Origin of the sequence: Streptomyces sp. NPDC048411 (genome assembly GCF_040704695.1) — a bacterium.
Classification (GTDB): Bacteria; Actinomycetota; Actinomycetes; order Streptomycetales; family Streptomycetaceae; genus Streptomyces.
Window position 1 is genome coordinate 1 of record NZ_JBEZKL010000020.1, and the last position, 56882, is coordinate 56882.

Below are 56882 nucleotides of genomic sequence, written 5' to 3' on the forward strand. Positions count from 1 at the left end.
CGCCCGTAGGGCGGGCCTGGCGGCGTCTGGTGCGTGCGATCGCAAGGCGGAGGGTCGCCCCGATACTGGGTGTATCGGGGCGAGCCCGACAACGCAGCGAGCGTGCGTGCCAGGCGTCGTCTGGCAGGCGGGACTTTCGAAACACGCCCTAGATCTTGATCACGACGAAGGTGCACGACGGTGTCTTCCAGGCGCCCCGCGGTCCGTTCAACCTCGGTGAGGCCCTGCGGCTGTTCCGAGGCTGGGCCATCCGAGACGGCCGTGCAGTCGAGCTCGGCTGCCCCGGATGCGGCGAGCAGTATGGGCACAGCGAGGTTCTGCGACTGCCCATGGCAGAGCGGCGGATCGCGGCATGAACGAAATTCCGATGCGCGCAAGCCGGTCAACCGACAGGATCCCGGAATGCAGAAGATTCCCACCATGTTCGTCCGCGACTTCGACAACAACCCCGCGCACGTCCTGCCCAAGGTGACGCCCGGCTGCGCATGGGTGCTCTCCGGCGAAGGGCAGGCAACGCGCAAGTACGACGGCACCTGCGTGATGCTCGACGAAGCAGGCAACTGGTGGGCGCGTCGCGAGGTGAAGCCCCGCAAGTCGGTACCGCGGAACTACATAGTCCTCTCCGTCGACACCGAGACAGGCAAGACCATCGGTTGGGAACCGATCGACCAGTCATCGTTCGCGAAGTTCCACGCAGAGGCCCTTCAGGCGGCCGGTCCGGGCGGGCTGTCCGCCGGGACCTTCGAGCTGATCGGCCCGAAGGTGAACGGAAATCCTGAGGGTGTCGATGCTCACCGGCTTGTCGAGCACGCCGCGGCGCAGCACGTCTCAGTGCCGGAGCTGACGTTCGAGGGCATCCGTAGCACTGTAGTGGCCCTGGCCGGCGCCGACGGGTGCGAAGGCATCGTCTGGCACCATCCCGACGGGCGGATGGCGAAGATCAAAGCCAGGGACTTCCCGAAAGCGTGACAACGAAGCGCCCCCGCAACGGCCCCCGGAGCAGTGTGCGGGCGTCAGATGTGAAAGTCGGGGCCGGAGGCCGGCGTACAGCGGCGCTGTACCGCAACCACAGCGGCGGCAGGTGCCCGGCAGCGGTCGGTGCTGACCGATCAACTACCGGAACGACCGTGCATGACCGGTCTGGCTTGCGCTACGGATCGGAAGTTCCCCGTGCCACAACCGCGCCAGGTCGAGCGGGGCTCACGGGAGGTCACCGCCTGATCTTCTGTCTTCACACACCGATGATCACCGGTGGCCGCACCCGTTCCGCATGACACCGATGGTTGGGCAGAAGGTGCCGGTCATCGGCGCCGTGTTGGGCTGACGCAGCCAAGCAACTACAAGGCAACAACGAGCGCGCAACGGGTGGGTGGCGACGCTGCGCCCGACGCCGCTCGCCGCCTATCATCCGGGAGCCGGGGGCCCCATGCCCCCCGGGGCAGGGGGCTCATCATGTGGTCGACCACTTCACGGCCGGTGTTCCGGCGCTTCGTCGGTGCCGTCGCGGTCGGCGTGGCCCTGGCCGCAACCTCAGGGTGCACGGTTCCCGTCGATACCGTCGCCGGCATCTCCGTGACCGGCGACGGCCATCTGCTCGGCGTCATGATGGTCTGCGGGCATCGGATCGATGGCGCGACCCTCTACGTGGACAGCGCCGACGTCAACAAGACGGTGACGGTCGGTTCATGGACCGTCGACCGCCCCCTCACGGCCGGTCTCGCCACCTGGACCCTCGATTCTCCTGCAGCCGGCTGGACCGCGACCAGACCTCTCGCTCCGCTCACCTCCAGGACCACCTATGTCCTCTACGGCTGGACCAAGGACAACTCGTGGTCATCGAGCAGCGTCTCCTTCACCTTGACCGACCGGGACCGGCTCACCCCGGAAAAAGTCCGCTACGACAACATCTCGGACAACGGTGACGAATCCGTAATCGCCGTCCCCATAGCGGAGTTCAAAGCCAGGGCCTGCCAGAACAAGTAACGCCACGGCGCCTCCGGTCAGGCCGAGGCACTCCCGTTGCCGGGAGGCACGCGCTCAACCTTCGCCGCCACAAGACACAAGATCACGCTCTACAACTGGAGTATTAGCCTCCACGACCGACGAGAACTTGGTGCCGGCGAACTTCACGCTCGAGCCGTGCCGCACGTCGTGGTGGTAGTAGTTCGAGTGGCAGTACTTATTAAGCAGCGCAGAAGGTATTGCTCGGCTGCATGCCGCAGAAGCGTTCTCACCTGAACGTGTCGCCGGACTGGGCACTAAGCATTTCCACGCATCACGAGTTGTCCGATCTTGATCCGCAGCTTTCCTGAAGCCGAGTCGCTGCGTTGGACGGTCTAAACTGTCACCATTGCCCATGACGTTCAATAGTCCAGCGCCCTGGGAGGAAGCCTCGAAGCGTTCCCAGGTCCCCGGATCGCTCCGGCCGCCTGCAGATGGGACAATGCGATGGATCCTGATATCCGGACCAGGGCCGCACTCGCGGAACACTGGCGGGCATCGGAACGTGGGGATACCGAAGCCGAGCACGCCATCTACGCTGCGGACGCGATCCTCGACTACCCCCAGTCAGGTGAACGATTCCGGGGCCGCGCGACGATTTCGGAGCAACGTGGGGGGCACCCTGCCAGCCGGCACTTCACCGTCCACCGGATCGTTGGCAGCGGGGATCTGTGGGTGAGCGAGTGTGTCATCACGTACGACGGGGTGCCCACCTACTCGGTGAGCATTATGGAATTTGCCCACGGGCATGTGGTGCACGAGACGCAGTACTTCGCGGACGCCTTCGGTGCGCCTGAATGGCGGACAGCACTCGCGGAGCCGATGCCGGGCAGGAATATCGCCAGGGCCTGATCCAGGGCTGGTTGACGCCAGTGATGCATCACGTACGCGATGCTGCCGACGAGGCCGGCCACGCTGGCTTTGGCCGTGATGCGGGTCAGCTCTTCCGTCGCTGTCTCCAGCAGTCGCCGCGCATGACGGCGGGCTGAGGTCTACGGCGCCGATTGCTCGACTCCGCGTCGATAATTTCCGCTCGACGGTGATCAGGATGAACGTGGGCTATGTCGCCTGGGGCCCTCCCTGAGCGCCCATCGACAGCGTCGCCGCGAGGAATTTCGACACCGAGACGGCCGACATCAACAGCTGACACCAACAGACAGCAGGCCGGTGCAGTTGTCGGCGAGCTGGGAGCCGTACGGCCTCACCGTCGGCACACTCGTCGTCCAGGTCCCCGCTGACGCATAGTTCCAGCAACTCAGCCACGTCCGCCCGCACCGAGTACAGAGAGTCCCCCTTAAACGCGCTCCAGAGGACGGTGCGGGGTCGGCGGGAGCTCGACCTCGATGGGGTCGTACGGGCGGACGGGGCCGCCATGGCGCACCACGGCCATGATGCCGGACTTGAAAGTGAAGTCCCCCGAGACGGGATCGAGGACGAAGACCTCTCCGAGCAGGCCCTGCCGGAAGTCGTTGATCTTCGCGCATGGGTTGCGTAGCCCCGTCACCTCCACCACCGCCTGCTCGCCAAGGTGTAGCAGGGTGCCGGTAGGAAGGCCGAGCAGGTCAACACCACGGGTGGTGATGTTTTCGCCGAGCTGGCCCGCAGAGACGGCAAAGCCCTTGAGCGCGAGCTCGTCGAAGAGTTCCTCGTGCATCAGGTGTACCTGACGCAGGTTGGGCAGGTCCGGCTCGTAGGTCATGCGGAACTGATGGCGGATCGTCTCCCCCGCGTGGACGTCCCCTTCGACGCCAAGGCCCGCAAGCAGCGTGACGGACTCACGATTGGGCTTGCTGAACGAGTACGCCCCGTTGCTGCTCACCGCTGTGACCCGACCTGCCATCTCCCACCCCATCTGTTGGTCGGCATGCTTCGGGAAATCCTAAGGAAGCGTTGCATCAACGAGCTCAAGGAGACCATCTAACTCGCCGGACTCCACCTCGCCGCCGTCTTCAGGGCAATAGTCAAGAGTTGTTGATCACCTGGGAACCCGTACGGAACGGAGCCGCAGGATCCGGCTGCGCAGCTGACGGCTACCGACGCTGCTCCCAGTCGGCCCGGACCAGGTCGTATTCGACCTCGCCATGCTCGGATCCCGCGATTGCCTCCGGCCAGTCCCCGGTGAAGTCCCGGAGGAATGACAGGCCCGCCTTCTCCATCACACGCCGGGATCGCGTGTTCACCGCCATCGTGTTCGCGGTGACCCGCTCCACCCCCAGGTCTGTGAACCCTTTGCTGATCAGGGCTCGAGACCCCTCCGTGGCATAACCCTTGCCCCAGGCGGCCTTGTTCAGCCGGTAGCCGAGTTCGACCACGGCGGGGCTGTGGTCGTCGAGGGGGCGGAACTCGAACCAGCCCAGGAAGGTCCCGGTGGCCCTTTCCTCCGCAGCCCAGTAGCCACGGGTACCGAAGCACGGATAGTCGTGGAGGAGCCGTGGCAGGGTCTGCCCATGGATCGCCTCGCGGCTTGTCGGCCGGCCGCCGTTGATGAAGCGCATGACGTCGGGGTCGTTGTCCAGTGCGAACAGGTGGTCGGCGTCGGTGTCGGTGAACGGGCGCAGCACGAGCTGTTCGGTTTCCAGGAAGACATCCACGCCGCGATCTTCGCAACTGGGCGCTGTGCCCGCCACCGGGTATTCACAGTTGTTTTCACGACTGACGCCACGTCGACGCCGTCACCCGTACGGACGCGTCCGGGTGGTCGCGCGGGCGGGTGCCACGCAGGGTCGGATTCGGTCAGTTGTTCCGCTCCGGCCAAGGAGACCTCCATGGCACAGCCTGCTCCCGCCCCCGGCTACCGCCGCACCTCCGCCACCTTGGATGAGAATCCCTGGGCGGCCGGGGGAGTCATGTTCGCCGGTGTTCTGCTGATGGTGGACGGCGTCATGGGCGTCATCAAGGGGATATCCGGTATCGCGTCCGACGATGTCTACGCGCGCCTCAGCAATTACACCTTCAAGTTCGATGTGACGGGCTGGGGCTGGATCCACCTCGCGCTCGGCGTGATTCTCGCGCTCGTCGGCTGGAGCATTCTCAGGGGTGCCGGCTGGGCCCGGGCGACGGGTGTCGTGCTGGCTGCGCTCAACATGATCGCCAACTTCCTGTGGCTGCCCTACCAGCCGATCTGGGCGATCATCTCCATCGCGATCGACGGGTTCGTGATCTGGGCCCTGTGTACCGCCCCTTCGAAGGCGGTCATCTAGTGGCGGCCGGAACGGCGGGGGCGGCGCGTGCGACGGCGGCAGAGGAGGCCTGGATGCGGGGCTGTCCGCTGCTGCGGAGCTCACCGTGAGCGGCCGTGACAGGGAAGGCGTGCAGGTGATGGGCGAACCGAACGGGCAGGGGGAAGACCTGGTCGCTCTGGCCGCCGATGCGTACGTGTACGGGTATCCGCTGGTCGTCGACCTGTCGGCGGTCGAGAGATCGATGCAGGAGGGCTTCGGCCCGCTGGCGCCGACCCCGTTCAACCACTTCGCGCACGCGGGGCCATGGGCCGGCCCCGATGTGCATGCCGTCTTCGTCGACAACGACACCGCTCATTCGATCGCCCAGCTGGACCTGTCCGGAGGGCCGATCCGGCTGCATGCCCCGGACACCGGCGGGGCTTACTACGTGCTGCAGTTCGTGGACGCCTGGACCAACAACTTCGCCTACGTGGGGCGCCGGGCCACCGGCACGGGCGCGGGTGACTGGCTCATCGTGCCGCCGGGCTGGTCGGGCAGGGAGCCCGGCGGGCTGTGCGGGGTGATCGATGCGCCGACCTCCGTCGTCTCTGTCGTCGGGCGCAACGTTCTCGACGGTCCGGACGACATGACGCGGGTGCGGGCGCTCCAGGAGCAGTACACGCTCACGTATCTCGAACCCGGCACGCACCGGACGGGGCTACCGGCGCCCGAACCCGACGTACCGGCGGAGCTGAGGTTCTTCGAGCAGCTCAGGGTGTGGATGGCCGACTTTCCACCGGCCGCCGCCGACTGTGCGTACCAGGATCGGTTCCAGCCGCTGGGGCTGCTGGAGGAGGGGCCCTCGCCGTACGTGTCCGCCGATTCCGCCCTCGTCCGCGTACTCATCGCGGGGATGGCGCAGGGCAGGGAGCGGGTGGAGGCGGCCGCCCGGCCGAGCACGGTGACGGGCGGGGGATGGGAGATGGATCCGCATCTCTTCGACTACAATCTCGACCACTTCGGGGTGGGGACGATCGATTCCCCGGAGTGGAAGATCGCCGACCGGGAGGCGTCCTACCTGGTCAGAGCGGTGGCGGCGCGCGTGGCTCTGTGGGGGTGCCACGGGTACGAGGCGGTGTGCGCCCGCACCTCCCACGACGCCGACGGCAATCCGCTGAGCGGTGCGCACGCCTATGTGATGCGCTTCGAGCAGCCGCCGCCGGTGGAAGCGTTCTGGTCCGTGACCATGTACGACGCGCCGGACCACCACCCCGTCGCGCACCCGGCGGGCCGGCACTCGCTCGGGGACCGCACCCCCGGGCTGGTGCGCGGGGCCGACGGGTCGCTGACGGTCCACATCAGCAAGGAGCCGCCCACGGACCCTGCCGCAGCGGCGAACTGGCTGCCCGCGCCCGACGGAAAGTTCCGGCCCGTGCTCAGGTTCTGCATGCCGGGGCGCGCGATCATCGACGGCAGCTATGAGCTCCCCGCCATCGAACTGAGCTGACCCGGGTGTCCCGTGTCCCGGCCCGTTGTCAGTGGGGCGGTCCACACTGGAGTCATGTGCCGCAGCATCAAGACCCTTCGCCCGCCCGCCATCCCCGAGGAGGCCACTGAGGAGGACATCCGGGCGGCCGCCCTGCAGTTCGTGCGCAAGGTGTCCGGCTTCCGGGCTCCGGCCGCGCACAACCAGGAGGTGTTCGACCGGGCCGTGGACGAGATCGCCGCAGCGACCGCCAGACTGATGGACGGTCTTGAGGTGCGGGGGGCGGCCGTCAGGACGCCGTAGAAGCCGAAGCGGGTGCTGGAGCGGAAGCCGTCGCAGCCGCCGCTCCGGGGCGGCGCATGAGGTACGCGGCGAGGGCGCCTGCCACGAACAGGGCCAGGACCGAGACCGCCGTACCCAGCCATGTCGCGCCCAGCCACTGGCCGCCGAAGTAGCCGAGGCCCACGCTGTAGCCCGCCCAGGCCACCCCGGCCAGTGCCGACCAGGGCAGGAACTCCTTCACCTTGCGGTGCGCGGCGCCCGCGCCCAGGGAGACGACCGAGCGGCCGGCCGGCGCGAAGCGGGCGATGACGACGAGGGTGCCGCCGCCGCGGCTCAGAGCCGCGCCGAGGCGTTCCTGCGCGGTGGTGAGGCGGCGGGACCGGGCTATCGCCCGGTCCAGACGGTCGCCGCCGCGCCAGGCCAGCCGGTACGCGACGAGGTCGCCGAGCACCGAGGCGGCGGCCGCGCTCAGGATCAGGGCGAGGAGCGACGGCACCTGGGGGACCTCTCCGGGGCTGCCTGCCGTGCCCACGACCGTGGTCGAGCCTGCGGCGGCGGCTGTCGCAGCGGTGATCACCAGGACCCCGCTGGGGAGGACGGGCAGGAAGACGTCCAGGAGCACCGAGAGGGCGACGACCGCATAGATCCATGGGCTGCCGGTCAGCGCACCCACACTCTCAAGCACCTTCTACTCCCCGATTCGTTTCAACGCCGCGACGTCGCAGGGGAGCGGCAGGAGCGGCAGGGCCAGCTGTACAGCGTACGCCTGCCGTTTACCTGAACATCATCGGAGTCCGGAGGATGTTGTGTACCTCACGCGTCACATCTGCACCGTGGGGGAGTGGCGCCCTGTCCCCACTGTCGGCACGGGGCAGGGCATCCGGGACCAGGTCTCGGATCGGGCCGTGACCGACGGCGCCGGCACGCGGGCGCGGTCCTCACCGCGGTCCGCGTCGTTCCGCAGGGCGGGGAGAGCGCCTTCGGTCCGGTGGGGAAGTGAACCGATTGAGCGCCTCGGGCCAGGGAAACCGGCAAGTGCTTGCAAGTTCAACATTCTGTTGGGCGGTCGAAAACTGCCTACGCGCCGGTGGTCAGTTCCTGGTCCAGCACCGTCTCCAGCTGCGCGCCCGCACCGTTCCCTGTGGCCTGAACCAATACCAGTGCAGCCTTCCGGCCACGCAGGGTGAGGGTCATCAACTGATTGCCGAACCACGGTCCACCGGCCTTCTGCCACTGGATCGGTGGCGGACCCGTCCGTCCGTGCCGCGCCAGCGCTCGCCCCAGCCACCGTCCCGCCCGGCTCCAGCCGAAGCGGAATCCCGCCTTGAGTGCACCGGGTACCGAGTTGTGCACGGGGGAGCAGGTCAGCTGCAGGATGCGCGCTTCGGGCGCACCTCCCGGGCCGTCGGCCGGCCACGAGGGCTCCGCGATGTACGCGTGGTGCACATCGCCCGACAGGACGCACACCGTCGCCGGAGCGTCCGGGCCGCTTCCCGCCTCCCGGATCAGCTCGGTCAGCCGGCGGAACGAGGCGGGGAACGCCGCCCAATGTTCCAGGTCGGAGCGGCGGCGCAGATTCTCGCCGAACCGCGCCCAGCGCCCGCCGGGCCCACCCCGCTCGCCACGGCACAGCGCGGCGTCCCACGCCTCCGCGTCATGGACGAGCGGCGGAAGCAGCCACGGCAACGACGTACCGATCAGGAGGTGGTCGTACGAGCCGGGGTCGGCGAGCGCCTCCTCGCGCACCCAGCGTGCCTCCTCGGCGTCGAGCATCGATCGCCGCTCCTCGTCGAGCACGCGTGCCGCGCGGCTGTCCACCATCAGCAGCCGCACTCGGCCGAAAGCACGTCGGTAGCTCCACCGGGTACCGGCGGGTTCGGCGTCCGCCTCGGCGGCGAAACGGCGCAGTGGCTCCGTGCCGTCCGGGACGGCACGCACCTCGGCGTAGAGCGGGTCCGCGGCCAGGGCGGTGGGGGAGAGATTGCCGAGGTGCTGGTAGACCCAGTACGAGGCCAGCCCGCTGACGATCCGCTCGTGCCACCAGGGGGTCGCCCGGACGTCGGCGAGCCAGGCGGCGCTGGTGTTCCAGTCGTCGACGACGTCGTGATCGTCGAAGATCATGCAGCTGGGGACGGTCGAGAGCAGCCAGCGCACCTCGGGGTCACGCCAGGACTCGTCGTAGAGGTAGGTGTACTCCTCGTAGTCCGCGACCTCGGCGCCCGGCGGTTCGTTCAGGTCCCGGCGTGTGGCGAGGCGGCGGCGGGTCGCCTTCGACGTCTCGTCGGCGTACACCTGGTCGCCGAGCAGGAGCAGTACGTCGGGGCGTACGGCGCCGGGGTCCGCGGCGAGCCGGGCGGCGAGGGCGCCCAGGGCGTCGGGGCCGATGGTGTCGGGCTCGCCGGAGGGCGGAGCCGCCCAGCGGCAGGACCCGAAGGAGATCCGGACGGGCCGGTCCCCGGTGTCATCGGCCGATGCCGGCGGCGTGGTGATGGTGCTCGCGGGGAAGCCGGAGTCCTTGAGCGGCCAGACCCGGCGGCCGTCGAGCAGCACCTCGTACGCGGTGGTCGAGTCCGGGGTCAGACCGGTCACCACCACCAGCGCGTAGTGGTGACCGGCGATCGCGAACGTCCGGGACGAGCCGGAGGCGCCGTCCGCGCATCGGACTTCGGCCGTGGTGGGCCGGTCGGCCTCCACCCAGACGGTCGCGGTGGAGCCCGTCTCCCAGTCGACGTATCGCAGCAGTGGTCCCAGGCGCAGCCCGGCCATGACGTGCCCTCCTCGCGTCGTCCCGCACGGACGGAGCTCACGGGCCCGGACGGTACGGGCGGCTCCGTACCGTACGGAACGACGGAGAGGGGTCGGGCGGTTCCGGGGTCAGCAGCCGTTCAGGACCGACTGGAGCGCACTCTTCTCCGCGGAGTCGACGGTCAGGTTGTAGTAGTGCTTCACGTGCACCCAGGCGCGCACGTAGGTACACCGGTACGCGGTACGCGACGGCAGCCACTGGGCCGGGTCCTTGTCGCCCTTGGACTGGTTGACGTTGTCCGTGACCGCGATGAGCTGTGGGCGCGTCAGATCGTTGGCGTACGCCTGGCGTTGGGGGGTGGTCCAGCTGCTCGCGCCGGAACGCCAGGCCTCGGCGAGCGGGACCATATGGTCGATGTCCAGGTCGGAGGCGGCGGCCCAGGTGGCTCCGTCGTACTCCGAGTACCAACTGCCGCTGACGGCGGCGCAGCTGGAGTCCTGGACCACGTTCGTGCCGTCGCGCTTCAGGACGACCTCGCGGGTGTTGCAGGTGCCCGACTGGGTGATCCAGTGCGGGAACTTGTCCCGGCTGTAGCCGGTCGATGAGCCTTCCGCCGACACCGTCAGCTCGCTCAGATAGGTGCGGGCGGTGGAGGCGCTGACCGGGGTGGGCATGGCCGCCTGGGCGGTGGGTGCGGTGAGCAGCCCCGTGGTTGCGGCAAGTGCGGCGGATGCGACGACCATGCCTATGCGACGCGCGTAGACACCTGACATGCGAACTCCCTTGATGTGGGGGAACCTTGGACGGGCGACCTGTGCAGCCCGGCCATCGTGGCGGCGCCAGGTTTCTGTGGGGTGGGCGCCAGGTAACAGGGTGGCGACATGGGCACGTCACATCAAGGGCTGGGGTGGACCGGTCTGCGGTGCGAGGCCGTACGGAAGGAAATGTGCGGGCCTGCGCGGATGTTCGCGGCCCATGGGGGGTGTCCGGGCCCGTACGCGAGGGATATGAGGAAGCGGGGACTGACGTGTCGACAGGTCGCGGATGCCGAGGCCGGTCGGTCTTATGGTTGCCGCGTGCTGCTTCCGGTCAACATCACGCTCGGCATCGTCCTCGCCGTACTGCTCGCGGCGGCCGCCGCCGTCGCCGCCTGGGCCTCGCTCGGCCGGTCGCGCGAGATCGTCCTCGCAGGGCTGCGCGCCGCCGTCCAACTCGCCGCCGTCTCCGTGCTCATCGGCTGGGTGGTCCGCTCGCTGCCGCCGCTGCTCTGCTTCGTGGCGCTGATGTATGCCGTGGCGGTACGGACCGCCGGACGTCGGATCACCGGGAACCGCACCTGGTGGTGGGCGGCTGTGCCGATCGCCGCGGGGGTCGCGCCGGTGGTCGCCCTGCTGCTGCTCACCGGGCTCCTGCCGGTCCGGGGCATCGCGCTGATCCCGGTGGCGGGCATTCTCATCGGGGGCGCGCTCACCGCGACCGTACTCGGCGGACGGCGGGCGCTGGACGAACTGACCACGCGGCGCGGGGAGGTGGAGGCGGGGATGGCGCTCGGGCTGCTCGACCGCGATGCCCGGCTGGAGATCGCCCGGCCCGCGGCGTCGGACGCGCTGCTGCCGGGGCTGGACCAGACGCGGACGGTGGGGCTCGTCACGCTGCCCGGGGCGTTCGTGGGCATGCTGCTGGGCGGCGCCTCACCGGTTCAGGCGGGGGCCGTGCAACTGTTCGTACTGGTGGCGCTGATGGCCGTACAGGCGGTGGCTGTTGCCACGGTGCTGGAACTGGTGGCGCGGGGGCGGCTGAGCCGCGACTGAGAGGAGCTCACAAGATGGGAGTCCGGTCAGCTCGCGGCGTCTGGTGCGTGCGATCGCAAGGCGCCGCGAGCCGGGCGCCCATTTTGTGAGCTCCTCTGAACCCCGGGGAGGTCTTCCCAGGGTTCAGAGGGCACGGATGTGCAGACGGATCGAGCCGTCGGCCGACGCCTCCACCCGGATCTGCGTCAGATCCCCGACGTGCGCATCCGGCGCCAGTGCCGCGGCGCGCGGGCCCACGCCCACGACGCGCATCCCGGCCGCCCGGCCTGCGGCGATACCCGCCTCCGAGTCCTCGAAGACGACGCAGTCGGCCGGGGCGAAGCCCAGTTCGGCCGCACCCTTGAGGAAGCCCTCGGGGTCGGGCTTGCTGGCGCCGACGCATTCCGCCGTGACGCGGGTGCCCGGCATCCGCAGTCCGGCCGCCGTCATCCGGGCCTGGGCGAGCGCCTCGTCGGCGGAGGTCACCAGAGCGTGCGGGAGCGTGGCGATCGCGTCCATGAAGGCCGGGGCACCGCCGATCGGGACCACGCCGTCGGTGTCGGCGGTCTCCTCGGCGAGCATGACCCGGTTGTCGGCGTAGTTCTGCTCCATCGGCCGGTCGGGCAGGAGTGCCGCCATCGTGGCGTACCCCTGCCGCCCGTGGACCACCCTGAGTGCGGCCTCGGGGTCCAGCCCCTCCCGCAGCGCCCAGCGCCGCCAGCAGCGCTCCACCACCGCGTCGGAGTTCACGAGTGTGCCGTCCATGTCGAGCAGGAGGGCACGTGCGGTGAGGACGGTGGCCGGCATCGGCGGGCTCCAGGGCGCGGGGGGAGGCGGGCGGCGTGGGGTGAAGAGAACAAGTGGTCCCGCCCGCTGGTCAGGGGGTGCGGGCGAGGACCACTTTGTTCCATCACGATACAAAAACGTGCCCGCGAAAGCGAATCCCTTCCCGAATACGGGAGGAGTGGGCCGGCTCCCCGGGGCCGGCCCACTCCTCAGGACTGACCACGACCCGTCGTCTCCGCCTCCAGCGCGCTCCGGGTGCTCGGGCCGTAGACACCCGGCGGGTCGCCCTCGATGGACTTGTGTGACTGATAGACGCGTACGGCGCTCTCGACCCGGTCCGCGTAGTTGCCGTTGTCGGGTCCCTGATAGAGCCACACCTCCTGCAGCCGCCGTTGCAGCTCGGCCACCTCGGGGCCGTGGTCGCCGCGCTGCAGCGTGGGGCCGAGCGGTTTCCCGAGCGGCGGAGCCGTCGAGGTCCCGGTGGGCTGCGAGACCGTCGCCGATGCCGACGGGGCGGGCGGGCGCGAAGAGGCAGCGGATGCGGAGGGGGAGAGCGAGGTGCTCGCCGACGCGGAGACGGATGCGGACGGCGATGCCGAAGCCGACGCGGAGGAGGACGCGGAGGAGGACGCGGACGCCGACGGCGATGCGTCCGGTGAAAGGGGCGCATCGGGGACGCTCGACACCTGGGGACTCGGGAGCGCGCGGTCGCGCTCGGAGTCCCCGTTCCCGCCGCCGAACAGGCCGCCGGCGAACGCCGCGGTGCCCACCACGCCGACCACGGCCGCGCCGACCGCGAGCACCGCGAAGGGCCGTCGGCGGCGTGGCCGCACCGGGTCCACCGGGCCCGCCAGGTCCACGGTCATGGCGTCCGTACGCGGATCATCCTCGCCGGCACTCTCCGGCGACAGAGGCGACTGAGGCGGCGGATCCGCCAGCGCTGCCCGGTCGAGGAAGAGCGGCATCGTCATGGCGGCGTCCGCCGAGGAGGCGTCCGCGGGCACCTCGTCGCCCCCCAGTGTTACGTACGGCCGGATCCGCAGGGGATCGAAGTCCTCCGCCGCCTTGGTCTCCGCCCGCTCGGCCGCACGCCGTGCCGCGCGCTCCGCGCACCCGCACCGGGGCCCGGCGGCGGGTCTGCCGTGCGGTCCCCCGTCCCATGCATCCATAGCTCTGTCGTCCGTGCCGCATTCCGGGCAGACATGTCCGGTCATTGTGGGTCCCTCCCCTTGAACTGCCTGCGATTATGCAGTCCGCCACGGTGATGCCCCAACAGGCCATAACCGTCCACAACGGCCAGGATGGGATGTAGCGGAACCGAGGAGATGTTCATGGCCCACCAGCTGAACCCCCCGGCCCTGGCCCCTGGCGAAGGCCGTTCCCAGCGGACGGTCCTGATCGCCATCGGTGCCCTGCTCCTCGGCATGCTGCTTGCCGCACTCGACCAGACCATCGTCTCCACCGCCCTGCCGACCATCGTCAGCGAACTCGGCGGCCTGGAGCATCTGTCCTGGGTGGTCACCGCCTATCTGCTCGCGTCGACCGCCGCGACCCCGCTCTGGGGCAAGCTCGGCGACCAGTACGGCCGCAAGAAGCTCTTCCAGATCGCCATCGTCATCTTTCTCATCGGCTCCGCGCTCTGCGGTATGGCCCAGAACATGCCGCAACTGATCGCCTTCCGTGGTCTCCAGGGCCTCGGCGGCGGCGGCCTGATGGTGCTCTCGATGGCGATCGTCGGTGACCTCGTCGCCCCGCGCGAACGCGGCAAGTACCAGGGGCTGTTCGGTGCGGTCTTCGGTATGACGAGCATTCTCGGACCGCTGCTCGGCGGCCTCTTCACCGAACACCTCAGCTGGCGCTGGGTGTTCTACATCAACCTGCCGATCGGCGTCGTCGCCCTGCTCGTCATCGCCGCCGTGCTGCACATCCCGGTCCGTCAGGCCAAGCACACCATCGACTACCTGGGCACCTTCCTCATCGCCTCCGTCGCCACCTGCCTGGTTCTCGTCGCCTCGCTGGGCGGATCGACCTGGGCCTGGGGCTCGGCGCAGATCGTCGGACTCGCCGTTGTCAGTGTGATGCTGCTGATCGCCTTCGGTTACGTCGAGCGGCGTGCCGCCGAACCCGTACTGCCGCTGAAACTGTTCCGGATCCGGACCTTCAGCCTCGTCGCCGTGATCAGCTTCGTCATCGGATTCGCGATGTTCGGAGCGATGACGTATCTGCCGACGTTCCTGCAGGTCGTGCACAACATCTCACCGACCCTGTCCGGCGTGCACATGCTGCCGATGGTGCTCGGTCTTCTCCTCACCTCGACCGTGTCCGGTCAGATCGTCAGCCGTACGGGCCGGTGGAAGGTCTTCCCGATCCTCGGTACCGGCATCACCGCGATCGGCCTGCAGCTCCTGCACCGGCTCACGGAGTACAGCAGCACCTGGCAGATGAGCGCCTACTTCTTCGTCTTCGGTGCCGGGCTCGGTCTGGTGATGCAGGTCCTCGTGCTGGTCGCGCAGAACGCCGTCACGTACGAGGACCTCGGCGTCGCGACCTCCGGGGCCACGTTCTTCCGCTCCATCGGTGCCTCGTTCGGTGTCGCCGTCTTCGGCACGATCTTCACCAACCGGCTCACCGGCAAACTCGGCGCGGCCCTCTCGGGCGTCACGCTGCCACCGGGCATCGACGCCGGGCGACTGGCCGCCGACCCGCGCGCCATCTCCCAACTGCCGCCCGCGCTGCGGGCCCCGGTGCTCCACGCGTACTCGACCTCGATCACCGACGTCTTCGTGTACGCGGCGCCCGTCGTCCTGGTCGCCTTCGTCATCGCCTGGTTCCTCAAGGAGGACAGGCTGCGCGGCTCGGTGACGGCTCCCGACAGCACCGAGACCCTGGCCTCGAATCCGGTCGAGCGGTCCTCGTACGACGAATGCGCACGGGCCCTGTCGGTGCTCGCCACCCGCGAGGGGCGCCGCGACGTCTATGTGAGGATTACCGAGCGTGCGGGGTACGACCTGCTGCCCGCGGCCAGCTGGATGCTGCTGCGCATCAAGCGCCACGGCGCCGTCGAACCCGCGCTGCTCGCCGACGCCACCCCTGTACCGGTGCGCGTGATCAGCGATGCGGCGCGGCAGCTGGAGGAGCGCGGTCTGGCCCGGCGCGAAGGGGTGCAGCTGGTGCTCACCGGCCGCGGTTCGGAGGCCGTGGAGAAGCTCGCGGAAGCGCGAGAGGAGTTGCTGGCCGAGCTGTTGGGCGACTGGTGGGGGCCGGAGCGGCCGACCGACCTGGTCGGACTCGTCGAGGAGCTGACCGCCGAGACGACCGGATCGAGCAGGGAACAGCCGCGCTGTCCGGAGCCGAGGCGGGACCACGCTCTCTGACCCGGGCCCGGGGATTCCCCGGCCGGACGACAGCTCCCGGTCACTGCGCCCGGGTCACAGCTCCTTGGCGAACCAGTGCTCCGCGTACTGCCGCCGATGGAACGCGGGCACCTCCCGGTATCCGTGCTTGGCGTACAGCCCGCGCGCCTCCACCAGATCGTTGCGGGTGTCCAGCCGGATCTGCCGTACGCCGAAGGCACGCGCCGCACTCTCGACGGCCGCCAGCAGCAACCCGCCGCCGCCCGTGCCACGGAACTCGGGGCGCACGAACACGCGGGTGAGTTCCGCGGTGTCCGCATCCACCAGGAGCAGCCCGGCGCAGGACGCGGGCTTTCCGCCGAATCTGCCGACGACGAACGCGCCGGTCGGCCCCGTGAGCAGGTCGGCGCCGTCGCCGGAGAGTCCCTCGTCGATCTCCTCGGCGGTCGCGGGCCGCTGCCAGTAACGGCTGGCGACCTCGTCGTAGTAGTCGCGGCGCAGGGCGCTCGCGTCGGGAGAGTCGAAGCGTTCGGGGGTCATGGTCCACGTCATGGGCGCCATTGTGACCTGGGCATGACCGGGGAGCCGAACGGTTTCGAGGGAGATCGACGCCGCGACCGGCTTGACGTGCCGCGCCGGCAGCACACACAGCCGCGCGCTCACGCCAGCGGCGGTGGGACCGTGACCGGCGGCGGGGGCAGCACAGGGCGCCGTCGGTGCGCCCGGACGCCCAGCAGCGCCGCCACGGCCGCGACCAGCACGACACCCAGGAGTCAGCAGCCAGGCCGGGACGCCCGCCCCGCGGACTACCGCTGGGCGCGCTCCACCCTCGGCTTCGCCACTCTGGTCGCACTGCTCGGCTTCTGGCTCTACCCGCTGGCCCCGCCGCGGCTGATGCCGGGGCTCGGCTTCATCGACACGGTTCACGGCGTCCAGGACTTCGCGAAGCCCGACTACGGGACGCTGACCTCGATGACCAACCAGTACGCGGCGATGCCCTCGCTTCACTTCGGCTGGTCGCTCTGGTGCGGCATCGTGATCGTGATGCTGGCCCCGAAGGTGTGGATGAAGGCGCTCGGGCTGCTGCACCCGCTGTTCACGGTCTCCGCGATCATCGCCACGGCCAACCACTGGGTGCTCGACGCGGTGGGCGGGGCGCTGGTCATCGGGACCGGATTCCTGCTGACATACGTCCTGGCGGGGCCGCGGAGGCTGCAACCCGTGGTGGGGCCGCCGGACGGGGCGGACGGCACGACGTCCGCGGATCACGTGCCGGAGGAGACCGGCGAGGCGGTGGGCAGCAAGCGCTGAGGGCCGAAGGGGTGCCGGGACGAACCGCATCGTCCCGGCACCCCTTCGGCGTGGATCGCCGCGCTTTCCAGCATCCGCCTGTCCGGGGCGGCCCGCCACTCGAACGGCTCAGGGGCCGGGCGGTACCAGCGCCCAGGCGGCCAGCGACAGCGTGGCCATGGACACGACCGTGGACGCCACCACGGAGTTGCGGGCGAGGCTGGTGTCCAGGCCGTACTGGCGGGCGTAGATGAAGGCGTTCTGGGCGGTCGGGAGCGCGGAACAGAGGACCACGGCGAGCAACTGGTGGTCCGGCAGGTGCAGCAGCGGGCCGCCGACCAGGAAGGCGATCAGGGGCTGGACCAGCGTCTTCAGCACGACCGCCAGGCCCACTTCCGTACGCCCTGCGGGCACCGTCGTCGCGGTCGTTGCCGGATCCGGGCGGCCGTGCAGGGACAGGCCGAGGGTGATCAGAGCGGTGGGCACGGCGGCCGCGCCGAGCAGATCACAGGAGTGTTCGAGGGCGTACGGCAGCCGCACCCCGAGCGCGGAGACGACGACGCCGAGCATCGAGGCCATGATGATGGGATTGCGTACGGGCATGGTCACCATCCGCCGCAGCGCGACGCCCTTTCCGGAGCCCGCCCCCGTACCCGTGTCCAGCAGCGTCAGGATCACGGGGGAGACCAGCAGCACCTGGAAGAGGATGATCTGGGCGACGAACGACGCGTCACCGAGCACCTGGACCGCGACCGGGATACCGAGATTGGCGGAGTTGACGTAGCCGGACGCCATGCTGCTGATCGCCTGGTCGGCCGTCTTGCGGCCGAAGAAGCGCCGGGCGAGCACGAAGCCGAGGGCGGACGCGAGCGCCGTGCCCGTCCCGAACGCCACCATCGAGGAGTTGGCGAAGGCGTCCAGTCGGGCACCGGAAACCATCGTGAACAGCGCCGCGGGCATGGCCACATGGAAGACGAACCGGCCGAGCACGGCTTCCGCCTGCTCGCCGAGCAGGCCACTGCGGCCGACCGCATAGCCGGTCGCGGTGAGTATCCAGATCGGAGCGAAGGCGGAGAGCAGGGCATGCATGGACGCCATGATCCTCGGACAGCTGTCCACTGCCTGTACCGGGGCGCGGCGGGCAGGAGGGGACGGGGCGCGGACGGGCGGCAGGGGCCGGGGCGTGGAAGGGACGGCCCCCGCCGTCCGGGAATCCGCGAGCCGGTCAGCCGGCGGCGGTACGGACCTGGAGCTGCTTGATTCCGTTCAGCCAGGCGGAGCGCAGCCGCCGCGGGTCCTCGACCAGCCGCAGATCGGGCAGTACGTCCGCGATCGCGTTGAAGATCAGGTCGATCTCCATGACGGCGAGGGACTTGCCGAGACAGAAGTGCGGTCCGCCGCCACCGAATCCGAGATGGGGGTTGGGGTCCCGGGAGATGTCGAAGAGTTCCGGGCTCTCGAAGACCTCGGGGTCGTTGTTGGCGGAGGAGTAGAACAGCCCGACCCGTTCGCCCTTCTTGATCTGCTGCCCGCCCAGTTCGAGGTCCTGGGTGGCGGTCCGCTGGAAGGAGACCACGGGGGTGGCCCAGCGCACGATCTCCTCGGCGGCGGTCTCCGGGCGCTCGCGCTTGTAGCGCTCCCACTCCTCGGGGTGGGTGAGGAAGGCGTGCATGCCGTGGCTGATGGCGTTCCGGGTGGTCTCGTTGCCGGCGACGGCGAGGAGGATCACGAAGAAACCGAACTCGTCCGAGGAGAGGTTGCCTTCGCCCTCTGCGGCGACCAGCTGGGAGACGATGTCCTTGGCGGGGCACTCCTTGCGTGCCGCTGCCAGGTTCATCGCGTACGAGACGATCTCCATGGCCGCCTCGGCGCCGACCTCTTCGGTGATCGCGTACTCGGGATCGTCGTACGCCGCCATCTTGTTGGACCAGTCGAAGATCTTGGACCGGTCCTCCTGCGGTACGCCGATGAGCTCGGCGATGGCCTGGAGCGGGAGTTCGACGGCGATATGGGTGACGAAGTCGAACGAGCCGTCGTCGTCGGCCGAGGCGAGGGCCGTCTCGACGATCGACCGGGCGCGGCTGCGCAGCGCCTGTTCCAGGGAACGGATGGCGCGGGGGGTGAAGCCGCGCTGGACGATCTGGCGGACCCGGGTGTGCTCGGGCGGGTCCATGTTCAGCATGATCAGCTTCTGGACGTCGATCTGATCGCGGCTGATCGTCTCGTTGAAGCGGATGACCGCGGTGTTGGTGTGGGAAGAGAACAGTTCAGGGTGTGTGGAGACGTACTTGACGTCCGCATGCCGGGTGACCACCCAGTAGCCCTCGTCGTCGAAACCGGAGACACCGGCCGGCTGGGTGCACCACCAGACCGGGGCGGTCTCTCTCATCCGGGCGAACTCCGGGTGCGGGATGCGGGCTTGGAGCAGGTCGGGATCGGTGAAGTCGAACCCTTCGGGCAGATGGGGGCAGGGCATCGGCAACTCCAGGTCGGTCCGAGGGGCGCCCGAACATTACCTGACGACCCATCAGAAGGTGCCCGCAACGTAGTAACGAGTTCTGCAACTGGCAAGAGCTGTGGCCCGATCTGTTGCGCGAGGGGGGCGCGTGCGGGCTTCGAAATGCGCCCATTGTGCGTGCACGGCTCTTGCGTACCGGGGGTAAGCCTCATAAGACTGCTACAGAACTAGAACGCGTACTAGTTCCTTCCGTGGGCGCCGGGACGCCCCCTGCGGAAGCGCGAGGAGAGGACGAGCTCATGGCCGCGGAACCCGTCATCGTCGAAGCCGTACGCACCCCCATCGGCAAGCGCGGAGGCGCGCTCGCCAATCTGCATCCCGCCTATCTGCTGGGCGAGACCTACCGTGAACTTCTCGGACGCACCGGCATCCCTGCGGACTGCGTGGAACAGATCGTCGGCGGTACGGTCACCCACGCCGGCGAACAGTCCATGAACCCGGCGCGCAACGCCTGGCTCACCGTGGGACTTCCGTACGAGACCGCCGCCACCACTGTGGACTGCCAGTGCGGCTCCTCGCAGCAGGCCTCCCACATGGTCGCCAACATGGTCGCGGCAGGAGTCATCGACATCGGCATCAGCTGCGGTGTCGAGGCGATGTCGCGCGTGCCACTGGGCAGCGGATCCAAGCACGGCCCGGGGAAGCCCTGGCCGGACGAGTGGAACGTCGACCTGCCCAACCAGTTCGAGGCCGCCGAGCGCATCGCCCGCAAGCGGGGCCTCACGCGGGAGAACGTCGACTCGCTCGGGCTGATCTCGCAGGAGCGGGCGGCCGTGGCCTGGGCCGAGGAGCGGTTCAAACGGGAGACGTACGCGGTCCAGGTGCCGACCACCGAGGAGGAGCAGGCGGCCGGTCAGGGCATGTGGCGCCTCGTCGACCGGGACGAGGGGCTGCGGGACACCACGATGGAGGGGCTCGCCCGGCTCAAGCCGGTCATGCCCACCGCGATCCACACCGCGGGCAACGCCTCGCAGATATCCGACGGCGCCTGCGCGATCATGTGGGCGTCCAAGCGGATGGCGCGGGCACTCAAGCTCAAGCCGCGGGCCCGGATCGTCGCCCAGGCGCTCGTCGGTTCCGACCCGCACTTCCACCTCGACGGGCCGATCGACGCGACCCGCGCGGTGCTGGGCAAGGCCGGGATGTCGCTCAAGGACATCGACCTCGTCGAGATCAACGAGGCGTTCGCATCGGTGGTGCTGAGCTGGGCCCAGGTCTTCGAGCGGGACCTCGACGGGCTCGCGAAGGTCAACGTCAACGGCGGCGCCATCGCGCTCGGCCACCCGGTGGGCGCCACCGGGGCCCGGCTCATCACCACGGCACTGCACGAACTGGAGCGCCGTGACAAGGAGTTCGCGCTCATCACCATGTGTGCGGGCGGGGCGCTGGCCACCGGCACGATCATCCAACGGTTGTGAGGATTCCCCCCGGCCGGGGTGGTGGTGTTAGGTGCACCCCGGTCGGGGGGCCATGCCGCTGTCGGCGCCGCTCGCGGTTGCATAGCGTCACGGCCATGGAAAACAAGAACAGCAAGACATGCAGCAACACCCCTTCTCCCAGGAAGGGTCGGCGTGGTGCCCGGCGGGGACTGGCGGTCGCCACGGTCATGGCTCTCGCCGCCCTCGGCGCCGCGCCCGCCGTGGCCCAGCAGGCCGGACCGGCGGACGGGGGCTCCCACACCACCCGCACCGCCGGACGGGGAACGCTCCTCGCCGTCACGCCCGTCGCCACTCTCGACCGCACCGACGTCAGCGCCTTCCTCGCCTCGGGAGGCATGGACACGGGCACCGTCCGCTACGGCGTGCGCGCCTACCGCCTCACGTACCGCACCCTCACCCCGCAGGGCGAACCCACCACCGCCACCGGTCTGTTCGTTCTCCCCAGGGGTGGCGCCGACCGCCTCGATCTGGTGTCCGACACCCACGGCACGATGGTCCACCGCGACTACGCGCCCTCCGTCGGCGAGGACTTCGGCCGGTTCGCCCCGTACCTGCACGCCTCGGCCGGTCGCGCCGTCGCCGCGCCCGACTATCTCGGCCTCGGCAAGGGGCCGGGCCCGCACCCGTACATGGACACCGCGTCCTCCGTCACCGCCTCCCTCGACATGCTGCGTGCCTCCCGCACCGCGGCGCGGGAGCTGGGACGCCCCCTCACCGGCGAGGTGTACGCCAGCGGCTTCTCCCAGGGCGGCCAGGTCGCGACGGCTCTGGCCAAGGCCCTCGCAGGCGGCGCGGACCGGCACTTCAGGCTGCGGGCGCTGGCGCCGGTCTCGGGGCCGTACGACCTCCAGGGCGCGGAGACGCCCGCCATGTTCGACGGCCGGATCAACGACATCAGCGCGGTCTTCTACATGTCGTACTTCCTCACCGCGCAGAACCGGCTGCACCCGCTCTACAAGGACCCCTCGGAGCTCTTCCGTGAGCCGTACGCGGACGTCGTCGAGAACCTCTTCGACACCCACCACTTCGAGGAGGACATCATCCCGGCGTTGCCCGGCACGCTGAAGGAACTCCTCACCGACGAGGCCTATCAGGACCTGCAGCATCCGACGGGAGTGCTGCGCGACGTGCTGAAGGCCCAGGACGGTCAGTGCGACTGGAAGCCCGAGGTGCCCGTGCGGCTCTACTCGTCAGCCGCAGACCGGGACGTGGCCATCGCCAACTCCCGCAACTGTGCAGCCGACTTCGCCGCGCACGGTGCGCGGGTGCCGGTGATCGACCAAGGGTCGACCGATCACAACGGGACCTTCATGAAGTCCGGCCCGCAGATCGTCCGCTGGTTCGACACGATCGGGGCAGCGAGGCCGCGTCACCGCTGATCGGGCCGGGCCGGACCTGGAGCCGACGGAGGGCCGACGGCGGCCGGACACCGCGAACCGAGAGCTCGTAGCACGGGGAAGACCCCGACCGGAACCTGTGGGGTCTTCCCGCGCTGCGGCCGGTGGACGGCTCGGTACCAGCTGCTCAGGGGACCTCGAATGTGGCCTGGGCCTCGAAGGCCGCGCGCCGTGTGGCCCGGCGCAGCGCCTTCAGCAACGTCCCGCCGACGACGAGGGTCAGCGCCATGGTCAGCACGGCCCGTCCCAGGTCCCAGCCCAGCGAAGTGGCCAGGCAGTACGCGAGGAAGCGGACCAAGTTCTCGGGCAGCGGGTCACCGGGATGGAAGGAGATGCCCGAGCCGAGGCCCGGCACGATCGTCCAGCCGTACAGGTTCATCACCGTGCCGTACGCGAACGCCGCCACACCCCCGTAGGCCGCGAGCATCAGCAGCTCGGCCCGCCCGCGCAGCCGGTCCGGGCCCGGCAGCAGCCCGGCGCCCATGGTGAACCAGCCCATCGACAGCATCTGGAACGGCAGCCACGGGCCCACCCCGCCGGTGAGCAGTGCGGACGCGAACATCGTCACCGAGCCGAGCACGAACCCGAAGCCCGGGCCGAGCACCCGGCCGCTCAGCACCATCAGGAAGAACATCGGCTCCAGGCCCGCCGTCCCCGCGCCGAGCGGGCGCAGCGCGGCGCCGACCGCGGCGAGCACACCCAGCATCGCCACCGCCTTCGCGTCCAGGCCGGAGTCCGCGATCGTCGCGACGACCACCCCGACCAGCAGCGGAAGCAGCGCGGCGAACAGCCAGGGCGCGTCCTGGGAGTGCGCGAGGCCGGAGTCCGCGCCGGCCAGCAGCGGCCAGCCGATGGCGACGACACCGATCGCGCTGATCAGGAGGAGCGCGGCTATCGCACGCGGCCCGAGCCGCACCGCCCGCGCCTGCCGATCGCCCGTGCGCCGGACCCTCGGTGTTTCGGCCGCTCGTACGGCCCGCTCCCGGTGCGTCATGCGTCCGCCCCCAGTGCCGCGCGTACCTGCGGCACGGTCAGCCACTCCTGCGGGGCGAGGATCTTCGCGGTCTGCGGTGCGAACGCCGGGGACGAGACCACGACCTGCCGGGTCGGCCCGTCCGCGACGATCTCCCCGTCGGCGAGGATCACCACCCGGTGGGCCAGCTCGGCGGCGAGCTCCACATCGTGGGTGGCCAGGACGATCGCATGGCCGTCGGCCGCCAGACCGCGCAGCACGCGTATCAGGCGGGCCTTCGCCGCGTAGTCCAGGCCACGCGTCGGCTCGTCGAGCAGTAGCAGCGGGGGGCGCGCGGTCAGCACGATCGCCAGGGCCAGGGCGAGGCGCTGCCCTTCGGAGAGGTCGCGCGGGTGGGTGTCGTCCGGCACGTCCGGCAGCAGCTCGGAGACCAGGGCCCGGCAGCTGCCCGTCGCGGCGCCCGCGTCCGTGTCGGCCGTCGCGCACTCGGCGGCGACCGTGTCCGCGTAGAGCAGATCGCGCGGTTCCTGCGGTACGAGTCCGACCCGGCGCACCATGTCGCGCGGCGGCGTACGGTGCGGGGCCCGGCCGCCCACGTGGACGGTGCCGGCCGTGGGCTCGACCATGCCGACGAGGGCGGCGAGCAGCGTGGACTTGCCCGCGCCGTTGCGGCCCATCAGGGCGACGGTCTCGCCGGGCGTGACGGAGAGCGTCACCCGGCGCAGCGCCTCGACGCGACCGCGCCGCACCCCCAGACCCTCGGCCCGGACGGTCGCTTCCCCCGCGGGACCCGGAGCGGGCTCCGCCTCGGGTGCGCGACGGCGTCCGAACAGCCCACGCCGTACCGGGGCGGCGGGCAGCGGTGCCGGGGCAGCGGGCGTCGCCGACGGGACGGCCGACGGCGGCTCGGACGACGCCAGCCGTTCCAGCAGCCCGGTCGCCCGGCGTCGCGCATCACGCACGGAGAGCGGCAGCGGTTCCCAGTCCGCCAGCCGTCCCAGCGCGACCACCGGCGGGTGAACCGGGGACACGGCCATGACGTCGGCCGGCGCACCCGTCACGGGTGCGGCGCCCGGCGACGGCAGCAGGACCACCTGGTCCGCGTACTGGACGACGCGTTCCAGCCGGTGCTCCGCCATCAGGACCGTCGTGCCCAGGTCGTGCACCAGCCGCTGGAGCACCGCGAGGACCTCCTCGGCCGCCGCCGGGTCCAGGGCGGACGTCGGCTCGTCCAGGACCAGCACCTTGGGGTGCGGGGTCAGCACCGAGCCGATCGCGACCCGCTGCTGCTGGCCGCCGGAGAGCGTGGCGATCGGCCGGTCGCGCAGTCCCGCGAGGCCCAGCAGGTCGAGGGTCTCCTCGACCCGCCGCCGCATGACGTCGGGGGCGAGCCCCAGCGACTCCATGCCGTACGCCAGCTCGTCCTCGACGGTGTCGGTGACGAAATGGGAGAGCGGGTCCTGGCCCACCGTGCCGACCAGATCGGCGAGTTCGCGCGGTTTGTGGGTACGGGTGTCGCGGCCGTCGACCGTGACCCGGCCGCGCAGCGTGCCGCCCGTGAAGTGCGGCACGAGACCGGAGACGGCCCCCAGCAGCGTCGACTTGCCGACCCCCGACGGACCGACGAGCAGCACCAACTCGCCCTCCGGGACCGTCAGATCGACGCCGGACAGGGTGGGGTGCGCCGTGCCCTCGAACTGCACCGAGACCTGCTCGAACCGGATCATCACTGTCCCTTCTCGGAGTGCGCGACGGGAGCGTCGGCCGGACCACCCACCGGGGGCGGCGCGGGCGCCACCACCGCGGGCAGCAACCCGATCAGCACCGCCGTGGCGGGCCACAGCGGGAACACCGGCGCGACCAGGGGGACGACCCCGGGGTGCAGCGCCTCCGGGTCGACGCTGCCCGCCAGGATCATCGCCGCCGCGACCACCGCACCCGACCCCGCCACCAGCCAGGCCCGCACACCCCACCGGTCGGGCCGGTAGCGGGTACGGACCGAGCGGGCGCCGCCGAGCCGCAGCCCGGCCGCAGCGGCGACGAGCCCGGCGAGCAGCAGCGGCAGCCCGTAGACCGCACCCTGCGAGGCCAGCAGGCCGTACGTACCGGCGCAGACCCCCAGCAGACCGCCGAGGGTGAGGACGTTCGTGGTGCGCCGGACGGCGGGCGGGACCTGCGCCGTACGCCCGTACCCGCGCGCGTCCATGGACGCCGCCACCGCCACCGACCGCTCCAGCGCACCCTCCAGCACCGGCAGTCCGATCTGCAGAACGGCCCGGATGCCCCCGGTCGGGCGGCCCCGCAGCCGGCGTGCGGTGCGCAGGCGCACCACATCGGCGACCATGTTCGGCGCGAACGTCATCGCGACGACGACGGCGACGCCCGCCTCGTACAGCGCACCCGGCAGCGACTTCAGCAGCCGGGCCGGGTTGGCGAGCGAGTTCGCCGCGCCGATGCAGATCAGCAGCGTGGCCAGCTTCGCCCCGTCGTACAGCGCGAAGAGCAGCTGCTCGGCGGTGACCCGGCCGCCGATCCTGACGCCCTGCGCCCAGTCCGGCAGCGGGATTTCGGGGAGGGTGAACACCAGGTGCGTACCGGGGATCGGCGAGCCGAGGAAGACGGAGAACAGCAGCCGAACGGCGACGACGAACAGCCCGATCTTGATGAACGCCCCGTACGAACGCGCCCACGGCGCGTCCGTACGGCGCGCCGCCACGACATATCCGGCCACGCCCACCAGCAGTCCGAGCAGCAGCGGATTGCTGGTCCGGGACGCGGCGGTGGCCAGCCCGAGCGCCCACAGCCACCAGGCCCCGGCGGGCAGGGCATTGCTGCGGGTCGCCGCGGGCGCCCGCAGCGCATGACTGAGCCGGGCCGCGCCGGGGGAGGCGGTCATCCGCGCCGGCGGCGGGCCTGCAGGACGGCGGCGATGCCGAGCAGCAGGACGGCGGCGAGCCCGACGAGCACCCCGGTGGACGGACCGCTGCGCCCGTTCCCGGGGTGGGTGGACGAGGGAGAGGCGGACGCCGTGTGCCCGCTGCCGGAGACCTGCTCGCCGCAGCCCGAGGCGGGGTAGCCGGAGATCGCGCAGAGCAGGGCGTCGCTGCTGTAGCGCAGCGGTTTGGCCACCGAGGCGAGCGCCTCGGCGGTGCTCGCCCCGGGGGCGACCTGCGCGCAGGCGGTGCGCAGCGCGGGCGGCGTCTCCCCGGCCGGGGCGTCCGCCGGCGTGCCGGGGTCGATGACGAGCGCGACGCGCTTGGTGCCGTCCTTGGCGGGGGTGTCCGCGCAGACCGTCGCGAAGTCGGGGGTGCGGCGCGGCTTCGCCGAGTCCTGGGAGTCCTCGCTCACGGAGAACCGGAAGCCCTGCACCGCCCCGTCGTCGGGCCGGACGAGCGAGGGGCCCTGGGTGGCGTAGGCCCAGCCGGACCCCTTGCCCTCCCAGAACGACCAGTAGCGGTAGCCGGCCGCATGGGCGGTGCCCGCGCCGAGCACGGTCAGAGCGGCGCCGAGTACCAGCAGCAGCGCGACGGCCACCCGTCCGCCGAACGCATTCCCCGCACGATTCCCCGCTCGGTTCACGGCTGCTGGGGCTTCCGACGGCTGCTGATCAGGAAGCCGATGCCCGCACCGGCGGCGAGGCCGATACCGACCAGCCACCACACCCCGAGACCGGCGTCGTCGCTGGTGCCGTCCTCGGCGACGTCCGGGGTCGCACTGGGCGTGATGACGGCAGCGGGCGCGGGACCGCTCGCGTTCAGCTCCCGGACCAGGTCGACGCCGCCGAAGTTGTGGGCGTCGGCGCCGGTCGCGTGCGCGGCCAGGACCAGCTGGGCGTAGGCGGCGGGGCCGCTCTCCTCGGCCCAGCTCCTGGAGTTCTTCTGCAGCCAGCCGACCGCGCCGGCCGCCTTGTTCTTGTGGCCCGCGGAGGCCAGGGCGACGACAGCGTCCGCGGTGTTGCCGAAGTCGGGCTGCGGGGTGGTGTCGTCGGCGCCCGGCATCGGCGGCAGGTCCAGATGGTTGCCGTTCTTCGCGAGGGCGCCCGCGAGGTAGAAGGCGCCGTTCTGGGCGGCCTGCTCCGGCTTGACGACGTCGCCCTTCCGGCAGGCCGGCGGCTTGCCCTCGACCGCGGCGTTGTCCCCGGTGTCCAGCCCCTTGCCCATCGAGCCGAGCACGGCGGCCGCGGTGGCGTCCCCGTTCGCGGTGAGCTTCCCGGCCTTGTCGGGCTGGTACGCGAACGCGCCGCCGTCCGGGCCGCCGCACGGGATCGCGAGCGCGAGCAGCGCGTCGTACGGGGTTTTGCCGCCCGGATTCGTCATGTCGCCGATCCGCTGGCCCTGCCGGGCCAGCGCGCCGGTCACGATCGAGGTGGAGTTGGCGTCGCTGGGGGAGCCCGGGTTGTAGCCCCAGCCGCCGTCCTCGTTCTGGACGGACTTCAGCCAGCGGACGCCGTTGCTGACGATGTCGCCGTGCCCGCCGACCGCCGCCAGCGCCTGCACCGCGGCGGCGGTCGCATTGGTGTCCAGCATGGTCTTGGTGTCGCACGGCTTGGAGACATCGGCGCGGTACGAGGCGTAGGCGCCGTTCGCGCACTGCTGGGCGATCAGCCAGTCCACCGACTTCGTCGCGGGCACGACCCCCTCGACGCGCTGGGCGAGGAAGGCCAGCGACTGCCGCCAGACCCCGTCGTACGTCGGGTCCTTGGTGCCGTACAGCCCGGAGGGCAGCGCGACGGACGGGGTGGGGGAGGGGGACGGCGCCGCGACCGCGGCCGGGGCAGCGGCCGCACAGAGCACGGTGGCGGTGGCGGCGAGCGCTGCTGCGCTGCGGCGTACGGTCATGGCGGGCTGAGCCTCTCCTGTGGGGAACCGGGCACAGGCACACTCAGGCACCAGGCTCCGGCCCCGTATTCCTCGACGGTGCCGGTCACCGGGGTTCCGGTGACGCGAGCCGGTCACGACCGCGGACAGGGCAGCCCGACTCGCCGCTGTGTCGGCGGCTCACGGTTGCGTGGTCAGTGCCGGATTTGCACCGGCTTCCCCCTGAACGGGCGTGATGACGACTCGCACACTCTACCGGGAGGCAGCCCGCTCGCCCCGGGCGGAGGGCTGCCTCACGCAGCGACGTACGTCACCGGCCCGCTGCCCGGCACCGCCTCCGCGCGCCCCAGCTTCACCAGTCGGCGCACATGAGCCTCGGCCTCGGAGACGGCAATGTTCCGCGAGCCGTACGGGATCTGTTCCCAGGGCCGGTTCCACTCCATCCGCTCGGCCAGCTGCCACGGCGTCAACGGGGTGGCGAGCAGGGCGAGCAGTCCGGTCAGCCGCTCCTCGTGATGGTCGAGGAGTTCCCGTACGCGCCCCGCCGCGTCCGTGAACGCGTACTGGTGGGCGGGCAGCACCTCGGCGACCCCGAGCCGGCCGATGCGCTCCAGCGAGTCCAGGTAGTCGCCCAGGGGGTCGGTGACCGTTGCGTCGTCCGGGTCCTCGTACAGCCCGATGTGGGGGCTGATCCCGGGCAGCAGGTGGTCGCCGGAGAAGAGGCGGCCGCGGCCGGGCAGATCGGCCGGATGGTCCTCCTCCAGGTGCAGGCAGACATGGCCGGGGGTGTGGCCCGGCGTCCAGATCGCCCGGAGCCGCCGGCCCGCGAGGTCGAGCAGTTCGCCGGGGACGATCTCGCGGTCCGGGAGGGCGGCGCGCAGTCCGGGGAGCGTGCGCGTCCGGCCGCCCGTGCGGGCGGCGCGCAGTGGGGCGAGGTGCTCCTCCGGTGCGCCGGCCGCGGCGAGCTTCGCCGCGAGGTAGGTCAGCCAGGTGCCCGGTTCGGACTCACGGGTGCGGCGCACGATCGCGGTGTCCGCGGCGTGCATCGCGATCCACGCCCCCGAGGCCTCGCGGACCTGTCCGGAGAGTCCGTGGTGGTCGGGATGGTGGTGGGTGATGACCACGCCGTGGATGCCGGTGATGTCCACGCCGACGGCGGCGACTCCGGCGACCAGGGTGTCCCAGGCGTCGGGGTCGTCCCAGCCGGTGTCGACGAGGACCGGCCCGCGGTCGGTGTCGAGGACATGCACCAGGGTGTGGCCGAGCGGGTTGTCCGGGATCGGGACCTTGATGGACCACACGCCGCCGCCGTGCTCGGTCACCTGTGTCATGGGGCTTCCCCTTTCCCGTCCCGGCCCGCGGCTGCGTTGCGCCACGCCCACTGTAACGAGAACTCGTTCCAGTAGTAGCCCAGGACGACTATCGGCTTCGGATCAACGGGTCCGCGAAGGACGGTAGTTCCCAGCGGCGAGGCGGATCTTCCTCAGTCGTTGAGTAGCCGCCATGCGGTGAGGGCGAGCCTGGCCCGTGTCAGTCCGGTGGGTTCAGTGAGGTCGATGCCCAGGGTCTTTGTGATCTGTTCGAGTCGGCGGGCGATGCTGCTGTGGTGCAGGTGGAGGAGGTCGGCGGCCCGGCGTAGGGAGCCGGTGGCGCAGTACGTGTCCAGGGTCTCCAGATCTTCTGGGTTGTCGGCGATTCTGGCGATGGCGGCCACGTCGGCGTTGCCGCGTGAGGTGTCCTGAGGTATCTCGGCCAGGAGCGCCAGCGCGCCAAGGTCGGTGTAGCGGATGACGGGTTCGCGCGGGGTGGTGAAGCGGAGGGCGGTGCGGGCTTGCCGCCAGGATCGGTCGGGGCTTTCGGCGGCGCCGACGCCCGCACGTACGCCTGCCGGAAACCGGGCCGGGTCCATGGTGGTGGCCAGGATGACGCCCACGTCGGCGAGCGGTGCCGCCTTCACCGGGCGGGTCGGGCAGACCAGGCCGCCGATCTGGTCGAGCGGGAGCTGCGAGCGTACGGCGACGGCGTGGACCGGCAGGTCGGCGGCGAACCCCAGGAGCCGTAACGCCCGTGCTCTGGCTGCCTCGTCGCTGTCGGAGCTGATCGCCAGTTCGACGAGGGCGGGGTCGGCCATGGTGGTGCGGGCCGGACCGTACCGCTCGACGGCCGCCGCGGTGGCGATGGCGAGCCGGTCAAGGAGGACTTCGTCGAGCGGGTTGGGCAGATCGGGGCGCTCCAGCCACACCGTGCCGATCTCCTCCCCGTCGAGGGTGATCGGCGCCGTGGTGGACGCGGGTGCCTGCGGGGTGGACGCTTCTGTGCCGTGGGGTGAGACGCGGATCGTCCGCCCCGCGCCGTGGATTCGTATCCCGGCGACGCACTCGGCCAAGCCGGCCGAGGCCCGGGCGAGTGCCGGGAGATCCACCCGTCGGCGCATCAGTGTGTCGTAGAACGCGACGATGCGGATCGCGCCGTCGACGTACGGATCCAGTCCCGACAGCCGTACGGCCAGTGCCTCCATGGCAGAAGGATAGAAGGACAGGGGCGCGCCGATCGGTGCGTGATCGGGGTGGGATCCGCGACGGATGGCGGGTGACCCCTCGGGGGACGGCCGTGAGGATGGTCGTCATGGATCCCGAACTCGAAGCATTCATCCCGTTGTTCCCCAAGGCCGACCTGACTGACCCGGTCACCGCGCGCAAGGACTTCGCCGAGTTGGCTGCCGCGGTGCCGGCACCGGACACCGCGGATATGGAGGTCGAGGATCGCACGGTGCCCGCCGACCCGGACGTGGCGGTGCGGATCTACCGCCCGCACCAGGCGCAGGGTGCCATTGTCTGGTTGCACGGCGGCGGATTCGTCATGGGGAACCTGGACACCGAGCACCCCTGGGCCACCCGGATCGCAGAGGGCTCCGGCGCGGTGGTGATCTCGGTGGGCTACCGTCTGGCCCCTGAACATCGGTTCCCGGCCGCCCTGGACGACGCCTACGCCGTGCTGACCTGGACGGCCGAGCACGCGGCCGAAATCGGCATCGACCCAGCGCGGATCGCGGTCGGAGGCCACAGTGCCGGCGGCGGGCTGGCGGCCGCGGTGGCGTTGCGGGCGCGTGACGAGCAGGGGCCGGTGATCCGCTTCCAACTGCTCAACCAGCCAGGACTCGACGACCGGCAGGAGACGTGGTCGGCACGGAACTTCACCGACACGCCCTGGTTCAATCGCGACAAGGCCACCACAGCGTGGCGGCACTACCTGGGCTCCCAGCCCGCCACACCGTACGCCGCCCCCGCGCGGGCCGCCGATTTGTCCGGCCTGCCACCGGCCTACATCGCCACCGCAGAGTTCTGTCCGAACCGCGACGAGGACCTCGCCTACACGCTGCGCCTGCTGCAGGCGGGCGTGCCGGTCGAGCTGCACCAGTGGCCCGGCACCTTCCACGGGTCGCAGGCGATCCTGTCCGCCGAGGTCTCGCAGCGGCAGAACGCCGAACTCGGCGCCGCTCTGCGCCGCGCTCTGGCCGAGTGAGCCGTGGATGTCGAAAAGCACGGCGGAGAGACCCCGTTGCACTCATTGATCATGAAAGGGCGGACGCATTGAAGATCCGACTGGTGATATGCGCAAGCGTGGCAGCGCTGAGTATTTCTGCGGGCACGGTGGCGGCAGCTTCCGCGCCGAACGAGACAAGGGCCGTGCCGGCCGGCAGCACGAGCCCGTCGACCGACTTCGATCCTGCGGAGCTGCAGTTCGCCATGGACGGTGTCCACCGCGCGGGGATGCCGGGGGTGTACGCCGAGGTGCGCGATGCCGGCCAGACATGGCGCGGCGCTTCCGGGGTCGCCGATGTCAGGACCGGCCGTCCCGTCAGGCCCGACATGCGGCAGCGCGTCGGCAGCATCACCAAGACCTTCACTGCCGCCGCAATCATGCAGCAGGTCGAGCAGGGCCGGATCCAGCTCGATGCGCCGATCGGCGGCTATCTGCCGCGGCTGGTGCCGGGGGAGCGCGGCAGGAAGATCACGGTTCGGATGCTGCTCAACCACACCAGCGGCATCAGTGATTACCTCCCCTATGCGTTCCCGTCCCTCCAGGGGTTGCCTTCTGCGCCGGACGTCTCGCCCGAGAGCCTGGACGACAACCGGTTCCGGCAGTTCCGCTCGGCCGAGCTGATCGAGATGGGGCTCACGGCGCCTCCCGTCGGCGAGCCCGGAGGCCCTACAGGGGTGTACTCCAACACCAACTACCTGCTCCTCGGCCAACTCCTGGAGCAGGTGACCGGTACCACGGCCGAGGAGTACATCACCCGGAATGTCATCGAGCGTGCTGGGCTCCGGCACACCGAGTTTCCGGCCGGGCCGCGTATCAAGGGACCGCACTCGCGGATGTACGAGGCCCTGTACGGCCTGATCGACCCGCCGCGCGACTACAGCGTCTACAACATGTCCTGGGTGGGGCCGAGCGCCGGTCTGGTATCGACCATGGAGGATCTCAACCGTTTCTACGGCAAGCTGCTCGACGGCAAGATCGTCAACCAGTCGTCGCTGGCGCAGATGCAGCGCACGCTCCCGGTCCGCGCCCTGGACGGATCGACGATCGAGTACGGCCTCGGTCTGCACAAGGTCGGCATCCCGGGTTGCGGCACCTTCTGGGGCCACGACGGCACGGTCTGGGGGGCCGGAACTATGTCCCTGACCCGGGCCGACGGCGAGCGCCAGATGTCCGTCGCGATCAACCTCGTGAGGTGGAACAAGCTGGACTCCTCGGGGAAGCCGCAGCACCACCCCATCGACGACGCGCTGTCGGCGCTGTACCAGCAAGCGATGTGTGGTAACGGAAACGCCCAGGTCGAGAATGCCTCGCAGGTCCCGGCGTTCGTCCCGTAACCGGAGTGCCGCACGCTCGCTGACCAAGGGCGCCGGATGAACGGCGGCAAGGTTGCCGCGGTGTGGCGGCAATCGGATCATGCCGGTCTCGTGCGCGATGTCCGATGCGTGGACTCCTGGAACTGGAACTGATATCAGTTCTGACACAGAGTCAGGTGTGAAGTCAGGTGCGGAGTCGGTACGTGCCGGGTCGCGGGAGGCAGCAGCCATGACCGAGCTTGTGGAACACGGAAAACTGTTCATCGGCGGGGAGTTGGTCGATCCGCTCGGCCAGGACGTCATCGAGGTGATATCGCCCCACACCGAGCAGGTCATCGGCCGGGTGCCGCACGCCTGCGAAGCGGATGTGGACCGGGCCGTCACCGCCGCCCGCCGGGCCTTCGACGAAGGGCCCTGGCCGCGCGCGTCCCTGGACGAGCGGATCGAGGTGATCACGCGGATCAAGGACGCGTTCGCCGCGCGGTACGAGGAGATCGCCCGCGTCATCAGCTCCGAGAACGGAACTCCCTACAGCTCCAGCGTGATGGTGCAGGCGCTCGCCGCGATGATGGTGTGGGACGCGGCGATCACCGTCGCCCGCACCTTCCCTTACGAGGAGCGCCGCGATGGCGTCCTCGGGCCGCTGCTGGTGCGCCGGGAGCCGGTCGGGGTGGTCGCGGCCGTCGTGCCGTGGAACGTCCCGCAGTTCACCGCCGCCGCCAAGCTCGCGCCCGCCCTGCTGGCCGGCTGCTCCGCCGTGCTCAAGGTTTCGCCCGAATCCCCGCTGGACGCCTACATCCTGGCCGAGATCGCCGCCGAGGCGGGGCTGCCGGAGGGGGTGCTGTCGATCCTTCCCGCCGACCGTGAGGTCAGCGAGTACCTGGTCGGGCATCCCGGCGTCGACAAGGTGTCGTTCACCGGCTCGGTCGCGGCGGGCCGCCGGGTCATGGAGGTCGCCTCCCGGAACCTCACCCGTGTCACCCTGGAGCTCGGCGGCAAGTCCGCCGCCGTCATCCTTCCCGACGCCGATCTGGCCACGGCCGTCGCGGGCATCGTCCCGTTCGCCTGGATGATCAACGGCCAGGCCTGCGTCGCCCAGACCCGCATCCTCGTCCCGCGCTCCCGCTATGACGAGACCGCCGAGGCGTTCGCCGCCGCAGCGGGTGCGCTGAAGGTCGGTGACCCGCTCGACCCCGCCACCGAACTCGGCCCCCTGGTCGCGCAGCGCCAGCAGCAGCGCTCCCTCGACTACATCCGGATCGGTCAGGAGGAGGGCGCCAAGGTCCTTACGGGCGGCGGCCGTCCGGCCTCCCAGGAACGCGGCTGGTACGTCGAGCCGACCCTCTTCGGATCCGTCGACAATTCCATGCGCATCGCCCGCGAGGAGATCTTCGGACCGGTCATCTGCCTGCTGCCGTACGGCGACGAGGCGGAGGCGGTGAAGATCGCGAACGACTCCGAGTACGGGCTCAGCGGCAGCGTCTGGACCGCCGACACCGAGCGCGGCATCGACATCGCCCGCCGGGTGAGGACGGGCACGTACAGCGTGAACACCTTCAGTCTCGACATGCTCGGGCCGTTCGGCGGCTACAAGAACTCCGGCCTGGGGCGGGAGTTCGGACCCGAGGGGTACGGCGAGTACTTCGAGCACAAGATGATCCATCTGCCCGCCGGGTACCAACCCGGGCAGCCCGGCCCGCAGGAGGCGTGATGGGGGACCGCTGGCACGTGGAGGTCGACCGGAGCGTCTGCATCGGCTCCGGGATGTGCGTGAACCACGCTCCGGACGGATTCCGGCTGGACTCCGCCCGTCAGTCCCACCCGGGCGATCCGGAGACCGACGTCAATGAGCGGGTGCTCGCGGCGGCGGAAGGATGTCCCGTCGAGGCGATCACGCTGACGCTGGCCGATTCGGGCGAGGTGGTCTTCCCGCCGGAGGACTAGGACCTCTCAGGACCTGGGTCCCGTGATTATCTGACGCGCAGTCAAGCAGGTGCAGAGGGCGTGAAGATGGCCGGTCCCGGCAGTTTTCTCGCCGCCGTCGTCGGCCCGTCGGAATTCCGATGTGGCCGACGATGGGCGGCTTGTGCCGGGTGCGGGGTGGAGGCGGTGCGCCGACGGTCAGGTGATCTCTGTGTCCGGGCCGATGGTCAGGGTGAGAGCGGTTGCGGTGCTGCTCTCGGTCGGCTTCAGGCCGGGCAGGTGGGCGGCCAGTGCCTGGGCCTGGTGCTTGAGCCGTGGCGGGTAGGCGAGGGTGGTCCTGTCTGCCGGGGAGGGGGCGTTGCCGGTGCCGGTGATCTGGAACCCGGCGGCGCGGAGCCGGTCGGCTGTTTCGCGGGCTTTTCCGGGGGTGCCGGTGCCGTTGAGGACGGTGACCTGGATGGTGCCGGCGAGCGGGGGGAGCTGGTCGGCGAGTTTCTTGAGCCGGGCTTTGGTCATTTCGCGGTCGTGGGTGAGGTCGGTGAACAGCTGCTGGGCGGCGGGGAGGTTCCAGGTGACGTTGGCTTTGTCGGTGGGGACCTCTCGTTCGCGGGGGTAGTTGGGGACGGTGAGGAAGGAGATCCGGTCGGTGGGGATGTCTTTGACGCTGGAGGCGAGGCTGTAGAGGGGTTTGAGGCCGGCGATGTCGGGGTCGGTGGTCAGGGACTGGGTGGCGGAGTCGAGGAAGCCGTAGAGGGCCTTGGGGTTGTAGAGCTTGGTCTTGGCCTTTGCGGCGAGGGCTTCCATGAATTCCTGCTGGCGGCCTATGCGTCCGATGTCGGAGCCGTCACCGATGCTGTAGCGGGCTCGGACGTAGCCGAGTGCCTGTTTGTTCTTCACGGTCTGGCAGCCGGCCGGGAGGTCGAGGTGGGCCTTCTTGTCGTGTATCGGCTCCTTCGGGCAGACCTCGACCCCGCCGAGGGCGTTGACCATGCCGGTGAAGCCACGGAAGTCGACGATCATGAAGTGATCGATCCGCACGCGGGTGTTCGCCTCCACGGTCTTGATCGCACAGGCAGCGGCTTTGGCGGTATTTCCGGTGGAGCCGCCGATCGCGAACGCCTCGTTGATCTTGAAGTGGTGCGGTGTCGAGAGGGTGCCGTTGCCGCGGTCGCACGCCGGGATCTGCACCCAGGAGTCGCGGGGGAAAGAAACGGCGGTCGCCCACTTCCCGCTCTTACTGGTGTGAACGAGCATCAGGGTGTCCGACTGCATCGTCGTCAGCCCCTTGCCGTAGGCATCCCCCAGTCCCTTGCGGCTGTCGGAGCCGATGACCAGGATGTTCTGGCCGCCCTTCGCCGCCGGGGGGCGGTTGTCGCCGAGGTCCTTCTTGACGTCGGCGCCGTGGATGTTGCCGTTGAGCCGGGAGTAGAACCAGCCTCCCGCGGCGGCCGTTCCGAGGATCAGCACGGCCACCGCCCCCGCTATCCAAGGGCCCCGCCGCCTTTGGGGCCTGCGCCTGCGTCGCCCACGAGTTCGGGGCGAGGGCTCGGTGGGTGGGGTGTTGCTGTGTTTTGCCGTCACGGGGTGACGCTCCTCGATGCGTGTGCCAGGCACAGGGAAGATGCGGAAAGGACGGCCGCGCGGGCCGGTCGAGCACAGAGCCGCGGGTGTTGCTGTACGCGATGCCCACACCCGGAGATCGGTGTGGATGGGGCATCGTACGCAGCAGTCGCAGGGGTCAGGCCAGGATCGGGACGAGGCCGATCGCGAAGACCAGGTAGAAACCTGCCGCGATGGCGAGGCGGGCCGGGGTGAGCTTGTGGGCGCGCATCGTCAGCAGCAGGTAGACGATCGCGGCCATCGTAATGAGCCCGGACCACAGCAGAGCGCTGTCGAAGTGCCACCGGGAGAACAGCAGGCCGAGCCCGCTGGGGACGGTGGCCTGGATCATCATGGAGCCGGAGATGTTCGCGAGCGCGAGCTTGGTCTTGCCTTGCCGCACCCAGATCACCGCGTTCATGATCTCGGGGAGTTCGGTGGCGATCGGGGAGAGCAGCAGCGCGGTCACCGCGGCCGACAGCCCGAGCATCGGACCGATGACGTCGAGCTGAGCCACGAAGTAGTGGGCGGCGAAGAAGATCACCGTCAGGGTGGCAAGGGTTTGAGCGACCACGGCCCAGGTGTCCGGGGCGGACTTCTTGGGCTGGAACTTCAGCGGTTCCAGTTCCTCTTCCTCGTCATTGTCCTCGTCCGCGCGGCTGCTGCGGATCTCGCGCCAGAAGTAGACGGCGTACGCGGCGAAGAACAGCAGCCCGAGCGCCGGCTTGAACGCGAACGCGACCAGACCGAGCGAGACCTTCACGATGAAGATGGGCAGGAACCACTTCTGGTCCTTCGCCAGCCGTTTCATGTCCCTCTCGTCGCCCAGTGCCTCCCCCTGTGGGGCGGACGGGCCGAAGGCGCAGCCGGGGTTCAGGTCCGCCACCGCGGCAGCGGCCACAGGCACGGCGGGTGCGGCGGCGCGGTCCTTGCGGAGCTTGAGGAGCAGCATCGCACCGGTCACGCCGTAGGCGACGGTCGCCAGCGCCAGGGGACCGCCCATCGCGGCGCCGACGCCGATGTTCTTGGCCTCCTCGCTCGCACCGCTCGTGACCGCGACCAGCGTCACCACAGACTCCGGCAGGGCGGTACCGAAGGCGGCCAGGATCGTGCCGACCGCCATCTTCCCGACGTTCAGGCGCTCGCCCAGCCATTCCACCGCGTTGACGAACCACTCGCACGAGAGGTAGATCGCCACCGCACACACGATGAGCAAAACGAAATGGATCACAGGACTCGTTCAGCCTTCCCGCACCGGCGGGGGCTTCGAAGGACGAGCTGCGCGAGGGCGGCGGCACGGCTTCGACCCCGCCGACGCGCATATCAATGTCGTCGACAAAGGGTCGAAGGTCTCGCCCGCCCTCATCATCAGAAGATGCGGGCCCGGCCACCGGGAACCCTGTGACGGGTTCCAGTGTGTCGACGACCGGTTTGCGGGGCTACTCCCCTTCGCAGCCGCCCACCTTACAGGGCTTCGGCGGCCGGACGGAAGGGCAGGAGGTCGGCGGGCAAGCCGCAGGTGTGCTGCTCGATCTCGTTCCGCATGGACGGGTCGCGTCGGCGCCTCCTCGGTGGCACAGCTGGACGAGGGCCTGGCCGCGGTGGACCTGGAGCTGACGGCGGAGCAGCGGTCGACGCTGCACGCGGCCCACTGAGTGATCGTCGTCGGGCCCGGGCCCGACGGCAGGTGCTGACGGCCTCCGCCCCTCGTCCCGCACCATGTACGCCGGCACCATGCCGATACGCGACGGTGTGTGCACCGACTCCGTGTGACGTGGGCTTCCGTCTCCTTACGGTGACGACCATGGAGACTCCCCAGCGCCCGGAACCCGGGCCCGCCCCGCTCACCGTCCCCCCGCCCGCAGACCGGCCCCTCGTCGGCCGTACCGCGCTGGTGACCGGTGCGGCGAGCGGCATCGGACAGGCCTGCGCGCGGGTTCTCGCCGCCGCGGGTGCCCATGTGTACGTCGTGGACAAGGCAGCCGACGCGGCGGAAGAACTGGCGGAGCGGATCGGCGGAACGGCCTGGGTCGTCGATCTGTCCGTCCCCGAGGCGGTGGACTCCCTGCCGGACGACGCGGACCTGGTGGTCAACAACGCGGGGCTGCAGCATGTGGCCCCCGTGCACGAATTCCCGCCGGACCGCTTCGCCCTGATCCACCGCGTCATGGTGGAAGCGCCGTTCCGTATCTTGCGCCGCACCCTGCCCGGCATGTACGAACGCGGCTGGGGGCGCGTCGTCAACATCTCGTCCGTTCACGGGCTGCGCGCCAGCCCGTACAAATCGGCATACGTATCGGCCAAGCACGCACTGGAGGGACTCAGCAAGGTGGTCGCCCTGGAAGCAGCACCGCACGGAGTGACCAGCAACTGCGTCAACCCCGGCTACGTACGCACGCCCCTGGTCGAGAACCAGATCGCGGCGCAGGCCCGTACCCACGGCATCACGGAGGAGGAGGTGGTGGGCAAGGTGATGCTGGAACGCAGTGCCGTCAAACGCCTCATCGAACCCGAGGACGTCGCCGGGGCGGTGCTCTGGCTGTGCGGACCGGGTACCTCCCACATCACCGGCACCTCCCTTTCCATGGACGGCGGCTGGACCGCCAACTGACCCTTCCGGCTCCCGCCCCTCCCGACGAACGATGGCCGCCCATGTCTGCACCCACCCCCTCCGCCGCGCCCCACCTGCGCCTCCTCCTCGATCTGCTGGCCGAGGACGCCCCCGCCGAGGCGCTGGGAGCCGTCTCCTCCCAGGCACGGGCGGCCGGTGTCCCCGCGGGCGAACTCGCCGAGGTGGAGGCGGCCACCGCCACTGCCCTGCGGATCAGGGGCGCCCTGCGCCAGCACCGGCGCCGCGAGCTCCAGCTCACCGCGCTCTTCGACACCGCGGGCGATCTGGCCGCCTCCCGGGATCTGGACGACGTACTGAAGGCGATCGTCCGGCGGGCCAGGATGCTGCTCGGCACGGACACGGCGTATCTCACGCTCCCCGACGAGGAGGCGGGGGACACCTACATGAGGGTGACCGACGGGTCGGTGTCGCTCCTCTTCCAGCGGCTACGGCTGGAACTCGGCGAAGGGCTCGGCGGCCTGGTCGCGCAAACCGCGAGCCCGTACGCCACCCCCGACTACCGCACCGACGAACGCTTCCGCCACACCCGCAACATCAACGCCGGGGTCCTCGACGAGGGGCTCGTCGCCATCCTGGGCGTGCCCCTGCTCCTCGGCTCCAGCCGCGGTGGTACGGGGAAGGTCATCGGCGTCCTCTTCGCCGCCGACCGCGCACCCCGCGTCTTCAGCCCCGACGAGGTCGCCCTGCTCTGCTCGCTCGCCGCGCACGCCGCGATCGCGATCGACACCGCCCGTGCCCTCGCCGACACCCGGTCCGCGCTCGCCGAACTCGCCGGGGCGAACGCCGAGCTGGCGGAGGCGAATGCGGCGGTACGCGAGCACTCGGCCGCCATGCAGCGGGCCGAGGAGGCGCACGACCGGCTGACCGACCTGGTGCTGCGCGGAGGTGACGTCAAGGACGTCGCGGCGGCCGTCGCCGGGCTGCTGGACTCCCCGCTGACCATCCACGACCCGGGCGGGCGCCCGCTGGCGGCCGTCCGGCCCGACGGCGCGGGGCCCGCCGCCGACTCCATGGACGCCGGATGGCTGGTCGAGACCGCCGAGAAGTCCCGCACCGGAGCGCGCGCCGTGCACCGCGACGGCCGGTGGATCTGCGCCGTACTCGCCGGGCAGGAACTCCTGGCCGGTCTGGTCCTGCACCGGCGCGGCCGGCTCGACGACTCGGACCGGCGGCTCTTCGAGCGCGCCGCCGTGGTCACCGGCCTCCTGCTGCTGCTGCGGCGCACGGTCGCCGAGACCGAGAACCGGATACGCGGCGAGCTGATCAGCGATCTGCTGACCGACGCGGACCGCGACCCCGCCGGACTGGCCGAACGCGGCCGACGCCTCGGCATCGACCTGGACCGCCCGCATCTGCTGCTCGTGGCCGAGGCGAGCGCCCGGGAGAAGCTCTGCGCCGCTGCCCTGCGCTATCTGTTCGGCGGGGACATCCGTGGCGTGAGCGCCGAACACGCGGGAACCGTGGTGCTGTTGATCGGCTGCGGGGGAGACGCGGACCCCGGACCCGATGCGGGGGAAGCGGCGCGGGCCGCGGCCGCCCAGCTCGGCCAGCTGGTCCAGGCCCCCGTCACCGTGGCCGCCACCGGTCCGGCCCGGGGTCCGCGGCAGCTCGCCGCCGCGTACGCCGAAGCGGCCCGCTGCCTGCGGGCCATGCGTGTCCTCGGCCGTACCGGAGAGGGCGCCTGTGTCGACGAACTCGGCTTCCTCGGCGTGGTGCTGGGCAACGCGCAGGATGTCGACGGCTTCGTCACCGCGACGCTCGGACCCCTGCTGCGGTACGACGCCCAGCGCGGCACCCACCTCGTACGCACGCTGAGCGCCTACTTCGGCGCCGGCGGCAGCCTCATCCGCGCCAAGGACGAACTCCACGTCCACGTCAACACGGTGGTGCAGCGGCTGGACCGGATCCAGGTGCTGCTCGGCCACGACTGGAACAAGCCCGACCGTGCGCTGGAACTTCAGCTGGCGCTGCGGCTGAACCTTTTGTCGGGCGACCAGGAGCGGTAGCCGTCCGGCCGGCCGGCTACCGCTCCGTCCTCAACCACCGTACGGGCTCGGCATGTTCGAGAGTGCCACCAGCCGTGTGGCGATCTCCCGTCCGCCGGCGTCCCCGGTGAGCACGGTGTAGTGGTTGACGTCCGGCACGGCCACCGGCTCCAGCAGGGTGCCGGAGAGGTCGGCGGCGGCCAGCCGCTGCTCGTCGTACAGTCCCTGCGGCTCGTCCATCAGACCGCGCGCCGCCCACAGCAGCGTCGCCGGTACCGGCAACTTCCGTACCGCCGACAGCACGTCGTCGTCGAAGAGACCGATCCCGTCGGTGCGCACTGCCTCGATCCGGCACGTCGAGTGCATCGCCGGTTCGTCGCCCGTCAGATCGCGCTGGATGTACGCGTCCACCTCGGGCGACCAGGCGTCCCCGGCGAACGCGGGATGCGCCTGCCAGAACTCCCGGTAGGCGGACCGGTCGGGGAACGTCATCGACAGCCGGTCCATGGCCGGGCCGATCACCGCCGTCATCAGTTCGTCCGGGGAGAGATGTGTGGGGGCGGGGAAGCCGATCCCACCATCGACGAGCAGCAGCGGACCGAACCGGTCCGGATGCCGTACGGCGGCCAGCGCCGCCACGAACGCGCCCATCGAGTGACCGGCCAGCACCACCCGGTCCAGGCCGAGCGCCCCGGTCAGGGCCGCGATGTCATCGGCGTGCGCCGCGATGCCGTACGGTCCGGGCAGCCCGGAGCTTCCGGCCCGGCCGCGCAGGTCCGGGGCGACCAGCGTGACCTGCCCGGTCAGCAGCCGCGCCACCGTGCCCCAGGAGAGCGCGTTGGCCGTGATGCCGTGCAGCGCGACGACCACCGGCGCACCGGGCTCCCGGGCCGGCCAGCGCAGCGCGGCCAGCTCGCCCCCGGCCACCGGGACACGTATCTCCTCGTACGCGGTCATGAGTGCCGGTCCTCCTTCCGGGCGGGTGTGCCCTCATTGGTCGCACGGAGTACAGAACGCATCCGGGACGGCAGCCGTGCCAGCCCGCCCGGCAGGAGATGGACCACAGCCACGAACACCGCGCCGAGCAGGAACAGCGGCTGGGAGAGCGGTACCCGCAGCACTGCGGGAAGCTCGGCGACCGCACCCGATCCGGCGAGATCGCCGAGCCGGTGGTCGGCCCACGTATAGAGGATGCCGCCGACCATCGGTCCCCAGCGGGTGCCCGAGCCCCCCAGCACCACCATCACCAGCAGCGACAGCGTGAAGTCCGACGTCGTCGTCTGGGGGGTGGAGCCGCCGGTGAGCAGCAGGTGGACGAGCCCGCCGAGCGCGGCCAGCGCACCGGCCAGGACGAACGCCGTCAGCTTGAACCCGTACGGCCTCAGCCCCAGCACCTCCACCCGGCGCTCGTTCTCCTTGATGCCCTCCCAGACCCGCCCCGTCGGGGAGCGGACCGCCCAGTGGACGACGGCCACGGTGAGGACGAGATAGCCGAGCGCGAGCCAGTACAGGTTCGCCGTGTGCTCGATGCCCACGAGCCCGGACGGCAGCAGCTCGGCGGGCGCGGCCCGGCCCTCCTCGCCACCGGTGACGCCGCCGGGGTTGCGGGAGACGAGGATCGAGCCCGCCTGGGCGAAGGCCAGCGTCACCATGGAGAAGCCGATGCCGGTGACGCGCAGGCTCACCGATCCCAGCACCAGTGCGAGCGCGATCCCGAAGCAGACGCCGACCAGTGCGGAGACGGCGAACGGCAGTCCGGCCTCCAGCATGATGGTGTTCGTGGCGTAGCTGCCCGCCGCGAAGTACAGGGCATGCCCGAAGGAGAGCAGCCCGGTCCGGCCGAGCAGCAGGTCGTAGCCGGTGGCCAAGGCGCCGAACAACAGGCAGGTGGCGAGGAGTTGAAGGCTGCCCGGACTGCCCAGCGGGCCGTCGAGCAGCCCCGGCAACGGCAGGGCGCTGTACGGCGCGACGATCAGCAGCGCCAGCACCACGGCCGGCCACCAGCGCAGCAGCCGCGCCGCGTTCACACGCACCGGTGTGTCGGACGGTGCCGTCGGCGTTCCGCTCGTGCGGTCGGGTGTCCCGGTCATGGTGCTCACGCGAGCCTCCCGGTCAGTCCGCGCGGCCGTACGAGCAGCAGCGCGGCGAGCAGGACGACGACGGCCAGGTCGCCGAGGCCCGCTGCGGTGTAGTAGTTGGCGAACTGCTGGACCAGGCCGATCACGACGGACGCCACCGCGGCGCCGGTCACCGAGCCCATGCCCCCGGTGACGACCACGACGAACGCGAAGATCAGCAGCGAGGTGCCTTGCCGGGGGTCGACCGAGCCGAAGTACAGCCCGCCGAGCGCCCCGCCGAGCGCGGCGGCACAGCCGCCGATCGCGAAGACGAGGGTGAACGCCTTGCGGACGTCGATGCCGAGCGCGGTCACCATCGCCCGGTCCTCGACCCCCGCCCGTACGACCAGTCCGTGCCGGGTCCATCCGAGGAAGAGCCGCAGCGCGATCAGCACCACGACCGCCGCCGCGATCAGCACCAGCCGGTTGACCGGGACTTCCGCGCCCAGCAGGGAGAACGTGCCGGACAGCGCCTCGGGCCCCGGGAAGGTCCGGGCGTCCGAGCCCCAGATGCCCGACAGCAGCGCCGGGACGGCGAGCCCCACCCCGACCGTGGCGAGCACCTGCTCGCGCGGCCGGGTGTAGAGCGGGCGGACGACGGTGAGTTCCAGCAGCACCGCGGCGGCGGTGCCCACCGCCGTACCGAACAGGACCGCGAGGACGAAGCCCGCACCGCCGGGGCCCGCGCCCGGCAGATTGCCGGACGCCGCCCACCAGGTGCCGTACGCGCCGATGGAGAGCAGCGCCCCGTGCGCGAAGTTGAGCACGTCCATCAGACCGAAGATCAGCGAAAGCCCCGACGCGATCAGGAAGTAGAGCGCTCCCAGACCGAGTCCGGTCATGGTGAGCAGCACAAGGGTGGACATCAGGAATCTTCCTCCGCGTTCCGGGAAGGGACGGGGGCGGACGGGCCGTGCCCCACGCCCAGCAGCCGGCGCGTCGCCTCCGCGTCGCCCAGCAGCTCACCGGCCGGTCCCTGATGAGCGGTCCGGCCGTCGGCGAGCACCGTGCAGTGCGCGGCGAGGCGCCGTACGACGGCGAGGTTCTGCTCCACGAGGAGCACCGGCACCGCCTCGGCGGCCCGCTCCAGCACCTCGGCGACCTCGGTGACCACCTTGGGCGCCAGCCCCTTGGTGGGTTCGTCCGCGATGATCAGCCTGTTTCCGTTGAGGAGCGTGCGCCCGATGGCGACCATCTGCTGCTGCCCGCCGGACAGCGTGCCGGCCAACTGGCGTTCCCGGCGTTTGAGTTCGGGGAAGAGTTCATGGACGAGGGGGTACGCGGGTGCGCCCGCCCCGCGCCGCTCGGCCAGCCGAAGGTTCTCCGCAACGGTCAGTCCGGCGAAGATGCCGCGGTCCTCGGGGGCGTAACCGATGCCCCGCCGCACCAGCGTGTGGGTGGGCAGCGGCACGGTTTCCTCACCGTCGAGCCGGACGCTTCCGGTGCGCGGGACGAGGCCGAGGATGCCGCGCACGGTCGTGGTCTTCCCGGCGCCGTTCCGGCCGAGGAGCGCGGTCACCCCGTGGCGGGCGACATCGAGGTCCACGCCGTGCAGGATGTGCCGTCCACCGATGAGAACCCGCAGATCCCGTACGACGAGCAGGGGTTCCGTCGTCACAGCCCCTCCCCGAGGTAGGCCTGCTGCACGGTCGGGTCGGCGGTCACGGCCTCGGGGGTGTCCAGCGCCAGCAGCCGGCCGTGGTGCATCACGGCCAGCCGGTCGGCCAGCCCCAGCAGTACGTCCATGTGGTGCTCGACCATGAGGACGGTGCGGCCCTCGTCCCGGTGCAGGGTGCGGATCAGTTCGGTGAGCGCGGGGACCTCCTCCGCGCTCACCCCGGCCATCGGTTCGTCGAGCAGCATCAGCCGCGGCTCGCCCACGAGCAGCACCGCCAGCTCCAGCTTCCGCTTCTCGCCGTGCGACAGCTCGGACGCCAGCGCCCGTGCCCGGTGGCCGAGTCCGGTGCGCTCCAGCACGCCGCGCACCTCGTCGGTGTACGGGGAAGCGCGCCGCCACACGCGGTACGAGCCGCCCCCGGCGGCCTGGGCGGCCAGCCGGACGTGGTCGGCCACGCTCATCCCCGGCCAGAGGCTGGACGTCTGGAACGTCCGGCCGATCCCGCGCCGGGCCCGGACGTGCGCGGGACGGCCGGTCAGGTCCGCACCGTCCAGCGCGAGGGTGCCCGAGGTGGCTGTCGTCAGCCCGCTGATCAGATTGAACAGTGAGGTCTTGCCGGCTCCGTTGGGGCCGATGAAAGCAAGGAACTCGCCCTCGCGGACATCCAGAGTGATGTCCTCGACGATGGTCGCCCCGCCGACGCCCCAGCCGAGGCCGGCCAGTTGAAGCACGGGGGCGGCGGAGTGCGCCGCGCTCCCGTGATCCGTCGTGGTGTCAGGTGCTGCCACCGGTCAGCCCGCCGAGGGCTTCGCGGGCGGCGACACCTTGTCCATCGGCTCGGTGTTCACCAGCTCCGGCTTCGCGGTGGCGCCCTTTCCGGTCAGTTTCGCCACGAACATCGGCTGCAGCAGCGCGTGGTCCTCGGCCCGGATCTGCTCCTTGCCCTTCACCCCGTCGAAGCTCCAGCCCTCCAGCGCCTTCGCCATGGCGGCGGGATCGGTGGCGCTGCCCTCCTCCACGGCGTGCACGATCATCTGTGCCGCGGTGAAGCCGTCGGGGGTGAACAGGTCGGGGGTGCCGCCCGCCTTGGCCACCGATTCCAGCATGGCCTTCTCCACGGCGTTGCCGCCGCCCGCGCCGGGGAAGTAGTGCGCCAGGAACGAGACCTTGGAACCCGCCGCACCGAAGACCGGGTACGAGGCGGTCCCGGCCAGCCCGGTGACCACCTTGGAGGCGCTCGGCACCCCCTGCTGGTCCAGTGCGGTCCACAGTGCGGGGGCGGTGGAACCGGCCCAGGCGACGAAGACCAGATCGGGGCCGGCGGCCTTCACCTGCCGGGCGAACGGGGTCAGGTCCGTGGCGCTCGGCGGGGCCAGCACGGAACCCACCTTCGCGCCCTGGCCGCCGAGCACGGCCTTCACCGCGGCGACGTTGGCCTGGCCGAACGTGGAGTCCTGGGCCAGCACGGTGACCTTCTTGCCCTTGGCCCCGCCGAGCATCGCTCCGGCGGTGAGGATGTCCTGGTAGGACTGCCGGCCGGAGCGGAACGTGTAGTCGTTGATCCCGGTCACGGCGTCGGTGGCGGCGGGCCCGCTGACGTACAGCACTTTGTTCTGCGCGGCGAGCGGCGCCATCTGCAGGGCGACCCCGGAGTCCGTGGTCCCCGCCAGTACCTTGTAGCCCTTGCCGATGAGGTTCTTCGCCGCGGCGACCGCCTTGCCGGGGTCGCCCACGTCGTCCTGCTCGGTGACCTCGATGCGGTGTCCGGCCACCTTGCCGGTGCCCTTCGTCGCGTAGTCCAGACCCGCCATGAAGCCGTCGCGGTACTGCTTTCCGTAGGCCGCGAGCAGCCCGGTCCGGGAGTAGACCAGCCCCACGTCGACGGTCTGGTCCTTCGCGCCCTTGCCGGACGCGGTGTCCGACTCGCCTGCCTTGCCGGCGGCGGTGCAGCCGGTCAGCAGGACGCCGGCGGCGGCCAGTGTGGCGAGCGCGGAGAGGGGTCTGCGGTGGTGGACGGTGCCTGTGGCTCTGCGACGCATGGTGACCGGCTCCTCGGCGGGGTTCCTGTGATGTCGCCGAACCGTATGAACCCCGCGCCGTTGTCGACATGGTGCAGGGGCCCCCACCTGACGCGGTGCACATGTGGGGGTCGCACATGGGCCCGAGCCGGGGGCAGGGTGGCGCGGCCCGGGAGGACCGCGCCCCGTCACCGTCGCGCCATCCGCCCGGGCGGATGGCCGTCGGCGATGTCAGACGCCGCTGACCGCCTGGATCGTGGCCACGAGGAACCCGAGGCAGGCGAAGGCGCAGCCGATGATCCCCATCACCATTCCGGCGGTCGCCTGGCCGCGGGCGCCGCCCTCGCCACGGTCCGCCATGCGGCGGGCCGAGATGCCCAGGCACAGGGCGATGATCGGCGCCACGATCGGGACGAGCAGCAGTCCGACGATGCCGAGCACCATCGAGGCAGTCGCCTTGCCGGTGGGCAGCGCGGCGCCCGTGGGGTACCCGTAGCCGTAAGGGGCCTGGGCGCCGACGCCGTACCCCGGCGCCGTTCCGGGGTGGACGCCCAGGTTCTGCCCGTCCGCCGTGCCGCCTGCCATGCCTGACTCGTCAGCCATGTCTTCCTCTCCATCGGTGCTGGTCAGGTTCATGCTAGGAGAGATTCGAGGGCGCCCGGCACAGAGATGTGAGGGGTGTGTGGTCGACAGGTGAGGCCTCGGGGCAGGTCCGCCAGGAGCTGTCCGCGGCTGATGACGGACCGGCCCTCAGGGGGCGTCCGGAGTCGTCACGTCGATCAGCCGGCACACCGTCTCGATGTCTATCTTCACCTGCGCGATCGACGCCCGCCCCGACAGCCAGGTGATCAGCGCCGAGTGCCAGGTGTGCTCGATGACCCGGACCGCGGACAGTTGCTCCGGCGTCGGGTGCTGGAGCCCCATCGAGTCCAGGATGATGGCCGTCGTGATCCGCGAGACGGTGTCCACTTCGGGACTGACGCTGCGGTCCGCGAAGGTCAGCGCACGCACCATCGCATCCGCCAGATGCGGTTCGCGCTGCATCGCGCGGAACGCCCGCATCAGGGTGTCGGCGACGCGCGCCGCCGCGTCGTCCCCGGCCGGGGGGCGCTTGCGCAGCGTCCCGTGCATGTGCTGGAGCTGATCCTGCATGGTGGCGACCAAGAGGTGGATCTTGGAGGGGAAGTACCGGTACAGCGTGCCCAGGGCCACCCCGGCGGCCTCCGCCACCTCACGCATCTGCACCGCCTCGAAACCGCCCTTGCTGGCGAGCTGGGCGCTGGCGTGCAGAATGCGACGACGGCGGGCCTCCTGCCGTTCCGTCAGGGGCGGCGATGCCGGCTTGGCTTCCGCTGTCATGTGTCCCCATCCATGGCTTCTGTCCACGACCGGGGAGGCGTCTGGGCCCCGGCGGCGCACAGCATGCCAGGGTGTCCGGTGGTGGCGCGAATCACCTGATCCGGCCGTTGCGTCGACGCTACCTGCCGGTAGATTCGTAGCTCATTGAACGATCCAGTCTGAAACTTGTTCTAGATTAGCGTGAGCGGTTACGCTCCGGCGAACACGCAGTGAGAAGGGGGCCGAGTGTGACCGCTGAGGCCATAGAAGCGGGCCCCCGCGCGGGCGGCCACGCGTCGGGCAGCACCGACGGGCGACCCCTGCGCATCGCACTTCTCACCTACAAGGGCAACCCGTTCTGCGGCGGTCAGGGTGTGTACGTACGCCACCTCGGACGCGAGCTCGCCCGCCTCGGCCACAGCGTCGAGGTGATCGGCGCCCAGCCCTATCCCGTACTCGACGAGGGCGTCCCGCTCACCGAGTTGCCGAGCCTGGACCTCTACCGCCAGCCCGACCCGTTCCGCACCCCCGCCCGCGGCGAGTACCGGGACTGGATCGACGTCGCCGAGGTCGCCACCATGTGGACCGGCGGTTTCCCGGAACCGCTCACTTTCAGCCTCCGTGCCCGCCGTCATCTCGCCGCCCGTCGTGGCGAGTTCGACGTCATCCACGACAACCAGACTCTCGGATACGGGCTGTTGGCGGATCTCGGCGCCCCGCTCGTCACCACCATCCACCACCCCATCACCGTCGACCGGCAGTTGGAGCTGGACGCCGCCGGCAGCCGTCGCCGCCGCGCCTCCGTGCGCCGCTGGTACGCCTTCACCCGCATGCAGAAGCGGGTCGCGCGCCGGCTGCCGTCGGTCCTCACCGTCTCCGGCTCCTCCAAGCAGGAGATCGTCGACCACCTCGGGGTGCGGCAGGACCGGATCCACGTCGTGCACATCGGTGCGGACACCGACCTGTGGTCGCCCGACCCGAAGATCGCCGAGGTGCCGGGCCGGATCGTCACCACCTCCAGTGCCGACGTCCCGCTGAAGGGCCTTGTCCACCTCGTCGAGGCGCTCGCCGAGCTCCGTACCGAGAACCCGCGGGCGCACCTCGTGGTCGTCGGCAAGCGGGCCGAGGACGGACCGGTCGCGCAGGCCATCGAGCGGTACGGACTCCAGGACGCCGTCGAGTTCGTCAAGGGCATCAGTGACGCCGAACTCGTCGACCTGGTGCGGAGCGCCGAGATCGCCTGTGTCCCCTCGTTGTACGAGGGGTTCTCGCTGCCCGCGGCCGAGGCCATGGCCACCGGCACCCCGCTCGTCGCCACCACCGGCGGTGCGATCCCCGAGGTGGCCGGCCCGGACGGCGAGACCTGCCTGGCCGTGCCGCCCGCCGACGCCGGGGCGCTGGCCGCCGCACTCGCCCGGCTGCTGGGCGACCCGGAACTGCGGGCCCGGCTCGGCGCCGCGGGCCGCGAACGGGTGCTGTCCCGGTTCACCTGGAAGCAGGCGGCCATCGGCACCGCGGAGCTCTACCGGCAGGCGATCGCCGCCCGCGCCGCCACCACGCACTCCGGCAGCCGTCGGTGACCCCGACGCCCGTCCTCGCCGTCCCGGCTCCCTGACCCCTTCTCGACCCCCGACCGCGAAAGCAGGCATTCGTGCTGACCGTGGACTTCACCCGCTTCCCGCTCGCCGCAGGCGACCGAGTGCTCGATCTGGGATGCGGCGCCGGACGCCACGCCTTCGAGTGCTACCGGCGCGGCGCCCAGGTGGTGGCTCTCGACCAGAACGGCGAGGAGATCCGCGAGGTCGCGAAGTGGTTCGCGGCGATGAAGGAGGCCGGTGAGGCCCCCGAGGGCGCCACCGCCACCGCGATGGAGGGCGACGCGCTCAACCTGCCGTTCCCCGACGAGTCCTTCGACGTCGTCATCATCTCCGAGGTGATGGAGCACATCCCTGACGACAAGGGCGTGCTCGCCGAGATGGTCCGGGTCCTCAAGCCCGGCGGCCGGATCGCCATCACCGTGCCGCGGTACGGCCCCGAGAAGATCTGCTGGACGCTCTCCGATGCGTACCACGAGGTCGAGGGCGGCCACATCCGCATCTACAAGGCCGATGAACTCCTGGGCAAGATCCGCGGCGCCGGTCTCAAGCCGTACGGCACCCACCACGCCCACGCCCTGCACTCGCCGTACTGGTGGCTGAAGTGCGCGTTCGGAGTCGGCCGCGACGGCGAGGACGCGGCACTCCCGGTCCGCGCGTACCACAAGCTGCTGGTCTGGGACATCATGAAGAAGCCGGCCGTCACCCGGGTCGCCGAGCAGTTGCTCAACCCGGTCGTCGGCAAGAGCTTCGTCGCCTACGCCACCAAGCCGCACCTGCCCAGGGCCGCCGCCGACGACCTTTCGAAGGCCGAGGCGTGACCACTCCCGAGCAGACCGAACACCTCGTCCTGCCCGGAGTGCTCACCGCCGAGCAGGCCACCGAGACCGTCGCCGCGCTGCTCTCCGTGCAGTGCGAGGACGGCGCGCTGCCCTGGTTCCGCGGTCACCACCTCGACCCGTGGGACCACACCGAGGCCGCCATGGCCCTCGACGCCGCGGGTGAGCACGCCGCGGCGGAACGCGCCTACGACTGGCTGGCCCGGCACCAGAACGAGGACGGCTCCTGGTACGCCGCCTACCACGACGGCGACCCGGACCGGCCGACCGACCGGAGCCTGGAGTCCAACTTCTGCGCGTACGTGGCGGTCGGCGTCTGGCACCACTACCTCGCCACCGGCGACGACGCGTTCATCGACCGGATGTGGCCGACCGTCTACGCGGCCGTCGAATTCGTCCTGCGGCTCCAGCAGCCCGGCGGGCAGATCGGCTGGAAGCGTGAACCCGACGGCAGCCCGGTCGACGACGCCCTGCTGACCGGCTGCTCCTCCATCCACCAGGCGCTGCGCTGTGCACTCGCCATCGCCGAACAGCGTGAAGAGCCGCAGCCCGACTGGGAGTTGGCCACCGGTGCGCTCGCGCACGCGATCCGCAACCACCCCGAGCGCTTCCTCGACAAGAGCCACTACTCGATGGACTGGTACTACCCGGTCCTCGGCGGAGCGCTCACCGGAACGGCCGCCAAGGAACGGATCGAGGAAGCCTGGGACCGCTTCGTCGTCCCCGGCCTCGGGGTGCGCTGTGTGCTGCCCAACCCCTGGGTGACGGGCGGCGAGAGCTGCGAACTCGCCCTGACGCTCTGGGTGATGGGTGAGTCCGACCGGGCGCTGGAGATTCTCCAGTCCATCCAGCACCTGCGCGCCGAGGGCGGCATGTACTGGACCGGTTACGTCTTCGAGGGCAACCGGGCGTTCTGGCCGGAGGAGCACACCACCTGGACCGCCGGCTCGCTGCTGCTCGCGGTGGCCGCTCTGGGAGGCGATGAGGCGACGACCGCGGTCTTCAGCGGCGAACGGCTGCCGAAGGGGCTGGAGCCGGACTGCTGCGATGAGGCTTCGCGCACCTGATGGTCCGCGTGGACCACTGAGCGCGTCCTCATCGGCGGGTCCGTAGCGGCGGATGCGGCCCGCCACCGCATGCCGCTGTCCGCGGCCCGAAACCCGGACGGCGCCTCCTGAGTGGCGCGGCGCCCGGCCCGGGACGAGCCTGGCCAGGAGTGCCGGACCGCGTCACTCACCGCAGAACTCGCCGTGAGCCCGTCCAAGGAGGCCCGCTGTGCCCCGTTCCGTACCGCTCCGCCGTCTGTTCGTGGCGTTGCTGCTGTCCTGCACCGTGCTGGTGGGCGCCACCGCGTGCGGCAAGGGCTCCGGCACCAGTGCGAGCTCCTCCCCGTCCCCGAGCGTTACGGCGTCGGCGGAGAAGCAGAAGCTCGCGAAGACGCGGTTCGTCGCCAACGCGGGGCTCGCGGCGGGTGCCACGTATCAGTGGATCGTGAAGCCGTACCGTGCGGGCACGTTCAAGAAGGGTGCTGACGGGCGGAAGTTCGCACTGGTCAAGGCGGGGCTCGCGGGCGGGTTCGCGTACAACCGGCTCAAGGCGGCGGCGGAGAACGCCAAGGGCGACCCGCTGCTGTCGAAGGCGGTCGCGCCGCTGACGGCGGGCATCGAGTCGCTCAAGGGGCTCGGGAACAAGCTCCGCACGGGCGAGGCGGGCGCGGGGGACGTCAGTGCCTTCGAGAACGTCATCAGCGGCATCAAGGACGCGGGCAAGAGCGCGGGCGCCGAGGTGAAGGACAAGGTGCCGTCCGCCTCCCAGCTCGGCGGGTAACCGGATGTGGGCAGAGCGACGGCCGCAATAGGGTGGCGCCATGACACTTCTGGCACATGATCGCTACTGTGACGAAATCGTCCGGCAGACCGATGAGTTGAGGGCGGCGATCAAGGGCGCGGATCTCTCCGCGCCGGTCCCGACCTGCCCCGACTGGACGCTGCGCGATCTCGCCGTGCATGTCGGCGGCGCCCACCGCTGGGCCGGCGAGATCGTCCGCACCCGGGCGACCGCGCAACTCCCGGACGAAGAGGTGCCGGAGTCCACGCCGGCCGGCGACGACCCGGCCGTGCTGGACGCCTGGCTGGCCGACGGGGCGGCGAAGACGGCAGCCGTCCTGCGTGACGCAGGTCGCGACCGACAGGTGTGGAGCTGGTCGTGGGACACGAGCGCCGGGTTCTGGGCGCGGCGCATGGTGCACGAGACGGTCGTCCACCGCGCCGACGCGGTGCTCGCCGTGCGGGCCGGCTACGAGGTGCCGCCCGAGCTGGCGGCCGACACGATGGACGAGTGGCTGGAGATCGTCGCCTTCGCCCAGTCCATGGGGGACCCGGAGGCTGCGGAGCTCCGGGGGGCCGGCCGGTCCCTCCACTTCCATGCCACAGACGTGCCCGCGGCGGATTGGCTGATCGAGTTCGGCGAGGACGGGTTCACCTGGCGGCGGGCGCACGAGAAGGCGACCGTTGCGGTGCGCGCGCCGCTGACAGACCTGATGCTGCTCCTCAACCGGCGGCTGGACGTGGACAGCGGACGGGTCGAGGTGGTCGGAGACCGGGAATTGCTCGACTTCTGGCTGGAGCGTGCGACGTTCCGCTGAGGCTCTCAAGCGCTGTTGAGGTCTGCCAGTACGCGCAGGGTGTGTGGGTCCGGTGCCGTGACCAGCAGGTCGGTCACCGGGCCCTTGCGCCACAACTCCAGCCGCTGCGCGATCCGTTCACGCGGTCCGACGAGCGAGATCTCATCGGCGAACGCATCCGGCACGGCCAGCACCGCCTCCTCCTTGCGGCCTTGGAGGAACAGCTGCTGGATCCGCCGCGCCTCCTGGGCGAAGCCCATCCGTGCCATCAGGTCGGCGTGGAAGTTACGGGCGTCGTGTCCCATCCCGCCGATGTAGAAGCCGAGCATCGCCTTCACCGGCAGCAGGCCTTCCGTGACGTCGTCACAGACGTGCGCGCGGGCCATCGGCGCGATCATGAAGCCGTCGGGGAGCCCGGTCAGCGACGCTTCGTACACATCGGTCCGCAGCGGCGACCAGTACAGCGGCAGCCAGCCGTCCGCGATCCGGGTCGTCTGCGCGATGTTCTTCGGGCCTTCGGCACCCAGCAGTACGGGCATCCCGGCCCGCAGTGGATGGGTGATCGGCTTCAGCGGTTTGCCGAGCCCGGTCGCGTCCGGACCGGTGTACGGATGGGAGTGGAACCGCCCGTCCAGCTCAACAGGGGCCTCGCGCCTCAGTACTTGCCGGATGACCTCGACGTACTCGCGGGTGGCGGTCAGCGGGCTCTTCGGGAACGGGCGTCCGTACCATCCCTCCACCACCTGGGGCCCTGACAGCCCGAGCCCGAGCATCATGCGGCCGCCGGACAGGTGGTCGAGGGTCAGAGCGTGCATGGCCGTCGCGGTCGGGGTGCGCGCCGCCATCTGTGCGATGCCGGTGCCCAGCCGGATGCGGGAGGTGTGCGCCGCGATCCAGGTCAGCGGGGTGAAGGCGTCGGAGCCCCAGGCCTCCGCCGTCCACACCGAGTCGTAGCCCAGCTGTTCCGCCTCGCGGGCGAGCTCCAGGTGGGCGGGGTTCGGGCCGCGGCCCCAGTAGCCGAGAGCGAGTCCGAGCCGCATACCGGTCCCTCCAGCCAAATTTAATTGACGCTACGTCAGATGGCGTTGCACGGACGGAGGGTACGGCAGCGGCCCCCCGCCCGGAAGGGGCGAGGGGCCGCGGAGCGGAAGCGCTGTCAGCCGCGCTGGATGCCCGTGGTGTCCTGCAGAACGCCACGACGGCCGTCCTGGGTCTGGGCGATGAGGCTCGGACCACGCTGCTCGACCGCGAGGTACCAGGTGCCCGGCGCCAGTTCGGCGATCGGGCTCGGTGAACCGTCCTCGCCGTACAGCGGACGGGCCACCGGCACGGCGAACCAGAACGGCGTGAAGTCGCCGGCCGGCGCGGCGCCGCCCTGCGGGGCCTGCTGAGCCTGGGCGGGGTCGGGCTGACCGGGCTGCGGCTGGGCACCGTACGGCTGGGGCTGACCCGGCTGCGCACCGTACGGCTGCTGCTGGGCCCCTGGGTAGCCGTACCCCTGGCCGGGCTGCGGCTGGCCGCCGTACGGCGCCTGCACGCCCTGCGGGCGCGGGGCGCCCATCAGGGGTGCCTTCAGCGCGGGAACCAGCGGGGTGGCGACCGCGCCGCCGGCCAGCGCGAGCGAGGCGATCAGGCCGAGGACGAGACCGGCACCGGCGTCGACCTGGCCGAGGTCGATGATCGTCCAGAAGATGTTCCACGCGCTGAAGATCGTGGCCGCGACGCCGAACTGGCCGATTTCCAGGCCGACGATCTTGCGGGGCTGGGGCTGCGAATGGGAGAGCACGATCAGTGCCGCACCGATCACCCCGACCAGGTAGACGCCGATCGCATTGCCCAGCGAGTCCCAGGCGTTCGGCGCGTCGACGCCGCCGAGGCTCTTGTAGGAGATGAAATCGAGGAAAGAGGCGATGAACAGCACCACCGCTGCTCCGATCACCACGCCATCGCCTCTAGTGAGCGAGCGGATATTCACGTGAAGGTCCTTAGTCGGTCGTCTCGTCGGGGCGGTCGTCGCTGCCGCCGGTGCGGCGGGCACGGCGCGAAGCCCGGGGGCGGCTCCGCATCGCACGGATGAATCTATCGTCTGGCCGGCCGGGTTGTGTCCTGGCCCGGACCTTGGACGGTCATCCCCCCGAATAACCCTGCACAACGACCGCATAACCACCGCATAACTACACGTGCTTACCCGCGCAGGTAGGAACTGATGCCATCCGCAATGCCCTGTGCGGCCTTCTGGCGCCAGCCCGCGCTGGTGAGCAGGGCGGCATCCTTCGGATCACGCATATTGCCGCACTCGATGAACACCTTGGGCACCGTGGACAAATTGAGTCCGCCCAGATCCTTACGGGTGTCCAACCCCGTATTGCCGCCCACGTAATTGGAAGGCGCACTTCCGGTAGCGCGGACGAAGCGACCGGCGATCCGGGTGCCGAGATCGCGCGACGGTGCGACGATTTTCGAGGTGTCCGCCGCCCCGCCGCGCACGAGTGCGGGAAGAATCACATGGAAGCCGCGGTTGCCGACCGCGGAACCGTCCGCGTGCACCGACACGACCGCATCGGCTTTGGCATGGTTGCCGATCCGGGCCCGCTCGTCGATACACGGCCCGTAGGGGCGGTCGTTGTCGTACGTGAGGACCACCTCGGCGCCCTGCGCCTGCAGGAGCGCCCGCAGCCGGTGCGAGACGTCGAGGGTGAACGCGGCCTCGGCGTAACCCGAGTCGGTGGACGTACCGGTGGTGTCGCACTCCTTGTGCGCGGTGCCGATGTCCACCTGGCGGCCGATCTCGCGGGTGTGCTCGTGGTTGCGCGGGTTGTGCCCGGGGTCGATCACGACCGTCTTCCCCGACAGCGGCCCGGACACGGTGCGGCTCGCGGACTTCGACGGGGAGGGCGGCACCGAGGTCGCCCTCGCCGCCGGACTGCTCTTCGCGGGCGATGACGACAGGGACGGCGCGGACGACGTGCCACCACCGCCCTCGCGCGGCTGCGCTGCCCCCCCACCACCACTGCCACCGCCGCAGCCCGCGATCAGGCACACGCAGCCCAGCACGGCAGCGACGAGCAGGGCTCGGCGGCGCCGCGCAGGATGAGGGACGGGAGGAACGCTGGTGTCGTACGGCACGTCGCGATGCTATCCGGCGGCTCAGAGTGCCCGGCAGTAGGCTTCGCGGCGTCGCGGGGCTGGGGCACGCACCTCGCGGCGTTGTCGTCAATCTCCAACGCTCCGCGTTGGCTCAATCCTCCGCCTTGCGAAGCACGCACCCCAGCCCCGCTCCTTCACCCGCGCTGCCTACTGCCGGGCACTCTCAGATCCCCGTTCCGGTACGGCGCAGGACGCGCAGCGAGTCCGTGGCCGACACCTCGGTGAACGCCCCGGACTCCAGCGCCCGCAGATACACCCGGTACGGCGCCTGACCACCGTGCGCGGGATCGGGGAACACGTCGTGGATCACGAGCAGCCCGCCCTCGGCGACATGCGGCGCCCAGCCCTCGTAGTCACCGTTCGCATGCTCGTCGGTGTGTCCGCCGTCGATGAAGACGAAGCCGAGCTGCCCGCCCCAGACGGCCGCGACCTGCGGGGACCGCCCGACGAGCGCCACGACGTGGTCTTCGAGGCCCGCCGCGTGCAGCGTGCGGCGGAAAGTCGGCAGCGTGTCCATCCGGCCGACCTCCGGGTCCACGACGGTCGGGTCGTG

53 protein-coding genes, 1 pseudogene and 1 riboswitch (1 of these 55 running past the window's edge) are annotated in these 56882 nt (G+C 70.7%); of the genes and pseudogenes, 23 read left to right on the forward strand and 31 right to left on the reverse strand.

The window, feature by feature from the left end:
* Positions 1-155 precede the first annotated feature (155 nt).
* The 4 genes from AB0915_RS10305 to AB0915_RS10320 all read left to right on the forward strand — a co-directional run bounded on the left by AB0915_RS10305 (position 156) and on the right by AB0915_RS10320 (position 2853).
* Positions 156-356 carry a hypothetical protein gene (locus AB0915_RS10305; RefSeq protein ID WP_366690660.1) on the forward strand — a complete coding sequence of 67 codons (201 nt, stop codon included), beginning with the start codon at positions 156-158 and terminating at the stop codon, positions 354-356.
* 46 nt (positions 357-402) lie between these two features.
* Positions 403-969: a DUF5565 family protein gene (locus AB0915_RS10310; RefSeq protein ID WP_366690661.1), complete on the forward strand. Its 567-nt coding sequence runs from the start codon at positions 403-405 to the stop codon at positions 967-969.
* Positions 970-1452: 483 nt separating this feature from the next.
* Positions 1453-1983 (forward strand): hypothetical protein, encoded by a 531-nt coding sequence (locus AB0915_RS10315; protein ID WP_366690662.1) that lies wholly within the window; start codon positions 1453-1455, stop codon positions 1981-1983.
* A gap of 465 nt (positions 1984-2448) precedes the next feature.
* The gene (locus AB0915_RS10320) at positions 2449-2853 is read left to right on the forward strand and encodes a nuclear transport factor 2 family protein (RefSeq protein ID WP_366690663.1); all 405 of its coding nucleotides are present in this window, start codon (positions 2449-2451) and stop codon (positions 2851-2853) included.
* Positions 2854-3295: 442 nt separating this feature from the next.
* Here AB0915_RS10320 and AB0915_RS10325 read toward each other — a convergent pair whose 3' ends face one another.
* Entirely contained in the window at positions 3296-3841 is a 546-nt protein-coding gene (locus tag AB0915_RS10325; RefSeq protein WP_366690664.1) for an MOSC domain-containing protein, read from the reverse strand.
* Positions 3842-4031: 190 nt separating this feature from the next.
* Complete coding sequence (locus AB0915_RS10330; RefSeq protein ID WP_366690665.1) at positions 4032-4592, reverse strand: GNAT family N-acetyltransferase; 561 nt, start codon at positions 4590-4592, stop codon at positions 4032-4034.
* A gap of 174 nt (positions 4593-4766) precedes the next feature.
* Here AB0915_RS10330 and AB0915_RS10335 point away from each other — a divergent pair, with 174 nt between their 5' ends.
* From AB0915_RS10335 to AB0915_RS10345, 3 genes are all read left to right on the forward strand, one after another.
* Entirely contained in the window at positions 4767-5201 is a 435-nt protein-coding gene (locus AB0915_RS10335) for a hypothetical protein (protein ID WP_366690666.1), read from the forward strand.
* Positions 5202-5319: 118 nt separating this feature from the next.
* Positions 5320-6669, forward strand: a complete 1350-nt coding sequence (locus tag AB0915_RS10340; RefSeq protein WP_366690724.1) for a DUF1254 domain-containing protein — start codon at positions 5320-5322, stop codon at positions 6667-6669.
* Between the two features lie 54 nt (positions 6670-6723).
* The gene (locus tag AB0915_RS10345; RefSeq protein WP_266986097.1) at positions 6724-6951 is read left to right on the forward strand and encodes a DUF2277 domain-containing protein; all 228 of its coding nucleotides are present in this window, start codon (positions 6724-6726) and stop codon (positions 6949-6951) included.
* Here the strand turns inward: AB0915_RS10345 and AB0915_RS10350 are convergent.
* From AB0915_RS10350 to AB0915_RS10360, 3 genes are all read right to left on the reverse strand, one after another.
* Positions 6938-7615 carry a VTT domain-containing protein gene (locus AB0915_RS10350; protein ID WP_366690667.1) on the reverse strand — a complete coding sequence of 226 codons (678 nt, stop codon included), beginning with the start codon at positions 7613-7615 and terminating at the stop codon, positions 6938-6940. The genes AB0915_RS10345 and AB0915_RS10350 overlap by 14 nt on opposite strands.
* A 392-nt stretch (positions 7616-8007) precedes the next feature.
* Positions 8008-9696, reverse strand: coding sequence for an alkaline phosphatase D family protein (locus AB0915_RS10355; RefSeq protein ID WP_366690668.1), 1689 nt, complete (start codon positions 9694-9696; stop codon positions 8008-8010).
* Positions 9697-9804: 108 nt separating this feature from the next.
* Positions 9805-10449 carry an HNH endonuclease family protein gene (locus tag AB0915_RS10360; protein WP_366690669.1) on the reverse strand — a complete coding sequence of 215 codons (645 nt, stop codon included), beginning with the start codon at positions 10447-10449 and terminating at the stop codon, positions 9805-9807.
* 303 nt (positions 10450-10752) lie between these two features.
* On the opposite strand from AB0915_RS10360, the gene AB0915_RS10365 reads away from it, so the two are divergent.
* Positions 10753-11487 (forward strand): ABC transporter permease, encoded by a 735-nt coding sequence (locus tag AB0915_RS10365; RefSeq protein WP_366690670.1) that lies wholly within the window; start codon positions 10753-10755, stop codon positions 11485-11487.
* A 123-nt stretch (positions 11488-11610) separates the two neighbouring features.
* Here the strand turns inward: AB0915_RS10365 and AB0915_RS10370 are convergent, their stop codons facing one another.
* Both AB0915_RS10370 and AB0915_RS10375 read right to left on the reverse strand, forming a co-directional pair.
* On the reverse strand, positions 11611-12273 hold the full coding sequence (locus AB0915_RS10370) for an HAD-IA family hydrolase (RefSeq protein WP_366690671.1): 663 nt from the start codon (positions 12271-12273) through the stop codon (positions 11611-11613).
* 188 nt (positions 12274-12461) lie between these two features.
* Positions 12462-13421 (reverse strand): peptidoglycan-binding domain-containing protein, encoded by a 960-nt coding sequence (locus AB0915_RS10375; protein ID WP_366690672.1) that lies wholly within the window; start codon positions 13419-13421, stop codon positions 12462-12464.
* 162 nt (positions 13422-13583) lie between these two features.
* Here AB0915_RS10375 and AB0915_RS10380 point away from each other — a divergent pair, with 162 nt between their 5' ends.
* Entirely contained in the window at positions 13584-15626 is a 2043-nt protein-coding gene (locus tag AB0915_RS10380) for an MDR family MFS transporter (protein ID WP_366690673.1), read from the forward strand.
* A 54-nt stretch (positions 15627-15680) separates the two neighbouring features.
* Here AB0915_RS10380 and AB0915_RS10385 read toward each other — a convergent pair whose 3' ends face one another.
* Entirely contained in the window at positions 15681-16157 is a 477-nt protein-coding gene (locus AB0915_RS10385; RefSeq protein WP_366690674.1) for a GNAT family N-acetyltransferase, read from the reverse strand.
* Positions 16158-16400: 243 nt separating this feature from the next.
* Between AB0915_RS10385 and AB0915_RS10390 the strand changes: the two are divergent.
* Positions 16401-16916 (forward strand): annotated as a pseudogene (locus tag AB0915_RS10390) (phosphatase PAP2 family protein); the annotation flags it as partial.
* Between the two features lie 108 nt (positions 16917-17024).
* Here the strand turns inward: AB0915_RS10390 and AB0915_RS10395 are convergent.
* Both AB0915_RS10395 and AB0915_RS10400 read right to left on the reverse strand, forming a co-directional pair.
* Positions 17025-17984: an AEC family transporter gene (locus tag AB0915_RS10395; protein WP_366690675.1), complete on the reverse strand. Its 960-nt coding sequence runs from the start codon at positions 17982-17984 to the stop codon at positions 17025-17027.
* 136 nt (positions 17985-18120) lie between these two features.
* A complete protein-coding gene (locus AB0915_RS10400; RefSeq protein ID WP_366690676.1) occupies positions 18121-19371 on the reverse strand; it encodes a cytochrome P450 in 1251 nt (416 codons plus the stop codon).
* A 281-nt stretch (positions 19372-19652) separates the two neighbouring features.
* On the opposite strand from AB0915_RS10400, the gene AB0915_RS10405 reads away from it, so the two are divergent.
* Both AB0915_RS10405 and AB0915_RS10410 read left to right on the forward strand, forming a co-directional pair.
* Complete coding sequence (locus tag AB0915_RS10405; protein WP_366690677.1) at positions 19653-20831, forward strand: steroid 3-ketoacyl-CoA thiolase; 1179 nt, start codon at positions 19653-19655, stop codon at positions 20829-20831.
* A 95-nt stretch (positions 20832-20926) separates the two neighbouring features.
* Positions 20927-22231, forward strand: a complete 1305-nt coding sequence (locus tag AB0915_RS10410) for an alpha/beta hydrolase (protein WP_366690678.1) — start codon at positions 20927-20929, stop codon at positions 22229-22231.
* A 145-nt stretch (positions 22232-22376) separates the two neighbouring features.
* Here the strand turns inward: AB0915_RS10410 and AB0915_RS10415 are convergent, their stop codons facing one another.
* The 7 genes from AB0915_RS10415 to AB0915_RS10445 form a co-directional block, all read right to left on the reverse strand.
* On the reverse strand, positions 22377-23243 hold the full coding sequence (locus AB0915_RS10415; RefSeq protein ID WP_366690679.1) for an ECF transporter S component: 867 nt from the start codon (positions 23241-23243) through the stop codon (positions 22377-22379).
* The gene (locus AB0915_RS10420; RefSeq protein ID WP_366690680.1) at positions 23240-24949 is read right to left on the reverse strand and encodes an ATP-binding cassette domain-containing protein; all 1710 of its coding nucleotides are present in this window, start codon (positions 24947-24949) and stop codon (positions 23240-23242) included. Before AB0915_RS10420 ends, AB0915_RS10415 begins: the two co-directional genes overlap by 4 nt.
* Positions 24949-26118 (reverse strand): energy-coupling factor transporter transmembrane component T, encoded by a 1170-nt coding sequence (locus AB0915_RS10425; protein ID WP_366690681.1) that lies wholly within the window; start codon positions 26116-26118, stop codon positions 24949-24951. The genes AB0915_RS10420 and AB0915_RS10425 overlap by 1 nt, the downstream gene beginning before the upstream one ends.
* Positions 26115-26756: an SCO2322 family protein gene (locus AB0915_RS10430; RefSeq protein WP_366690682.1), complete on the reverse strand. Its 642-nt coding sequence runs from the start codon at positions 26754-26756 to the stop codon at positions 26115-26117. Before AB0915_RS10430 ends, AB0915_RS10425 begins: the two co-directional genes overlap by 4 nt.
* Before the next feature lie 41 nt (positions 26757-26797).
* The gene (locus AB0915_RS10435) at positions 26798-28060 is read right to left on the reverse strand and encodes a prenyltransferase/squalene oxidase repeat-containing protein (RefSeq protein ID WP_366690683.1); all 1263 of its coding nucleotides are present in this window, start codon (positions 28058-28060) and stop codon (positions 26798-26800) included.
* Positions 28061-28166: 106 nt separating this feature from the next.
* Positions 28167-28301, reverse strand: a riboswitch (cobalamin riboswitch).
* Positions 28302-28332: 31 nt separating this feature from the next.
* Positions 28333-29370 carry an MBL fold metallo-hydrolase gene (locus AB0915_RS10440; RefSeq protein WP_366690684.1) on the reverse strand — a complete coding sequence of 346 codons (1038 nt, stop codon included), beginning with the start codon at positions 29368-29370 and terminating at the stop codon, positions 28333-28335.
* 152 nt (positions 29371-29522) lie between these two features.
* Positions 29523-30557, reverse strand: coding sequence for a helix-turn-helix domain-containing protein (locus tag AB0915_RS10445; RefSeq protein ID WP_366690685.1), 1035 nt, complete (start codon positions 30555-30557; stop codon positions 29523-29525).
* A 107-nt stretch (positions 30558-30664) separates the two neighbouring features.
* Here AB0915_RS10445 and AB0915_RS10450 point away from each other — a divergent pair, with 107 nt between their 5' ends.
* From AB0915_RS10450 to AB0915_RS10465, 4 genes are all read left to right on the forward strand, one after another.
* Complete coding sequence (locus tag AB0915_RS10450; protein ID WP_366690686.1) at positions 30665-31561, forward strand: alpha/beta hydrolase; 897 nt, start codon at positions 30665-30667, stop codon at positions 31559-31561.
* Between the two features lie 224 nt (positions 31562-31785).
* A complete protein-coding gene (locus tag AB0915_RS10455) occupies positions 31786-32916 on the forward strand; it encodes a serine hydrolase domain-containing protein (protein WP_366690725.1) in 1131 nt (376 codons plus the stop codon).
* Positions 32917-33124: 208 nt separating this feature from the next.
* The gene (locus tag AB0915_RS10460) at positions 33125-34606 is read left to right on the forward strand and encodes an aldehyde dehydrogenase (protein WP_366690687.1); all 1482 of its coding nucleotides are present in this window, start codon (positions 33125-33127) and stop codon (positions 34604-34606) included.
* The gene (locus AB0915_RS10465; RefSeq protein ID WP_366690688.1) at positions 34606-34839 is read left to right on the forward strand and encodes a ferredoxin; all 234 of its coding nucleotides are present in this window, start codon (positions 34606-34608) and stop codon (positions 34837-34839) included. The genes AB0915_RS10460 and AB0915_RS10465 overlap by 1 nt, the downstream gene beginning before the upstream one ends.
* A gap of 177 nt (positions 34840-35016) precedes the next feature.
* Here the strand turns inward: AB0915_RS10465 and AB0915_RS10470 are convergent, their stop codons facing one another.
* A complete protein-coding gene (locus AB0915_RS10470) occupies positions 35017-36291 on the reverse strand; it encodes an LCP family protein (protein WP_366690689.1) in 1275 nt (424 codons plus the stop codon).
* Between the two features lie 265 nt (positions 36292-36556).
* Positions 36557-37648 (reverse strand): sodium:calcium antiporter, encoded by a 1092-nt coding sequence (locus tag AB0915_RS10475; RefSeq protein WP_366690690.1) that lies wholly within the window; start codon positions 37646-37648, stop codon positions 36557-36559.
* A 573-nt stretch (positions 37649-38221) separates the two neighbouring features.
* Here AB0915_RS10475 and AB0915_RS10480 point away from each other — a divergent pair.
* Positions 38222-39028: a 3-hydroxybutyrate dehydrogenase gene (locus AB0915_RS10480; protein ID WP_366690691.1), complete on the forward strand. Its 807-nt coding sequence runs from the start codon at positions 38222-38224 to the stop codon at positions 39026-39028.
* A gap of 41 nt (positions 39029-39069) precedes the next feature.
* A complete protein-coding gene (locus AB0915_RS10485) occupies positions 39070-41055 on the forward strand; it encodes a GAF domain-containing protein (RefSeq protein WP_366690692.1) in 1986 nt (661 codons plus the stop codon).
* A gap of 30 nt (positions 41056-41085) precedes the next feature.
* Here the strand turns inward: AB0915_RS10485 and AB0915_RS10490 are convergent, their stop codons facing one another.
* From AB0915_RS10490 to AB0915_RS10525, 8 genes are all read right to left on the reverse strand, one after another.
* Positions 41086-41991: an alpha/beta hydrolase gene (locus AB0915_RS10490; protein WP_366690693.1), complete on the reverse strand. Its 906-nt coding sequence runs from the start codon at positions 41989-41991 to the stop codon at positions 41086-41088.
* The gene (locus tag AB0915_RS10495) at positions 41988-43133 is read right to left on the reverse strand and encodes a branched-chain amino acid ABC transporter permease (RefSeq protein ID WP_366690694.1); all 1146 of its coding nucleotides are present in this window, start codon (positions 43131-43133) and stop codon (positions 41988-41990) included. The genes AB0915_RS10490 and AB0915_RS10495 overlap by 4 nt, the downstream gene beginning before the upstream one ends.
* Positions 43130-44017, reverse strand: coding sequence for a branched-chain amino acid ABC transporter permease (locus AB0915_RS10500; protein WP_366690695.1), 888 nt, complete (start codon positions 44015-44017; stop codon positions 43130-43132). Before AB0915_RS10500 ends, AB0915_RS10495 begins: the two co-directional genes overlap by 4 nt.
* Positions 44017-44769 carry an ABC transporter ATP-binding protein gene (locus AB0915_RS10505; RefSeq protein WP_366690696.1) on the reverse strand — a complete coding sequence of 251 codons (753 nt, stop codon included), beginning with the start codon at positions 44767-44769 and terminating at the stop codon, positions 44017-44019. The genes AB0915_RS10500 and AB0915_RS10505 overlap by 1 nt, the downstream gene beginning before the upstream one ends.
* Positions 44766-45557 carry an ABC transporter ATP-binding protein gene (locus AB0915_RS10510; protein WP_366690697.1) on the reverse strand — a complete coding sequence of 264 codons (792 nt, stop codon included), beginning with the start codon at positions 45555-45557 and terminating at the stop codon, positions 44766-44768. Before AB0915_RS10510 ends, AB0915_RS10505 begins: the two co-directional genes overlap by 4 nt.
* Positions 45558-45560: 3 nt before the next feature.
* Complete coding sequence (locus AB0915_RS10515; RefSeq protein WP_366690698.1) at positions 45561-46808, reverse strand: substrate-binding domain-containing protein; 1248 nt, start codon at positions 46806-46808, stop codon at positions 45561-45563.
* Positions 46809-47018: 210 nt separating this feature from the next.
* Positions 47019-47390, reverse strand: coding sequence for a DUF4190 domain-containing protein (locus tag AB0915_RS10520; protein WP_358859544.1), 372 nt, complete (start codon positions 47388-47390; stop codon positions 47019-47021).
* A gap of 147 nt (positions 47391-47537) precedes the next feature.
* Positions 47538-48146, reverse strand: a complete 609-nt coding sequence (locus AB0915_RS10525; protein ID WP_366690699.1) for a TetR family transcriptional regulator — start codon at positions 48144-48146, stop codon at positions 47538-47540.
* A 227-nt stretch (positions 48147-48373) separates the two neighbouring features.
* Here AB0915_RS10525 and AB0915_RS10530 point away from each other — a divergent pair, with 227 nt between their 5' ends.
* The 5 genes from AB0915_RS10530 (at position 48374) to AB0915_RS10550 (ending at position 53203) form a co-directional block, all read left to right on the forward strand.
* Complete coding sequence (locus tag AB0915_RS10530) at positions 48374-49705, forward strand: glycosyltransferase family 4 protein (RefSeq protein WP_366690700.1); 1332 nt, start codon at positions 48374-48376, stop codon at positions 49703-49705.
* A 71-nt stretch (positions 49706-49776) separates the two neighbouring features.
* The gene (locus tag AB0915_RS10535) at positions 49777-50541 is read left to right on the forward strand and encodes a class I SAM-dependent methyltransferase (RefSeq protein WP_345512946.1); all 765 of its coding nucleotides are present in this window, start codon (positions 49777-49779) and stop codon (positions 50539-50541) included.
* Positions 50538-51626, forward strand: a complete 1089-nt coding sequence (locus tag AB0915_RS10540) for a prenyltransferase/squalene oxidase repeat-containing protein (protein WP_366690701.1) — start codon at positions 50538-50540, stop codon at positions 51624-51626. Before AB0915_RS10535 ends, AB0915_RS10540 begins: the two co-directional genes overlap by 4 nt.
* A 208-nt stretch (positions 51627-51834) precedes the next feature.
* Positions 51835-52386 carry a hypothetical protein gene (locus AB0915_RS10545; RefSeq protein WP_366690702.1) on the forward strand — a complete coding sequence of 184 codons (552 nt, stop codon included), beginning with the start codon at positions 51835-51837 and terminating at the stop codon, positions 52384-52386.
* Positions 52387-52426: 40 nt separating this feature from the next.
* Positions 52427-53203 carry a maleylpyruvate isomerase family mycothiol-dependent enzyme gene (locus tag AB0915_RS10550; RefSeq protein ID WP_366690703.1) on the forward strand — a complete coding sequence of 259 codons (777 nt, stop codon included), beginning with the start codon at positions 52427-52429 and terminating at the stop codon, positions 53201-53203.
* Positions 53204-53208: 5 nt separating this feature from the next.
* Here AB0915_RS10550 and AB0915_RS10555 read toward each other — a convergent pair whose 3' ends face one another.
* From AB0915_RS10555 to AB0915_RS10570, 4 genes are all read right to left on the reverse strand, one after another.
* Positions 53209-54222, reverse strand: a complete 1014-nt coding sequence (locus AB0915_RS10555; protein WP_366690704.1) for an LLM class F420-dependent oxidoreductase — start codon at positions 54220-54222, stop codon at positions 53209-53211.
* Positions 54223-54338: 116 nt separating this feature from the next.
* A complete protein-coding gene (locus AB0915_RS10560) occupies positions 54339-55124 on the reverse strand; it encodes a hypothetical protein (RefSeq protein WP_366690705.1) in 786 nt (261 codons plus the stop codon).
* Positions 55125-55366: 242 nt separating this feature from the next.
* Positions 55367-56308, reverse strand: coding sequence for an N-acetylmuramoyl-L-alanine amidase (locus AB0915_RS10565; RefSeq protein WP_366690706.1), 942 nt, complete (start codon positions 56306-56308; stop codon positions 55367-55369).
* 184 nt (positions 56309-56492) lie between these two features.
* Positions 56493-56882 carry the 3' portion of a class I SAM-dependent methyltransferase gene (locus AB0915_RS10570; protein ID WP_358859534.1) on the reverse strand. It continues 255 nt past the right edge of the window, so 390 of the gene's 645 nt are visible here — the last part of the coding sequence; the start codon falls outside the window, past its right edge; its stop codon occupies positions 56493-56495.

Coding starts and splice junctions, on each gene's coding strand:
- AB0915_RS10310 (WP_366690661.1), top strand. CDS start 403: ATGCAGAAGATTCCCACCATGTTCGTCCGCGACTTCGACAACAACCCC.
- AB0915_RS10315 (WP_366690662.1), top strand. CDS start 1,453: ATGTGGTCGACCACTTCACGGCCGGTGTTCCGGCGCTTCGTCGGTGCC.
- AB0915_RS10320 (WP_366690663.1), top strand. CDS start 2,449: ATGGATCCTGATATCCGGACCAGGGCCGCACTCGCGGAACACTGGCGG.
- AB0915_RS10325 (WP_366690664.1), bottom strand. CDS start 3,841: ATGGCAGGTCGGGTCACAGCGGTGAGCAGCAACGGGGCGTACTCGTTC.
- AB0915_RS10335 (WP_366690666.1), top strand. CDS start 4,767: ATGGCACAGCCTGCTCCCGCCCCCGGCTACCGCCGCACCTCCGCCACC.
- AB0915_RS10340 (WP_366690724.1), top strand. CDS start 5,320: ATGGGCGAACCGAACGGGCAGGGGGAAGACCTGGTCGCTCTGGCCGCC.
- AB0915_RS10345 (WP_266986097.1), top strand. CDS start 6,724: ATGTGCCGCAGCATCAAGACCCTTCGCCCGCCCGCCATCCCCGAGGAG.
- AB0915_RS10355 (WP_366690668.1), bottom strand. CDS start 9,696: ATGGCCGGGCTGCGCCTGGGACCACTGCTGCGATACGTCGACTGGGAG.
- AB0915_RS10360 (WP_366690669.1), bottom strand. CDS start 10,449: ATGTCAGGTGTCTACGCGCGTCGCATAGGCATGGTCGTCGCATCCGCC.
- AB0915_RS10370 (WP_366690671.1), bottom strand. CDS start 12,273: ATGCCGGCCACCGTCCTCACCGCACGTGCCCTCCTGCTCGACATGGAC.
- AB0915_RS10375 (WP_366690672.1), bottom strand. CDS start 13,421: ATGGATGCATGGGACGGGGGACCGCACGGCAGACCCGCCGCCGGGCCC.
- AB0915_RS10380 (WP_366690673.1), top strand. CDS start 13,584: ATGGCCCACCAGCTGAACCCCCCGGCCCTGGCCCCTGGCGAAGGCCGT.
- AB0915_RS10385 (WP_366690674.1), bottom strand. CDS start 16,157: ATGACGTGGACCATGACCCCCGAACGCTTCGACTCTCCCGACGCGAGC.
- AB0915_RS10395 (WP_366690675.1), bottom strand. CDS start 17,984: ATGCATGCCCTGCTCTCCGCCTTCGCTCCGATCTGGATACTCACCGCG.
- AB0915_RS10400 (WP_366690676.1), bottom strand. CDS start 19,371: ATGCCCTGCCCCCATCTGCCCGAAGGGTTCGACTTCACCGATCCCGAC.
- AB0915_RS10405 (WP_366690677.1), top strand. CDS start 19,653: ATGGCCGCGGAACCCGTCATCGTCGAAGCCGTACGCACCCCCATCGGC.
- AB0915_RS10410 (WP_366690678.1), top strand. CDS start 20,927: ATGGAAAACAAGAACAGCAAGACATGCAGCAACACCCCTTCTCCCAGG.
- AB0915_RS10415 (WP_366690679.1), bottom strand. CDS start 23,243: ATGACGCACCGGGAGCGGGCCGTACGAGCGGCCGAAACACCGAGGGTC.
- AB0915_RS10420 (WP_366690680.1), bottom strand. CDS start 24,949: ATGATCCGGTTCGAGCAGGTCTCGGTGCAGTTCGAGGGCACGGCGCAC.
- AB0915_RS10425 (WP_366690681.1), bottom strand. CDS start 26,118: ATGACCGCCTCCCCCGGCGCGGCCCGGCTCAGTCATGCGCTGCGGGCG.
- AB0915_RS10435 (WP_366690683.1), bottom strand. CDS start 28,060: ATGACCGTACGCCGCAGCGCAGCAGCGCTCGCCGCCACCGCCACCGTG.
- AB0915_RS10440 (WP_366690684.1), bottom strand. CDS start 29,370: ATGACACAGGTGACCGAGCACGGCGGCGGCGTGTGGTCCATCAAGGTC.
- AB0915_RS10445 (WP_366690685.1), bottom strand. CDS start 30,557: ATGGAGGCACTGGCCGTACGGCTGTCGGGACTGGATCCGTACGTCGAC.
- AB0915_RS10450 (WP_366690686.1), top strand. CDS start 30,665: ATGGATCCCGAACTCGAAGCATTCATCCCGTTGTTCCCCAAGGCCGAC.
- AB0915_RS10455 (WP_366690725.1), top strand. CDS start 31,786: ATGGACGGTGTCCACCGCGCGGGGATGCCGGGGGTGTACGCCGAGGTG.
- AB0915_RS10460 (WP_366690687.1), top strand. CDS start 33,125: ATGACCGAGCTTGTGGAACACGGAAAACTGTTCATCGGCGGGGAGTTG.
- AB0915_RS10465 (WP_366690688.1), top strand. CDS start 34,606: ATGGGGGACCGCTGGCACGTGGAGGTCGACCGGAGCGTCTGCATCGGC.
- AB0915_RS10480 (WP_366690691.1), top strand. CDS start 38,222: ATGGAGACTCCCCAGCGCCCGGAACCCGGGCCCGCCCCGCTCACCGTC.
- AB0915_RS10485 (WP_366690692.1), top strand. CDS start 39,070: ATGTCTGCACCCACCCCCTCCGCCGCGCCCCACCTGCGCCTCCTCCTC.
- AB0915_RS10490 (WP_366690693.1), bottom strand. CDS start 41,991: ATGACCGCGTACGAGGAGATACGTGTCCCGGTGGCCGGGGGCGAGCTG.
- AB0915_RS10500 (WP_366690695.1), bottom strand. CDS start 44,017: ATGTCCACCCTTGTGCTGCTCACCATGACCGGACTCGGTCTGGGAGCG.
- AB0915_RS10515 (WP_366690698.1), bottom strand. CDS start 46,808: ATGCGTCGCAGAGCCACAGGCACCGTCCACCACCGCAGACCCCTCTCC.
- AB0915_RS10520 (WP_358859544.1), bottom strand. CDS start 47,390: ATGGCTGACGAGTCAGGCATGGCAGGCGGCACGGCGGACGGGCAGAAC.
- AB0915_RS10525 (WP_366690699.1), bottom strand. CDS start 48,146: ATGACAGCGGAAGCCAAGCCGGCATCGCCGCCCCTGACGGAACGGCAG.
- AB0915_RS10550 (WP_366690703.1), top strand. CDS start 52,427: ATGACACTTCTGGCACATGATCGCTACTGTGACGAAATCGTCCGGCAG.
- AB0915_RS10555 (WP_366690704.1), bottom strand. CDS start 54,222: ATGCGGCTCGGACTCGCTCTCGGCTACTGGGGCCGCGGCCCGAACCCC.